At 64.1% G+C, this 43,241-nt stretch carries 47 protein-coding genes and 1 pseudogene (1 of these 48 only partly in view); 30 read left to right on the top strand and 18 right to left on the bottom strand.

The window, feature by feature from the left end; all coding sequences use genetic code 11:
• Positions 1-167 precede the first annotated feature (167 nt).
• The 10 genes and pseudogenes from F7D09_RS04380 (at position 168) to F7D09_RS04330 (ending at position 7,668) form a co-directional block, all read left to right on the top strand.
• Entirely contained in the window at positions 168-1,088 is a 921-nt protein-coding gene (locus F7D09_RS04380) for a phage portal protein (protein ID WP_193312324.1), read from the top strand.
• Positions 997-2,421: a VG15 protein gene (locus tag F7D09_RS04375; RefSeq protein WP_152234195.1), complete on the top strand. Its 1,425-nt coding sequence runs from the start codon at positions 997-999 to the stop codon at positions 2,419-2,421. Before F7D09_RS04380 ends, F7D09_RS04375 begins: the two co-directional genes overlap by 92 nt.
• Before the next feature lie 193 nt (positions 2,422-2,614).
• On the top strand, positions 2,615-2,854 hold the full coding sequence (locus F7D09_RS04370) for a hypothetical protein (RefSeq protein WP_152234194.1): 240 nt from the start codon (positions 2,615-2,617) through the stop codon (positions 2,852-2,854).
• A gap of 90 nt (positions 2,855-2,944) precedes the next feature.
• On the top strand, positions 2,945-3,433 hold the full coding sequence (locus tag F7D09_RS04365; protein ID WP_152234193.1) for a helicase: 489 nt from the start codon (positions 2,945-2,947) through the stop codon (positions 3,431-3,433).
• A pseudogene (locus F7D09_RS04360) lies at positions 3,352-4,425 on the top strand (phage major capsid protein); the annotation flags it as partial. The gene F7D09_RS04365 and the pseudogene F7D09_RS04360, both read left to right, overlap by 82 nt.
• Before the next feature lie 2 nt (positions 4,426-4,427).
• A complete protein-coding gene (locus F7D09_RS11795; RefSeq protein WP_452082088.1) occupies positions 4,428-5,108 on the top strand; it encodes a hypothetical protein in 681 nt (226 codons plus the stop codon).
• Between the two features lie 241 nt (positions 5,109-5,349).
• Complete coding sequence (locus F7D09_RS04345; protein WP_152234190.1) at positions 5,350-5,655, top strand: metallophosphoesterase family protein; 306 nt, start codon at positions 5,350-5,352, stop codon at positions 5,653-5,655.
• Between the two features lie 342 nt (positions 5,656-5,997).
• Entirely contained in the window at positions 5,998-6,612 is a 615-nt protein-coding gene (locus tag F7D09_RS04340; RefSeq protein WP_152234189.1) for a hypothetical protein, read from the top strand.
• A gap of 103 nt (positions 6,613-6,715) precedes the next feature.
• Entirely contained in the window at positions 6,716-6,880 is a 165-nt protein-coding gene (locus F7D09_RS04335) for an HNH endonuclease (RefSeq protein ID WP_152234188.1), read from the top strand.
• A gap of 527 nt (positions 6,881-7,407) precedes the next feature.
• Complete coding sequence (locus F7D09_RS04330) at positions 7,408-7,668, top strand: hypothetical protein (RefSeq protein ID WP_152234187.1); 261 nt, start codon at positions 7,408-7,410, stop codon at positions 7,666-7,668.
• On the opposite strand, the gene F7D09_RS04325 is transcribed toward F7D09_RS04330, so the two are convergent.
• Positions 7,640-8,737, bottom strand: coding sequence for an NADAR domain-containing protein (locus F7D09_RS04325; RefSeq protein ID WP_193312323.1), 1,098 nt, complete (start codon positions 8,735-8,737; stop codon positions 7,640-7,642). The genes F7D09_RS04330 and F7D09_RS04325 overlap by 29 nt on opposite strands.
• A gap of 187 nt (positions 8,738-8,924) precedes the next feature.
• On the opposite strand from F7D09_RS04325, the gene F7D09_RS04320 reads away from it, so the two are divergent.
• Positions 8,925-9,581 (top strand): hypothetical protein, encoded by a 657-nt coding sequence (locus F7D09_RS04320; protein ID WP_152234185.1) that lies wholly within the window; start codon positions 8,925-8,927, stop codon positions 9,579-9,581.
• A gap of 79 nt (positions 9,582-9,660) precedes the next feature.
• A complete protein-coding gene (locus tag F7D09_RS11725) occupies positions 9,661-10,065 on the top strand; it encodes an SDR family NAD(P)-dependent oxidoreductase (protein ID WP_193312322.1) in 405 nt (134 codons plus the stop codon).
• Here the strand turns inward: F7D09_RS11725 and F7D09_RS04310 are convergent.
• On the bottom strand, positions 10,019-10,426 hold the full coding sequence (locus F7D09_RS04310; protein ID WP_152234184.1) for a GNAT family N-acetyltransferase: 408 nt from the start codon (positions 10,424-10,426) through the stop codon (positions 10,019-10,021). The two genes, F7D09_RS11725 and F7D09_RS04310, sit on opposite strands and share 47 nt — an antisense overlap.
• Positions 10,427-10,618: 192 nt before the next feature.
• Here F7D09_RS04310 and F7D09_RS11100 point away from each other — a divergent pair, with 192 nt between their 5' ends.
• Positions 10,619-11,083: an aminoacyl-tRNA deacylase gene (locus tag F7D09_RS11100; RefSeq protein ID WP_193312321.1), complete on the top strand. Its 465-nt coding sequence runs from the start codon at positions 10,619-10,621 to the stop codon at positions 11,081-11,083.
• Between the two features lie 51 nt (positions 11,084-11,134).
• Here the strand turns inward: F7D09_RS11100 and F7D09_RS04300 are convergent, their stop codons facing one another.
• The 4 genes from F7D09_RS04300 to F7D09_RS04285 form a co-directional block, all read right to left on the bottom strand.
• Positions 11,135-12,061: a PDDEXK family nuclease gene (locus F7D09_RS04300; RefSeq protein WP_193312320.1), complete on the bottom strand. Its 927-nt coding sequence runs from the start codon at positions 12,059-12,061 to the stop codon at positions 11,135-11,137.
• 188 nt (positions 12,062-12,249) lie between these two features.
• Positions 12,250-12,639: a DUF1304 domain-containing protein gene (locus tag F7D09_RS04295; protein WP_152234181.1), complete on the bottom strand. Its 390-nt coding sequence runs from the start codon at positions 12,637-12,639 to the stop codon at positions 12,250-12,252.
• A gap of 39 nt (positions 12,640-12,678) precedes the next feature.
• The gene (locus F7D09_RS04290; protein ID WP_152234180.1) at positions 12,679-14,109 is read right to left on the bottom strand and encodes a HAMP domain-containing sensor histidine kinase; all 1,431 of its coding nucleotides are present in this window, start codon (positions 14,107-14,109) and stop codon (positions 12,679-12,681) included.
• Positions 14,106-14,768: a response regulator transcription factor gene (locus F7D09_RS04285; protein ID WP_152234179.1), complete on the bottom strand. Its 663-nt coding sequence runs from the start codon at positions 14,766-14,768 to the stop codon at positions 14,106-14,108. Before F7D09_RS04285 ends, F7D09_RS04290 begins: the two co-directional genes overlap by 4 nt.
• A 257-nt stretch (positions 14,769-15,025) precedes the next feature.
• Between F7D09_RS04285 and F7D09_RS04280 the strand changes: the two genes are divergently transcribed.
• The 5 genes from F7D09_RS04280 to F7D09_RS04260 are packed head-to-tail and all read left to right on the top strand — an operon-like array spanning position 15,026 to position 19,100.
• Complete coding sequence (locus F7D09_RS04280; protein ID WP_152234178.1) at positions 15,026-15,424, top strand: hypothetical protein; 399 nt, start codon at positions 15,026-15,028, stop codon at positions 15,422-15,424.
• A gap of 35 nt (positions 15,425-15,459) precedes the next feature.
• Positions 15,460-16,146, top strand: coding sequence for a hypothetical protein (locus F7D09_RS04275; protein ID WP_152234177.1), 687 nt, complete (start codon positions 15,460-15,462; stop codon positions 16,144-16,146).
• Between the two features lie 32 nt (positions 16,147-16,178).
• On the top strand, positions 16,179-17,246 hold the full coding sequence (locus F7D09_RS04270; RefSeq protein WP_152234176.1) for a peptidoglycan-binding domain-containing protein: 1,068 nt from the start codon (positions 16,179-16,181) through the stop codon (positions 17,244-17,246).
• A 16-nt stretch (positions 17,247-17,262) separates the two neighbouring features.
• A complete protein-coding gene (locus F7D09_RS04265; protein ID WP_152234175.1) occupies positions 17,263-17,991 on the top strand; it encodes an ATP-binding cassette domain-containing protein in 729 nt (242 codons plus the stop codon).
• On the top strand, positions 17,988-19,100 hold the full coding sequence (locus F7D09_RS04260) for a hypothetical protein (RefSeq protein ID WP_152234174.1): 1,113 nt from the start codon (positions 17,988-17,990) through the stop codon (positions 19,098-19,100). Before F7D09_RS04265 ends, F7D09_RS04260 begins: the two co-directional genes overlap by 4 nt.
• 216 nt (positions 19,101-19,316) lie before the next feature.
• Here F7D09_RS04260 and F7D09_RS04255 read toward each other — a convergent pair whose 3' ends face one another.
• Positions 19,317-20,081, bottom strand: a complete 765-nt coding sequence (locus F7D09_RS04255) for a carboxymuconolactone decarboxylase family protein (protein ID WP_152234205.1) — start codon at positions 20,079-20,081, stop codon at positions 19,317-19,319.
• Between the two features lie 199 nt (positions 20,082-20,280).
• Here F7D09_RS04255 and F7D09_RS04250 point away from each other — a divergent pair, with 199 nt between their 5' ends.
• The 4 genes from F7D09_RS04250 (at position 20,281) to F7D09_RS04235 (ending at position 25,439) form a co-directional block, all read left to right on the top strand.
• Positions 20,281-22,104: a bifunctional ADP-dependent NAD(P)H-hydrate dehydratase/NAD(P)H-hydrate epimerase gene (locus tag F7D09_RS04250; protein ID WP_152234173.1), complete on the top strand. Its 1,824-nt coding sequence runs from the start codon at positions 20,281-20,283 to the stop codon at positions 22,102-22,104.
• A 75-nt stretch (positions 22,105-22,179) separates the two neighbouring features.
• The gene (locus F7D09_RS04245) at positions 22,180-22,809 is read left to right on the top strand and encodes an HAD family hydrolase (RefSeq protein WP_152234172.1); all 630 of its coding nucleotides are present in this window, start codon (positions 22,180-22,182) and stop codon (positions 22,807-22,809) included.
• A 274-nt stretch (positions 22,810-23,083) separates the two neighbouring features.
• Positions 23,084-24,010, top strand: coding sequence for a LysR family transcriptional regulator (locus tag F7D09_RS04240; protein WP_152234171.1), 927 nt, complete (start codon positions 23,084-23,086; stop codon positions 24,008-24,010).
• Positions 24,011-24,017: 7 nt separating this feature from the next.
• Complete coding sequence (locus F7D09_RS04235) at positions 24,018-25,439, top strand: MDR family MFS transporter (RefSeq protein ID WP_152234170.1); 1,422 nt, start codon at positions 24,018-24,020, stop codon at positions 25,437-25,439.
• Between the two features lie 26 nt (positions 25,440-25,465).
• On the opposite strand, the gene F7D09_RS11360 is transcribed toward F7D09_RS04235, so the two are convergent.
• The gene (locus F7D09_RS11360; protein ID WP_226835942.1) at positions 25,466-26,608 is read right to left on the bottom strand and encodes a HAMP domain-containing sensor histidine kinase; all 1,143 of its coding nucleotides are present in this window, start codon (positions 26,606-26,608) and stop codon (positions 25,466-25,468) included.
• Positions 26,609-26,611: 3 nt separating this feature from the next.
• Positions 26,612-27,298 carry a response regulator transcription factor gene (locus tag F7D09_RS04225; protein ID WP_152234169.1) on the bottom strand — a complete coding sequence of 229 codons (687 nt, stop codon included), beginning with the start codon at positions 27,296-27,298 and terminating at the stop codon, positions 26,612-26,614.
• A 197-nt stretch (positions 27,299-27,495) separates the two neighbouring features.
• Between F7D09_RS04225 and F7D09_RS04220 the strand changes: the two genes are divergently transcribed.
• Positions 27,496-27,870: a hypothetical protein gene (locus F7D09_RS04220; protein ID WP_152234168.1), complete on the top strand. Its 375-nt coding sequence runs from the start codon at positions 27,496-27,498 to the stop codon at positions 27,868-27,870.
• A 40-nt stretch (positions 27,871-27,910) separates the two neighbouring features.
• On the opposite strand, the gene F7D09_RS04215 is transcribed toward F7D09_RS04220, so the two are convergent.
• Together F7D09_RS04215 and F7D09_RS04210 are read right to left on the bottom strand one after the other, a co-directional pair.
• Positions 27,911-30,604, bottom strand: coding sequence for an ABC transporter permease (locus F7D09_RS04215; protein WP_152234167.1), 2,694 nt, complete (start codon positions 30,602-30,604; stop codon positions 27,911-27,913).
• A gap of 13 nt (positions 30,605-30,617) precedes the next feature.
• A complete protein-coding gene (locus F7D09_RS04210) occupies positions 30,618-31,319 on the bottom strand; it encodes an ABC transporter ATP-binding protein (protein ID WP_152234166.1) in 702 nt (233 codons plus the stop codon).
• Between the two features lie 175 nt (positions 31,320-31,494).
• Between F7D09_RS04210 and F7D09_RS04205 the strand changes: the two genes are divergently transcribed.
• Entirely contained in the window at positions 31,495-32,121 is a 627-nt protein-coding gene (locus tag F7D09_RS04205; RefSeq protein WP_193312319.1) for a TetR/AcrR family transcriptional regulator, read from the top strand.
• A 148-nt stretch (positions 32,122-32,269) separates the two neighbouring features.
• Entirely contained in the window at positions 32,270-33,130 is an 861-nt protein-coding gene (locus tag F7D09_RS04200; RefSeq protein WP_152234164.1) for a LysR family transcriptional regulator, read from the top strand.
• A 54-nt stretch (positions 33,131-33,184) separates the two neighbouring features.
• Here F7D09_RS04200 and F7D09_RS04195 read toward each other — a convergent pair whose 3' ends face one another.
• Both F7D09_RS04195 and F7D09_RS04190 read right to left on the bottom strand, forming a co-directional pair.
• Complete coding sequence (locus F7D09_RS04195; protein ID WP_152234163.1) at positions 33,185-34,414, bottom strand: ATP-binding protein; 1,230 nt, start codon at positions 34,412-34,414, stop codon at positions 33,185-33,187.
• 213 nt (positions 34,415-34,627) lie between these two features.
• Positions 34,628-35,026: a cupin domain-containing protein gene (locus F7D09_RS04190; RefSeq protein WP_152234203.1), complete on the bottom strand. Its 399-nt coding sequence runs from the start codon at positions 35,024-35,026 to the stop codon at positions 34,628-34,630.
• Between the two features lie 232 nt (positions 35,027-35,258).
• On the opposite strand from F7D09_RS04190, the gene F7D09_RS04185 reads away from it, so the two are divergent.
• Positions 35,259-35,891, top strand: coding sequence for a sugar O-acetyltransferase (locus F7D09_RS04185; protein WP_152234162.1), 633 nt, complete (start codon positions 35,259-35,261; stop codon positions 35,889-35,891).
• Between the two features lie 193 nt (positions 35,892-36,084).
• Entirely contained in the window at positions 36,085-36,609 is a 525-nt protein-coding gene (locus F7D09_RS04180; RefSeq protein WP_152234161.1) for an NAD(P)H-dependent oxidoreductase, read from the top strand.
• A 73-nt stretch (positions 36,610-36,682) separates the two neighbouring features.
• Here the strand turns inward: F7D09_RS04180 and F7D09_RS04175 are convergent, their stop codons facing one another.
• From F7D09_RS04175 to F7D09_RS04165, 3 genes are all read right to left on the bottom strand, one after another.
• Entirely contained in the window at positions 36,683-37,339 is a 657-nt protein-coding gene (locus F7D09_RS04175; RefSeq protein ID WP_193312318.1) for a GNAT family N-acetyltransferase, read from the bottom strand.
• Positions 37,336-38,676, bottom strand: a complete 1,341-nt coding sequence (locus F7D09_RS04170) for an MFS transporter (protein ID WP_152234159.1) — start codon at positions 38,674-38,676, stop codon at positions 37,336-37,338. Before F7D09_RS04170 ends, F7D09_RS04175 begins: the two co-directional genes overlap by 4 nt.
• A gap of 283 nt (positions 38,677-38,959) precedes the next feature.
• Positions 38,960-40,303: an MFS transporter gene (locus F7D09_RS04165; RefSeq protein ID WP_152234158.1), complete on the bottom strand. Its 1,344-nt coding sequence runs from the start codon at positions 40,301-40,303 to the stop codon at positions 38,960-38,962.
• A gap of 160 nt (positions 40,304-40,463) precedes the next feature.
• Here F7D09_RS04165 and F7D09_RS11095 point away from each other — a divergent pair, with 160 nt between their 5' ends.
• The 3 genes from F7D09_RS11095 to F7D09_RS04150 all read left to right on the top strand — a co-directional run bounded on the left by F7D09_RS11095 (position 40,464) and on the right by F7D09_RS04150 (position 41,767).
• Positions 40,464-40,685, top strand: a complete 222-nt coding sequence (locus tag F7D09_RS11095) for a DUF3592 domain-containing protein (protein ID WP_193312317.1) — start codon at positions 40,464-40,466, stop codon at positions 40,683-40,685.
• A gap of 72 nt (positions 40,686-40,757) precedes the next feature.
• The gene (locus F7D09_RS04155) at positions 40,758-41,168 is read left to right on the top strand and encodes a type II toxin-antitoxin system RelB/DinJ family antitoxin (RefSeq protein WP_152234156.1); all 411 of its coding nucleotides are present in this window, start codon (positions 40,758-40,760) and stop codon (positions 41,166-41,168) included.
• On the top strand, positions 41,165-41,767 hold the full coding sequence (locus tag F7D09_RS04150) for a PIN domain-containing protein (protein WP_152234155.1): 603 nt from the start codon (positions 41,165-41,167) through the stop codon (positions 41,765-41,767). Before F7D09_RS04155 ends, F7D09_RS04150 begins: the two co-directional genes overlap by 4 nt.
• 12 nt (positions 41,768-41,779) lie before the next feature.
• Here F7D09_RS04150 and F7D09_RS04145 read toward each other — a convergent pair whose 3' ends face one another.
• Both F7D09_RS04145 and F7D09_RS04140 read right to left on the bottom strand, forming a co-directional pair.
• Positions 41,780-43,225: an MFS transporter gene (locus tag F7D09_RS04145; protein ID WP_152234154.1), complete on the bottom strand. Its 1,446-nt coding sequence runs from the start codon at positions 43,223-43,225 to the stop codon at positions 41,780-41,782.
• Positions 43,222-43,241: the 3' portion of a hypothetical protein gene (locus F7D09_RS04140; RefSeq protein ID WP_152234153.1), read on the bottom strand. It continues 334 nt past the right edge of the window; only the last 20 of its 354 coding nucleotides appear in the window; the start codon falls outside the window, past its right edge; its stop codon occupies positions 43,222-43,224. The genes F7D09_RS04145 and F7D09_RS04140 overlap by 4 nt, the downstream gene beginning before the upstream one ends.

The raw sequence follows: 43,241 nt of genomic DNA, 5'->3' as shown, positions 1-43,241 counted from the left end.
ACATGGCTTGTGTCCTCGCTTCCAATCGCGGTTTTCTATGTTTGGCGACTGAAAATCGTACACAGGACACGGGCCATGTTCTCAACCCAAGCCAGAACCAAAGTGCGCAAAACTTCGGGCGTTATCCGGGGCACTTCCACTTGTATTCTCTTTTTTTTCATCTTCCGTTGATTACGCATCTTTTACCCGAAACGAAACCGCATGGCTTCGGCCGTGGCTTCGACACCGTGGACATGGAGGTGTTCGGCTGGTCCCGCATCAACTGGGAGGTCATGAGCCTGACGGACACGGCCGTGCGCACGATGCTGCGCATGGAGGTCGGCGCGGAATTCTACTCATCGCCGCAGCGCTACCTTCTCGGCGCGGACCCGCCCGCCGGCGTGGACGGCAAGACCCTGACCGGCTGGCAGGCCGCATTGTCGAGGATGCTCGCCATCAGCCGCGACGAGGACGGCCAGCTGCCCACGGTCGGCCAGTTCGCGCAGATGACCATGCAGCCCCACTCCGACATGCTCAGGACCCTGGCCGGCAGGTTCTCCGGCGCGACGGGCGTGCCCATGGCCCAGTTGGGCGTGATGACCGACTTCGGCCCATCCAGCGCCGAGGCGATCGCCGCCTCCGAGACGGAACTGGTCATCGAGGCGCGCAACACGTGCGACGCGTTCGGCGTCCAGCTGTGCAACGCGGCCCGCGACATGGCCGTCCTGAACGGCGCGGATCCGGGCGACGAGGCGCTCGCGCATCTCAAGGTCAACTGGCGGGACCCGGAACGGCCCAGCCAGGCGGCGGTCGCCGACGCGGTGTTGAAGATGGTGCAGGCCATCCCATGGCTCGCGAACAGTCGGGTCATCCTCGAGAAGCTCCAGTTCCCCGACGCGGACATCACCCGACTGCTGTCGGACAAGAACCGGCAGAACGCGGCGGCCGTGCTCGACAGGCTCGTCAACATGAACGCGCAGCAGCAGCCCGCGAACCGGGCGGTGACAGGAGGCGGCGATGGCGGACAGCAACAGCCGGACTCCGGGCCGGCGGGACGTGGACAGGCTGGCCAAGGCGCAGCAGTCGGCGGTGACGCAGGCGCGGCGTGAGCTGCGCAAGGTGTTCGAGACCGTGTACAACATGTACGACGACCCCGCCGACATGCGTGACGCGCTGCTCGACCTCGTGCCCGCCATCGCCGCCAAGTACGGCGACGCCGGCTCGGTGGCCGCCGGCGAATGGTACGAGCAGATGCGCGCCAAATGGTTCAAGGACGCCATCGACATCGACACCACCTATCAGCCGGACGACAAGGCCATGCGGGAGACCATACGACGTCTCGCCGGCCACCTGTGGGACGGCAAGGACGGCAGCCCGGCCGACCCGGACGCCATGCTCAGGGGCCTGCTCGCGAACATGGACAAATGGGTCAAGGCCGGCGGTCGTGGCGTCATCGAGAAGGCCGCGCGCCGGGATCCGCGTAAGCCACGCTACGCGCGCGTGCCGCAGGGCGCGAAGACGTGCGCGTTCTGCGGCATGCTCGCCGGGCGAGGCTTCGTCTACTCGAGCGCCGAAGCCGCCGGCGCGATGAGCCAGTACCACAAGGACTGCGACTGCGAGGTCATCCCCAGCTGGGACAAGAAGAACCCCAAGGTGCAGGGGTACGACGACTCCCGTTTCGAGAAGCGGTACATGGAGGCGCGCCGCATGCTTGAAGACGGCACCGTACCCGAAGAGCTCCGTTACGGGCTGCTGAAGATCAAGCCCTATCTGGAGCCGAAGCACAGGAAGTCGTGGTACGGGCCCGCGGACCCCAACAACGTCAACTCCATCACCTACCTCATGCGACACCTGCACCCCGACGAATTCACGGACCTGATCCTCGAGACCCCCGACTTCCTCTTCAAAGACGGCAGAGCGAAGAAGGCGCTCGGTGACGATGCGGCAAAGTCCTTGGACGGCATCCTGAGGAACTCCGCACATCAGTCAACCGCGAAACTATGGGCTCAGTATTCAGATCGATACGTCATTAAAAGCTCGACACTGGGGAAAGGAGGACGTGCCCATTACAGCAAAACCGAAGGCGGAATCTTCGTTGACATCGATTCGGTCGGTAAACCTTCCAGAGGACATGGACCATATGGGGTGTTCATCCACGAAAGCGCGCACATGCTCGACGATCTCCTCGGCGACGGGTCCTCCGGCTATTGCGTGACATACAGAGGCGGCATCTTCCCCAAGACACTTGCCGACGAGGGGACTTCGCTCTTTTACCGTAGAGTGGAGATGGTCGAGGCGGACAGCTACCCGGAACGCTTCTCGAAAGCGATGGAATCCATTGCCGAGGAGTTCTGGGATATCGGAGGAGACGACAGCCTCAACCTCCATGACATGATGATCGCGTCGCTCCAATCCGTCAATACGTCCCTTGCCGAGACCTAATACAAAAACTACGGGAAAGCCGGTCACCCCGGCGGGTATTTCGCCCAGGCTCCCAAAGGAGTCCTGCAAGCCAGAGAAGCATTCGCCGAGATGCTCGAAACCCAGCTCACCAACCCGAGGGCTTGGGATCTGCTGCGGAGATATTTCCCAGAATCATCTGATATCTTCAATCGCATGATTAGGGAGGCACCCAATGGCAAATCTTGAATATGACCGGACATATCTCGAAACATGCAGCAATGACAAACTGTCAGAACTCTATATGAAGCGATTCGGAGAGTGGTACCCTTGCAACCCATACGGGCTTACAATCAAAATCTACGCAGGCTGTGAAGAAGACCCCGATTTCCGCCGAAAAGCGATCAACGCACTGCTATCCGGCGAAAGAGTTCAATCGCCTCCATATGATTTAAACCCCGACGACATCTATTAGCCATAACCATATTTTCCATTGATAACCACCCGCACGGGTGGTTTTTTCATGCCCGGAACGGGCCCCATCAGCAATCCATAGGAGGAACACATGGTCGAGGAAGCCAACAACAACGCTGACCAGCCGCAGGACGCGGGCGAGCCGCACGGCGAACCGCAGTCCACGGACTGGGAGGCGAAGTACCGGGAGACGGTCTCCCATTCGCGTGAGTGGGAGAAACGCGCGAAGGACAACAAGGCGGCCGCCGACGAGCTGCAACAGCTCAAGGAATCGCAGATGTCCGAAGCGCAGAAGGCCGAGGCCCGCACTGCCAGGCTCCAGAAGGAGCTTGACGCGCTGAAGGCCGAGAAGCAGACGGCCGAATGGCGTGCGCAGGTCGCCGAAGAATCCCAACTGCCCGCGTCGCTGATCGTGGGCGACAGCCTCGAGGCCATGCAGGCGCACGCGAAGGCCGTCAACGAGTACGTCGCGTCGAAGACGGGACGCCGACTGCCCGGCATGCCGAACGCCGCCAGCCAGCCGGCCGCCGCCGGTTCGTCCGGCGACTGGCTGCGCGACCAGTTCCTCCGCAACCACTGACAACACCACCACCATTACCGACCATATTGAAAGGAACCATGATGGCATCCAACGTGAACTCCATCATCACCACCGGCGACATGGGCGGCGGGCTCATCCCCGTCGAATACGCCGAGCAGATCATCCAGGACGCGCCCAAGGCGAGCGTGTCCCTCACGCGCATGCGTCAGATCCGCATGAGCACGCGCACCCGCACCCAGCCGGTCCTGGACTCCAAGCCGATTGCCTACTGGGTGGGCGGCGACACCGGCCTCAAGCAGACCACGAAGCAGGCGTGGGCGGGCCTGAGCATCACCGCGGAGGAGCTCGCCGCGATCGTGCCCATCCCCGAGGCCGTGATCGCCGACAGCGGCATCCCCATCTAGAGCGAGGTGCAGCCGCGCCTGGCCGCCGCATTGGGCTACAAGCTCGACCAGGCGACCCTGTTCGGCGTGGACAAGCCCGCCAGCTTCCCGGACGGCTTCATCCCGCAGGCCGTCGCCGCGGGCAACACGCTTGCCCAGGGCAAGGACCTCGCCAAGGACGTGGCCACCATGGGCCAGAAGCTCGCCGAACAGGGGTTCGCGATGAACGGCTTCGCCTCCCAGCTGGGCCTCAACTGGCAGCTGGTCGGATTGAGGAACGCGAACGGCAGCCCGATCTACGTGCCCTCGCTCGCCGCCGGCGCCCCCTCCACGCTCTACGGCTTCGGCCTCAACGAGGTCGACAACGGCGCATGGGACCCTGCCATGGCGGTGCTGCTCGGCGCCGACTGGAGCAACTTCGTGATCGGCATCCGCCAGGACATCACCTACAAGATGCTCGACCAGGCGCCCATCACCGACGACGACGGCAAGGTCGTCCTCAACCTCGCCCAGCAGGACTGCGTGGCCATGCGCGTCGTGTTCCGCGTCGGCTTCCAGATCGCCAACCCGATCAACGACGTGCAGCCCGACAAGACGAAGCGCTTCCCCGCCTACGTCATCACCCCGCAGACCACCACGGGGGCGTGACCATGGCGCTCGACAAGCAGATCCAGTTCGTCCACGCCGACCAGGCCGACCCCGGCCAGCTGATCGCCCGCGTCGCCGCGTTCGACATCGACGGCAACCCCGTCGACCCTGCCGCAGGCGCGTCCCCCGCCGACGGGTCCATCACGACCGCGATGCTCGCAGACGGCGCTGTCACCCACGAGAAGCTCGCCACTGCCGCGGTGCGCGGCCCGAACATCGGCCCCATGGAGGTGGCGCCGGCCCACCTGAAGGGCTACGACGCCGACGCGAGCGACGTCATCCGCCGACGCCTGCCCCGGCTGGCGGCAGGCGTCAGCGGACACGCTCAGACGCGTATGCTGCCAGATGGTGCGACGAGCCCTGCTCAACGAGGACATGCCCGGCGTCACCCAGTCGACGCAGACCGCCGGAGGGTTCACCGAATCGCTCTCCTACAGCAATCCGGCGGGCGACCTCATTGGGACAAGCAGATGCAGTGCGCATACTGGCATCGGCGGAGGCTGAACGTGATACCCGCGCTGCATTGGAACGCTCCGGGCAGCTGGGACTCGTTTCGACGGACTGCCGAAACGTTCACTCGTGGCAATCAGCACGCTTGGCGTCATGAAAGACCGCGAGGCCCGCCGCATGTGAAGTCTCGGCATGGTCGAGGCGCTCGTCAGGCTCGAACCGCGCACCCATGAAGACCCAGACCCGGGGGCAGGGTGTTGTACGTGACAGTCAGCGACATCGGCAAGCTCAGGAACATCAACAGCTTCGACAATGACGGCAGGCGCGTCAAGTAGATTAGCCTTGACTATATCCACGGCGAGAAGATGGCCCCCGTGCATGAAGGATACTTCCACAACGCGTATAATCCGAAAAACCAGCGTGCATAAACCTCACGCCCGAGGAGAAGCGCATGGTCGAAAGGGTCAGAGATCTATGGAGCCATCGCACACGGTAGACGAGATCGTGTATTTCCCCGAGCCCATGACATGGGACGAGTTCACCGAGGACATCCTCGAACGGTACGGGGACGAGTTCTTCGAGTACAACGGCCGCAAGCTGATGATCCAATACCTTCCGCCCTGGTCGATCGTCGACCCCACCGTGTTGGAGAAGGGAACCTATCCGGTGCTGTTCTCCGGCTCGGACTGGTTCCGCGAATTCCTGGAACAGCCGATGTCAGTGCTCGACGGGCTGTCCATTCACGAAGCATACGGGAGAATCCGCCCGTTCAGCAATTAGCCGAGGCTACACAATCCGGCTACGACAGGCAGCGCGGACGGGAGGTGACATCATGCCGAGCGGAGGAACCTGATCCCGCCTCAGAGGCGTTCCAGCAGCGCGTCGTCGGTTTGTTCGCCCTGTCCGAGGCCGGCCAGTCCCCAAGTTCCCGCCGCTCAAGTACAGGGTGTGGCTCTTCTTTCTAACGGGACAACGAAGACGTACACCGGGAGAAGGGCGAGACGGCCAGCGAGAGGAGACCAAGAAAGTAGCATCACCTCGGCAGACACCCTCAGCCATCCCGCCTTGTTAAGACGGGCTATCATGTATCCATAACAACTACTACGGCAGTAGGAGCCGGATATGGATATGCAGACGGTTACAGTCGGCGGTTTTGATGTCGCTATTCCGCAGGCGTTCAGCAGATTGAATCGCATGCCCGACGACCCGCCCGAGATGACGGCGTTCGCCACTCAAACGGAGCAATCAACATGCCTGATGTTCCTGCAGCCGATACCGGCCAATCAGGCCATGCCGTTTGGCGATGAACAGGGCGTGGAGGATGGAATCCATCAGTCGTTGGGCGACGACCAAGGACTGATCGAGGTAGTCAGCGGCACCACCGACGCCAAACGAGACGTTATCTGGAGCATCGTCAAGACGGTCGCGCACACCGAAGGAGTGCAATACGGTCTGACCCTGCACCTTAGATTGCCTGGTTTCGCATTGCAGGTTCAGGCATTCGCCGATGAAGCCGGCGTTACCGGAATACGCGAGGCACAGGTCTACGAGTTCGCGCGGCGGCATGGATGGATTGACGATGAGGGACGAGGGTGGTCTCGCGACCCCTATGCTGCTGATTACCGGCATGGCGTTCTGATGAATCTTTCCGAAGACAGCCGGTTCGATGATTCCTTCCCGGATCATCCGTTGTCGGTCATCAGGAACTTCGTATCAATGCTCATTGCGTATAACTGATGCTGCATGAGCCGTCTCCGAGCACAGTCGCGGAGTCCGACCTTCAGCCAGAACCCTACTTGCACTCGATCCGTGGAGCGTTGAAGCAGACGAATGACTGCCGGTGTCGAAGGGCGGAAGCCCGTACGAGTTCCGCAACTGCAAGCTGGCGCATCGAGCGTGCAACGAGCTGAGAGGCAACAAGAGCATCGAACGGGCAAGACAAGTCGTAAGAGGAGACGCCGGCGTCAAGGCGATCTCGGTGCCGTTCCGCACCTCGGCGTGGTGAACAGCATCGCTCTGCACCGTGGGGTAGGTACCCTGCCGGCCGGCTCCGGGCGCACCCCAGTGTCATAGCGCCGCGCTTTCCCCGAATTATTATCCAAACAGAGTTACTGAACTTCTGGATCGTGGGTATCGGGTGCGTTGCCGATAATCGTGCGTAGATCCACTCTGTTGGATTGGCATATGTTTTCCAGTTCAAGAAGCTGTTGCGGTGGAAGTTGGTGCACTTCTATTTAGAACTCAGGGAACCTAGGGACGTTGCAGGAAATGATAGAGTCTCAATAAAGGATCGGCGCCTTCCACCCGTAAAACCGTTTGCTCGGACATGGTGGAGGGTGTCGGTCCTTCCTTTTACGTCACTACGATTTGAAGACTCTGCGAAATGCCTGCCATGCTTGATGTGATGGTCCACGGTCGCGCTTTCCCATCATGCGCTTTGTGCAGAAAATGATCCGCGCGTTGACCAGAATGGGACATGATGGCGCGACATGCCGTGGCACGTGTCCGCATCCGCCGGTGAAAGGAGCATCCATGAGTGTCGCCAAAAGAATGTTCGACGCGGGAGTCGACCCCGATGTGATTCGCGGATATGCCGCAATCGGCATCGACCTCGATCAGGCCATGACGTTCACTGAACTCGCGGAGGTGATTGGCGTCGCCATTCAGGAGGAGCTTGAACGATACGATGACGGCTCCGACGATGACGCTTACGTGCTGCGCGGAGCCCATGTCGGGCATTTCAAGGACGCAGTGAAGAACAACGTCATGCATCGTGTGCTGGAACGATGGTAGGGCTGTTCTCGGCTGGTTGTCGCGCGGACGCAACATATTGATGCGCGTGTTCCATATTCCGACCGATGTCGCGGAGCCGTTTCAGCAGGTTGAGGAGCCAGCCCTTGTCCAACGATTCGCTTACCGTGCCTGCGCCAAAACGTTCGGCGCGGGTCAGCCATGTCATCAGAGCTTGTACCTGTTCGGCGTTGAGCTTGGAGTAGTCGTTCGATTGCAGCGTCTTCCACGGATCGATGCCGGACTTCTCCAACACGGGGTAGCAATCCGTACACCCGGAGGTCGCGTAGATGAGGTGCCACCACTGGTCCACCGGGGTGGAAAAAGCGCACCAACCTACTCGAATCGGGCCATCGCCACTCGCTTCGGGGTACACCCACTTGTACAGTTCGTCCGCCGGCCTGTCCAGTTGCGGAATCAGGTCGATGAAGGGACCGTATTTGAACTCAAATGGCGTCTTATCGGATCGAAGTACATCACGCACGTCCATGAGCAGGAAGCCGAGCCGGTTCTTTCCGCGCCAGTTGCCGGAGTCCTTCCATCGGTCGTCGGTCCGACCGTCTTTCGTCTGCTTGCCGAGGCCTACACCCCAGATGGTATCGAACGGGGAGCACTCGACCAGCACCCGCTCCCCTGTCTCCAACAGTTGTTTTGCAAGGTCGGGGTTCTGAGAGAACTTGAACATCAACGCCTCAAACATGTAGACGCGAGATTCCTCGTCCCACACGGTCTCGTCAAAACCCTGCACGTTGCGGCCAATCGCCTTGTACTGGTACGGATCCAACCCAGGCTGGAGCACGGCATCCATCGCTGAATGGTCGCGAAAGCGCCATGCCTTGCGGAACATGAACCACTGCTCGCTGCACTCGAACCGCAGCTCCTTCACGGATCCGTCAGTCTCCTTCCAATCGACGATGAACGGCGCCGGATGGAAGTTGGAGGCCCAGTCCTCACCATTCCAAAAACCGAAATACGGTTGCTTCTCGCTGTCGAGACGGTCGGAATCGTTCCGGCCCATCGCCGCATCGCGCCAAGCATCAGCATCATCCACAGTCCAAATCGGTTTCATCATTGACCGCCAATTCTTTGAATGCCAATATTCCATCTCAAGTGTAGGCCACCGATTGTAGTAGCTTTGGTTTGACTGCATGTCCCCGAAAAGGGAGCGGAACGGCAATCGGCCGTCGACGTTCATTGACGGTTGCCAGGTCAGCGCAAGCGCTCCCTGCGGATTGCCGTACGGGATACAGGAGGAGATCATGAACAGCTCTGACAGAGCGCAATGGCGAGTGATTATCGGTGCTGATGCGTCCGGCCGTCAGGGCGGGAAGGCAGATGGGGCCGACACTGTCGGCGGAAACGCCCGCGTCGTCACGTTCACCGCACGGCAGATCGACCGGACGATGCTCACCCTTCATGACATCGCCAAGACGTCTGGTCCGCCGTGGATGTCATATGAGGAGACGGGTGCGTTCGATGATCCGGCTGCCGCGCTGTCGCTGGTCCGGCCGCGAATCGGCAAGGCGGTAGATTCGGATGAACACGACGGTCTGGTTCTGCTGGCCGACGCATTGGACGAAGCCGTCCGCCGACATGCCTCCCTCCGGTTCGATTTCGGTGCCGATCCCCTCGTCGTATATCCGCTTCCGATTCATCCGACCGGAGACCGGAACGTGCTGGTTATCAGCACGGATGACGTGGACGTCATCCTCGATACTCCGGGAGCTCTCTGGAATCTCACGCACACACTGATTCGCCGCTATGATATGGCGGTGATTCGAGACCGTATGGATGCCGGATTCCGTTCCACCGTAAGCGGTGAGATGCTTCGCGCACGTATGGAACTGCTCGCTGCAACGATCATGAACTATGGGCTCTGGTGCGTGGTGAACGGCGGAACTCCTTTGACGGCCTGACCGTGGCGCAACCGACTACAATGACAACGCAAAGCGTTGCAACAGCCGCAACCGAAACCGGCATCGAGGAGAGCAGGACGTGGCATCGCTCAAAGGCAACCGCGTACTCATCATCGGAGGCACATCGGGCTTCGGACTCGAGATCGCAAGGCAGACGCAGGCCGAAGACGCGCGGGTCATGCTGGTCGGCCGGTCCCCCGAACATGCGGCGGCCGCAGAGGCGACACTCGGCCAGCTGGGAACGCCGGCCGACCGGCTGCAGGCGCAGGCCGAACAGATGGCGGCGGCCAACCCTCTCAAACGTCGGCACGGTCGGCGAAGTCGCGGACGCCTATATGTTCCTGATGCGCAACGGTTTCATGAACGGCGAAACCATCCACGTCGGCGGCGGCGTCAGCGCCCTGTAGCGCGGGCTCCGCATCCCGGCCGCACCACGCTCACCAGTCCGGGTTCACGATCTGCATGGCGACGCCGTCGGCCATGACATGGAAGCCGTGCTTCTCGTAGAATGACGCGTTCCTGCTCTCCTCGGGCATGACCTCGATATAGAAGTAGTCCCGGTACTGCGCCTTGAGCATCTCGATCATGTGCCCGGCGATGCCATGCCCCTGATACTCCGGGTCGACCAGCACATAATGCACATAGGCGAGCATCGCGCCATCGTCCAGCGCGCGCACGAGACCGACCAACCGGTCGCCGTCCCACGCGCTGATGACCGTGGACGACCCCATCAACGCCTTATGCAGCTGCTCCGGGTATTCGCCGGACACCCATCCGACCGAGCGGAACAACCGTTGCGTCTGCTCTTTGGTGAACGACTTCTCCCGGGTGTACGTGACAGGCATGTCTGCTCCTTGCTGCTATCCGACGGATCACGTGTCGGCGCTCGCCGGCTCGTGCATGGCCCTTGCGGACGCCATCGTATCGCGGCACCGCGTCCCGCGGCGCTCCGCATCCCATATGCCGCGATATCATGTACCGAGTACCGCGGCACAGCAGCTGCAGAACGCCGTTCTGCATGTCGAAAGGAGCAACGCATGGCCACCTTCGAACAGATCAGCCGGTTCGCTGGCGAACATCCGCGGCAGGCGAGAATCATCGAGCACGAGACCGCGATCGTCGACCTGGAATCCGGTGCCCGGGTGTTCGACATCACCAAGGCGGCGGCCACCTACATCGTCGAAGCCAAGGAAGGCGTGTTCGCGGTCGTCGCATCCGCCACCGGGCGCCTGCAATGGCGTCGGCTCGGCCGCGCCCTGGGACTTCGCCAGATACATCTGGCCGCACCCGAACTGGTCAAGGAGCGCACCGGCTACGATGTCGGCACGGTCGGTCCACTGTTCCTCGGCGTGCGCATGTTCTTCGACAGGCGGCTGCTGGAGCATGACGTGGTGTACTGCGGCACCGAGGACGCGCATCACACGCTGGCCATCGCGCCCGGACTTATCGTCGACAGCAACGATGTCGCCGGCTACTTCGACAGCGCCGAATACCTGAAGTAGCCTGCGCCTGCCGCGGCAGGCAGCCGCTCCGGCAGCCGTCGACGAAGCATGTCATCCAGTCGAACCAAGCGCGGCAGATCGCCGGACGTCCGCGAGGAACGCGCCCAGCCGTTTCTCACGTTTTCGGTTGTCGCAGAACCAGCACTCCCAGTAGGTGAGGATGATCCATCCTTCGGCGGCGAGCCGTTGCCGGCACTCCAACGCTTCGCCGCGCGACTCGGCGTGCGCATCATGCCAGATGCGCAACGTTTCAGGAGGCAGCGAGCGTCGCCGGCATTCTGCACGGTCATGCCATAGACAGGCGTCCACGAACACCATGATGCGGTACTTCGGCAGTACGATGTCCGGCGTTCCTTCGTATCGGCTGTCGTATTTGCGGAAACGGAACCCGTTCCGGAACAGCCGCGATCGCAGTTGCGCGAGCAACGGCTCCATGTATGAGTCCTTGTCCGTCGTGACTTCGGCCTGCGATCCGGCGACCTGCTTCGCATAGAACAGTTCGATGTCCTGATCGTCCGAATAGTAGCGGAACGATGTCTTGGCGCCGGGGGCGACGATTTTCATCATGGCCCGTACCGTCGTCTTCGCTTCCTGCTGCGAAGCGGACGCGCCCCGGATGGCGAACTCGGGGATGGTGTAGATCCAGCTGCCGTCAATGCATTCGACGAACGCGGCCACGCCTTTGATGGTTGCGGAAGGCGGCACTGTTGCTGGCGTCTGTCGGACGTGCTTCTTTGCCGTGGCTGTGCGATTCCAGTACGGTTTTGAGGTCAGATGGTAGCCGTAGCAGTCCGGGCAGAAGTAGTATCGGCGTTCGTCTTTCGGACGCGCGGGGCCGCGCTTGAGTTTGCGTGCGCTGGCCAGGGCGATTTTCGCGTCCAGCTTGGTTCTGTATCGTCGCTTTCCGCTGGAACAGCCTGCTGTTGGGGACGCCTGCGCCTGCGCGTTGCGTTTCTTCCGTTTCGTCGTGATACTCATGACACCTCCCTCGGCCGTCAGGTATCGGTATCTCGATTGTCTCACCATCGGGGGCGTCCGCACCGGCATACGTGTGAAGGTATGGCCAATCTCTGTCCGCGACCCCTGTGCAGCTTGCGATGCCGCGGCGTGGGCAGGATATGTGTGTGTAGTGCTGTTCGGGGGTGTTCTCCCCTGCCGTGCGCTGTCTACAGAATGGCCCAGCCGAGCAGGCAGAGCAGCGAGAGTGCGGGCGTCGCGAACTGTTTGACGGCGGCGGTGCGCTTGTCGGGGCTGCCGACGAACAGCACCAGCGCGGCGAGCGTCATGGACGCGGCGCCGGCGATGATGAGCGTCACGCCGATGGCCTGGCGGCCGGCGAGCGCGAGGCCTGCGCCCGCGATGGCCATGATGCCGAGGAACAGGTTGTAGAACCCTTGGTTGAAGGCCATCTCCTTGGTTGCGGCGGCCTCCTCCGGCGAGGTGATGGAGAACGTCTTCATCGTGTTCGGATGCGTCCACCGGAACGATTCCAGTACGAAGATCAGCGCGTGGAGCAGACCGGCGAGCATGGCGAACACACACGATGCGATGAGCATGGTTGGCTTCCTTTCCTTGAATGACCGCTTCAGGATATATCAGGGCCGGAGCGGCTTGCCGCGACACGCCGAAAGACGTTGCACAGTCGAACGATACCCTTGCAACACTCCCGGGGTATCTTTCGACCGTGCAACGGACGCCGGCGTGTCGCTGTCCGGGGAGCCTCCTGTGATGTGTTCGTTGTCGGCTTGCCGTTGCATCAGCGAGATTCGGGCGCGAAAGGTCGTGGGTGTGGGGCGGCTGACGTCGAGCGTCGCGCCGATGGCGTCGGTGCAGGCTTTGGCGATGGACAAGCCGAGTCCATGCCCCGGCTGGTTGGCCATGCGTGTGGCGTCGCCACGGTGGAACGGTTGCATGAGATCGGCCGTGTCCGTTGGGTCGATCGGTTGTTTCGTGGTGTTGATGATGTCGATGATGACGCGTCGTCCGTCGCTGTGGACGGTGCAGGCTATGGCGCCGTGGTCGATGTTGTGGATGATGGCGTTGCGCACGAGGTTGTCGACGGTGAGCGAGAGGTACCGTGGATTCGTCTCGACGGTCGCGCCACGGTATGCGTCGAGTCCGTCGACGTTGATGTTCAGATGACGCGACTGCGCCTGCTCGCGGTGGGTTTCAAGCGCATCGCGTACGATACGGGCGGGCTCCGTGGCCTCTCTGCCGGTGTCGGGCGCGGTCTGGATGCGGGAGAGTTCGAGCAGACTGTTGATGAGTTCGCCGCTTTTGCGGTTCGCTTCGATGGCGTGGCGGATGGCTGGTTTGACGTCCTCGGGGAACCGATTTTGGGCCATGAGCGCTTCGAGGCTGGTGCCGATGGTCGTGACTGGCGTTTTCAGCTCGTGGCTGGCGTTGCGGATGAATGAGCGTTGCAACTGGTTGGACTGTTCGATGCGGTCGAGCATCGCGTTGAGCGCGTTGGCGAGACTGGCGGTCTCGGCATCAGGATGGTCGAGCGTGATGCGTCCGGAGGGGTGGTCGGGGTCGAGTTGCGCGGCCTGGCGGCTGATCGAGTCAAGTCGTGACGTAAGCCGGCCTGACATTCGCCACACGAGCATAACGGCAAGCAGTGCTGCAATGGCGAACACGGCGAGCGACCCGTAGCGCATCCATTGCACGACGCCGTCACGGACGGTGAGCACCACGCCTTCCGTGCCGGATTGTACGCCGGCTTGCCCGGAAACGCTGCCGGCAGCGTCACAGGAATCCGCGTCACACGAGTCCGCAGTGCCGGATACGGCATCCGATGCCACGGACGAGCCGTTGCCCACAGTCCGGCCATTGCCGGCGGAGATGGTGTCGACCTGATGCTGGAACGCCCAGTCGAGCGAGATGTTCTGCACGAGGATCACGGCGAGGAGCATGCCGAGCAGGAGCAGTCCGACGGTGACGGCGAGACGGGTGCGGAAGCTGGCGGGTTTGCGCTGGTGCGCGGCGTGCCCGGCCGGTCGGTTTGTCGTGTCGGTGTCGGTCATGGTATGCGGTACCCCTCTCCGCGCGACGAGGCGATGAGTGCGGGGTCGGGCAGCCTGCGCCGTAGCGAGTAGACGGCGGTCTTGACGAGGTCGGGCTGGTCGTGCGCCTCGGACGGCCACAAGGATTCGAGAAGGGCGCGGGTGCTGGACCACCCGCCGTCGGCGCGCAGCAGTTCCTCCAGGAGCGAGTATTCGCGGGGTGCGAGGTCGAGGGGCCGGCCGTCCGCGTAGGCGAGCCGCCTGACCGTATCCACCGACAGACGCCCTCGTGAGATCACGGTGGGCGCGTCGTCGGTGTCGTCTCGGCGCAGGAGCGCGCGGATGCGGGCGAGGAGCTCGGGGTAGGCGAACGGTTTGGGCAGGTAGTCGTCGGCCCCGAGGTCGAGGCCGTGCACGCGGTCCTCGATGCTGCCGGCCGCGGTGAGCATGAGCGTGCGCACGGGGATGCGCAGCCTGTCCACGGTGCGCATGACCTCGTCTCCGGAGAGCACGGGCAGGTCGCGGTCGAGGAGCATCACATCGTATTCTCCCTGCGAGAGTCGGTCCAGTGCCTCGACGCCAGTGCCGGCCAGGCCGGTCGCGTACCCCTCGTGCCTGAGACAGTCGTCCAGCACCGCCGACAGGTCGGCGTCGTCCTCGACGACCAGGATCCTCGCCATATTCCATCGCCTCCGATTCCTTGCATGGCCTCCATGCGATTGCCTTCGTGCTCTCCATTGTGCCCGGTGTGGGTGTGCGTTAGGTGAGCGCGACACGCACCCTCATCACCCACGTGGAGGTCGAGCCGCGGTGTGGGTGTGCGTTAGGTGAGCGCGACACGCACCCATCGCACACGGAGAGCCGGCTGTAATGGGCATCGTCCGGTAATCGCCGAACCTATTTCGCCGCAACGGCGAACCCCGCAAAGGAGGAATACATGCGAAACACAATCGTTCTCAGACTGGCGGCGGCTGTAGCGCTGGCCGCTGCGATGGCCGCGCCATTGTCGGCATGCGGCCAATCGCAGTCATCGCAGTCAGCAGCCAAACCGACGGTGTCGCAGGACGCGGCGCCGAAGACCGACAGTCAGGGCGGCGACGCGCCGCAGGGCTCGAACCCGGCCTCGAAACAAGCCGCCGAACGATACCGCGACTGTCTCACAGCGGCGGGAGTGCCCGCACAGATCATGGACGGCAACTGGGTCGTGCTCCAATGGACCGGCGACGACTCCGGCTCGGTGTCCTCGGGGTCCACGGACGGTGACCGGGACAAGGCTATCAAGGAATGCCAGGCCAAGGTGCCCGACTACCACGATCCCGACTTCAACACAAAGTAAACAGACCGGCACCAGCCGATGGAAGGGAAACCACCATGACCACCAGCACATTATCCATCCTCCGCCGAGAAACGCTGCGCAGGGCCGCCGCGCTGCTGTCCTGCATGGGACTGCTCGTCTCGCTGACGGCATGCTCAACGCCCTGGAACCAGAACACGGCCGACGACGCGCAGACATCCGGCACCAGGATCGCGCCGAGCATGAGCGCCCTGTTCGACCAGTACCTCGCCAAGGACACGATCAGCCAGTTCGAGCGCGACGTGCTCCAACGGGCCAAGAAAACCGGCAAGATCAGCGCCGAGGACTACGAGACCGCGCACGACAAGCAGGCCGCGTGCATGGCCGAGAACGGGTGGCAGGAACAGACCCGCAAACTGTCCAACGGACTCTACCAGACCACCGGCGTGACGCCGGTGCCATCGACCGACGCCGAAGTGAACAAGTACATGGAGGCATCCAACACCTGCTCCGAGGGCACCAGCAAGATCATCGAATCCCTCTACCAGCTCCAGCAGGGCAACCCGGGACTCCTGGCCGACCCGTACGAGACCGCTGTGGAATGCCTGAAGAAAAGCAGCCTCGTCGATGACGCCTACACCGGACGCAAACTCGAAAACGCGTTGAACGGTGACGGCGCGTCCAAAGGACTGCCGTTCGACGCCTCGTCGGACGCCGCCCAGTCATGCTTCACCGGAGCCGGCCTCGCCGTCAACATCGGCTGACGAACAAGCATTCGACGAAAGGAAACGACCACATGAAAACACGAATCCTGACCCCGCTGATCCTGACCGGCCTGGGTATGCTGTCCGCGGGCGTGCTCGTCACCGCGCTCGTCATCCCCACGCCCACACCCGACGGACTGTCCGCGGCCACGAGCCCCGACACCGTCACGGCCAGCCGCCAGCAGTTCGACGACGAACGGACCGTCGAGGCCTCGTTCGAGACCAGCGCGGAACAATCGATCACCTCGCGCACCGCCGGCACCGTCAGCGAAACCCTGTGCACGCCCGGCCAGACAATCCAGTCAGGGCGTCGACTGCTGTCCGTGGACGGCAAACCCGTCATCGCCCTGCACACCGACACGCCCCTCTACCGCGAGATCGGCACCGGCGACACCGGGCCCGACGTGCTCGCCCTGCAACAGGAACTCGCCCGCCTCGGCTACAACGCCGAAGGCAACGGCACCTACGGGTGGCGCACCAAGGACGGCGTCAACAAGCTGCTCTCGCAGGCCGGCGACCGCAACCCCGACGGCAAGATCGGACCGGCCGACGTGGCATGGCTGCCCCAGACCACCGCCACGCCAACCCAATGCACGGCCGGACTGAACACCAGCCTGACGGACGGTGCCGAAATCATAAAGACCGGCGGCCAACTGACGGCCATCACCTTCCCCACGCCAGCGAACCTGAGAGAAGGCAAACGCACGTTCACGCTCTTCGGCGTCAAGACCAGCCTTGATGTGGAGACGACAGCCAAGACCGACGGCAGGATCAGCGACCAGAAATTCCTCGACCAGGTACAGGCCAGCGACGGCTACAAAACCACCCTCGCCGACCAAGGCGGCAAGAAACCCACCGCCACCCTCGCACTCGAACAACCCATCGACGCGATCAAGGTCCCGCCCTCCGCCATCACCGGCCAGAACGGCACCCGCGCCTGCATCTCGCCCGACGGCAAACAAGCCATCCCCGTCACCGTCATCGGCTCCGCCCTCGGCGCCACGCTCATCCAACCCGAACAATCCGACGCGACAATCGGCAAAGTCGCCCTCGGCCACAAACTCGACGACATCCAATGCCCCGCCGCAACGCAGCACTGACACAAGGAGGACGCGCATGAGCACCAGCATCCTGCCCCTCGAAACGGTCGCGGACCCCGTGCCGGCACGGCCAATCGACGCCGCGCGGCCCGCGGCCGGCGGAATACCGTCGGTCACGGGAGAACACGTGGGCCACCGGTTCGCGGACGGCCCCTGGCTGTTCCGCGACCTTGACTTCACCCTCACGACCGGCGAAGCCGTCGGCCTGTGCGGGCCGTCCGGCTCCGGCAAATCCACCCTCCTGTCCATCATCGCCGGCTTCGAGCCGCCCGCCGAAGGAACCATCCGACGCAGCCGGGTCAACCGCGTGCGCTGGGTGTTCCAGAACCCCCACGGCATGCCGCGGCGCACCGCCATCGACCACGTCGTCCAACCGCTCCTCGGCCAAGGCATCGACCGCACGCAAGCCGAAGACGAGGCCATCGCCATCATGAGCACGTTCCACCTGACCAAAGTCGCCGCACGCGAGTTCCGTGAACTATCCGGAGGCGAAGCCCAACGCCTCATGCTCGCCCGTGCCATCGCCAGCAAACCCGACCTCCTCCTCGTGGACGAACCCACCGCCCAACTCGACCAGCGCACCGCCAACGACATCGACTCCACCCTCACCGGACTCGCGCAAGGCGACGCGATCGTCGTCATCGCCACCCACGACCCCAACACCCGGGCCGCGTGCACCCGCGTCATCGACCTCGCGTGGCACAACCCGAACCCCAACATCGACACCAAGGACGACACACGATGAAACCAACCGCCATCCTGTCCGAAGCATGGCGCAACATCGCCACCGGCACCACACGCGCCCTCGCCTGCGCGAGCATCCTCACCCTCATCGCAGCAGGAACCGCCATATTCGACCTGACCGCCATCACCTCCCTCCAACACGAATCCCGACAATGGGCCACCAGCGCCGCCGCCATCCACATCATCTCCGGCAGCAAACAGATCGACCCCACCACATGCGCAAACCTCACCCAAATCACCGGCACCACAGGCGACACCACCACGAACCCCATCCAAGCGGCCGGCGCGATTAAAAGCAACGGGGAAATCACCCTGACCGCCATGCCCGCGGCCCCACTGGACGCATGGCAGGCCACACCGGGACTCGCTAACGTGCTCGGCATCGGCACGAGAGAGCAAACCCAACCCGGCGTATGGATCTCCAGCCAACTCGCCGCCACCCTCCACGCGCGCGAAGGAGACGACCTGCCCACGACCCAAGGCGTCATGCACATCAGCGCGGTCTTCCCCTGGGCCGACGACAGCCGCGACCAACGACTCGCCTACGCGATCATCACCCCCACACCCATCAACGCCGGCCAGCAATGGGACGAATGCTGGGCCACCATCAACCCCGCCAACCCTAACGCCGAAGACCTGCTCAACACCACCGCGACCGCCATACCCGGAGCCGCGCCCGCCACCCAGACCAAACAAGCCAACACCATGCTCGGCACCAACCCCGACCTCGACACCCGCTACCGGCAAAGGACCACCCGCCTCATGCTCGCCATCACACCCATCGCCGCGTTCGCCATCGCCATCATGGCCACACGCGCACGACGCATCGAAATAGCAGACGACCTGCACATGGGAATACCCCGCCAAGGCATCCTCGCCACCACCGCAATCGAAACCCTCGCATGGACGCTACCGGCAATCCTCGCCGCCACCGCCATCACCTACACCACGGCCCGCTGGACCGGCGGCCACGCCAACGCGATCACCCTGACAGCCATCCAACTCCCCACACTCACCACAGCCCTCATTACCGCGCAAGCCGGAGCCGCTATCGCCATCACCGCCATACACGACAACCAGCTCTTCGCCTTCTTCAAAAACAGGCAGTGAGCCCAAACGCTGCAGCAACGTCGCGACACGCCGACGTCCGTTGCATGACCGAACGATACCCTCACGACACTCCCGGGGTATCTTTCGACCGTGCAACGGACGCCGGCGTGTCGCGGGCGGCTGCGGAACCGAGCTGCGCGTCGCGGCAGTACGGTGCCGCTGTGCGCCGCGGCGAGCGTCGCGGTTGCGAGGCGCACGCCACGGTTGCGCCGGACGTCACTGTTGCGTGGCGCTCGCCGCCGCATCGTTGATGCAACGCAGTGCGTTGAGCGTGCGCGGATAGCCGATGTATGGCATGCACTGGGAGACCACGGCGATAAGGAACGCCTTGCCGTTGCCGATGCGCATGTTCGCCGCCGCATGCGCGGTCAGCTGCGGCTCGCAGCCGCCCTGCGCGGCCAGATAGCACAGCGTGACCATCTCGCGCTGACGCAAGTCCAGACCGCCGCGCGTGTAGTAGTCGCCGAAACAGTTGCCGGCAAGCCACTTGTTGATGTGCCGGGTCTCCTGCGGTCCGGACGAGGCGAAACCGCGCATGCGCTCGCCGAAGATATCGACCTGCGCCTGCTCGCCGGCCTGCGCGCGCGTTTCGGGCGTGGTGGTCGACTGTGGCGGCAACGGCAGGGCGACGCCACGGGAGGCGAGCACCCGGTTGGTGATGCCGAAGAACGGTAGCGTGCGGCCGAACCCCAGATAAGCGGTCGCCTGATAGACGATCTCCTTGACCTGCACCGGACTCACGCCGCAGTCGAGCGCCACCGGCAGCATGGCCTCGTATTCGTCGGCGCCTTGACAGCCGATCAGCGTGGCGAGTATCGCCATCGAACGTGTGGCGTTGTCAAGGTCGGGGTGGTTCGCGCCCGGCTCATCGACCACCTCGCCGTACGCGAACCGCGAGAACAACTCCACGAACTCGGGATCCGTTTCGGACAGCGGCCTGGCATCGTGCTTGCCGTCATGATTGCGCAGTGCATCGAACATCGTCATATCCTCCTGTTCCTTCGTCCCCGGCTGCTGCCGGCTCGACACAGCACCATACGCGGCTCGAGCACTCGAAGTACACCGGCGACACGCTGAACTCCGTCCGTCACGCGGGCGGCGTAACGCATGACAATCGAGTAGAGTGAGAGGGACTGGTTTTCTCACTGGGATTTTCTCACCGAGACAAGGGAGGATGGTCATGGCCGATCAGACGGTTGAACAGAAGGACGAGAACAGGCTTCACATCCTTCGCCACGCCGCGTTCACCGCGGCGGACGTGCGGGCGATGGAACGGCCGCTGCTGGAAACCGGAGTCCCGCTGATGCGCATGGCCGCCACCGCGACCGCGCACGTGACGGCAGACCTGCTCGACGAGGAGGGCATGGCACTCGAGGACGCGAACATCGCCCTGCTCGCCGGCTCCGGCGACAACGGCGGCGACGGACTGTTCGCAGCCGCGATCCTCGCGCAGAACGGCGCATCGGTGACCGCCATCGCGGTCGGGCGCTCGCTGCACGGCGACGCGTTCGACGCGTTCATCCGGGCGGGCGGCAAAGTGCTCGTGCTCGACCCCGCTTCGGAAGTGCCCGGCTGCGCCGCGGGATTCAGCGCCGGCGAGGCCGGCGAACGACTGCGCGCCGCGATCGAGCTCGCGCGCCACTCCCATGTGATCATCGACGCGATGACCGGCATCGGCCTGGACGGCGCGTTGCGCGGCATCGCCGGCACCATGGCCGCATCGCTCGGCGTGGACGGCACCGTGCCCGACCGCACGGCGTTGCCCGACGGCGACACGGCCGGCGAGTTCCCGCTCGTCGTCGCCGTTGACGCGCCCTCCGGCATCGGCATCGACGACGGGGCCATCACCGGACCGTACATTCCCGCCGACGTGACCGTCACGTTCGGCGCGCTCAAGCCTGCGGCCATGCTCCCGCCGGCATCCTACGCGTGTGGCCGCGTCACGCTCGTCGACTTCGGTTTCGACATCGACGGCCATACGCCGTTCGTCGAGGCGGTGTCCGGTGACAACGCGTCCGAAACCATCCGTCTCCCCCACCTCGCCGACACGAAGTACGCGCGCGGCGTGACCGGACTGATCACCGGTTCGGACCGGTATCCGGGTGCCGCCGTGCTGTCCGCCAAGGCTGCGGCCGTATCCAACGTCGGCATGATCCGGTACATGGGACCGCAGCGCGCGCGGGACATGGTGTTGGACGCCGTTCCCGAGGCGGTGATGGGCAAAGGCCGCGTGCAGGCGTGGGTCGTCGGCTCCGGTGTTCCCGCGGACGATCCGGACTCCGACGAGGAGCAGGCCGATCCGCAGCGTCAGATCATCGCCAAGCTGCTCTCCCACTATGCGCTCGACGACGAGCACGACCCTGACATCGCCTACGAGATGCCGCCCATCGTCGTGGACGCGGGAGCTCTGGACCTGCTGCCCGACGAAGTGCCCTCCCAGGTGGTGATCACGCCGCATGCCGGCGAGCTCGCCTCGCTGCTCGTCGGCCGCGGCCTCGACGTGGACTCGCGCGACGTGCAGCTCGAACCCCTGCACTGGGCGATCCGCGCGCATGAGCTCACCGGCGCCACCGTGCTGCTCAAGGGCGCGATCACCGTCATCGTCGGCGAACGTGCGGAAGATGATGTGGACGACGTGGACTCCGGCGCGACCGTCCACGGTGACGACGATGCGGCGACGTCGGACGTGCGCGTACTCGTCGCCGGGCGTGCGCCGGCATGGCTCGGCACCGCAGGCGCAGGCGACGTGCTCGCCGGCATGGTCGGCTCGCTGCTCGCCCAGCAGGACGACGAGGACATCTCCTACGCGGACGTCGCCGCCGTCGGCGCCTACCTGCATGGGTACGCGGCGGCCATCGCCTCCGAATCCGACCAGCGCGGCTTCAACCCGCCGACCATCTACGGGACCACGACGGCCGCGCCGCTCGGCAAGCTCGGCCATCCGATCCTCGCCTCCGCGGTCGCCGACGCCATCCCCGAGGCGTTCCGCCGCCTGCTGTCCTGACAATGCCGGCCGGCCGGAACCGCAACAGGGCCGGCCGGTTTTGCCGACCACCATCAAGACCCACGAAAGGAACCCATGACCGCCTCCCCCATCACCGACGTCATCTTCGACTTCTGCGGCGTGCTGCTTGACTGGCAGACGCGGGCGTGCCTCAACGGACACTTCCCGCAGGAGACCGTCAACGCCATCTGCGCCCCCGACGACCCGCACGGCTTCTTCCGCTACGAGGACCGGATGGACGCCGGCGAGGACTTCGCCGACATCTACCCGGACGTGGTGCGCGAACAAGGCGAGGACATCGCCGCGATCTTCCGCTACTACGTCGAGCACTACGGAGACGCGCTGCCGCGGATGCTGCCCGGCATGGAGGAGCTGCTGCGCGACCTCAAACGGCACGGATACGGCGTATGGGGTCTGACCAACTGGTCCCATGAAACCATTCACATCGCCTTCGACAAGTACCCGCAGCTCAACGACCTGCTCGACGGTACGGTCGTCTCCGGCGTCGAGAAGATGCACAAGCCGAACGCCGACATCTACGAGCTGGCGCTCAGCCGGTTCGGGCTTGAAGCCGGGCGCTGCGTGTTCTTCGACGACACGGCGAAGAACGTGGTCGGCGCCGACGAGGTGGGCATCCACGGCGTGCTGTTCGGCAACGCCATGCAGGCGCGTGACTCTCTCGCCCAGCTCGGCGTGCGGTTGTAGACGGACATCGGTGCGCAGGGCGCCGATCCGTCACACGGTATCCCCCTGACCCCATCGGTCAGGGGGATACCGTGTTTCAGGGCCCTGTTTTCCAATGGCCACGGCGTTTACAGCATCTTCGACATCAACATCGACTTCCTGCGGGCCGTGATCGGCCGCGGCGACTGGTCCCGAAGCGCACCTGCCCCACCCATCTCACTGCGCGGGCCGTTCCGTGGAACCACGTGGTTATAACTCGGTTTCCCGACCAGTCCCGCTGGTATAACCGTTGCTTATGACATTGCTGCAGCTGAAATACATCGTCAAGATCGTCGAATGCGGATCCATGAACGAGGCCTCGCACGAACTCTACGTGTCGCAGCCCGCCCTGAGCTCCTCCGTCAAGGAACTGGAGAACGAGCTCGGCATCGAGATCTTCACCCGCTCCTCGCAGGGCATCGCACTGACCGTCGACGGCGCGGAGTTCCTCACGTACGCCCGTCAGGTGCTCGACCAGGCCGACCTGCTCGAGGAACGCTACAAGAACGCGAAGCCGCGCAAGCAGCTGTGCTCCGTGTCCACGCAGCACTACATGTTCGCGGTCGAGGCGTTCGTCGAGATGATCAATTCGATCAAGTCCGACGAATACGAGTTCACCATCCGTGAGACGCGCACCAAGGACATCATCGAATCGGTGGCGAACATGCGCTCCGACGTCGGCATCATCTACCTGTCCGACTTCAACAAGGACGTGATCGGCAAGCTGCTGCGCGGCAAACACCTCGAGTTCCACCCGCTGTTCCGCGCCCCGCTGCACGTGTTCATCTCGCGCAACAATCCGCTCGCCGGCAAGAAGGTCGTCACCATGGAGGACCTCAAGCCATACCCGTTCATCCAGTACGAGCAGGGCGAGGACGGCAGCTTCTACTTCGCCGAGGAGGCCGTCTGGCCGGAGTACTCCCCCAAGCAGATCAACGTGACCGACCGCGCGACGATCCTCAACTTCATCGTCGGCCTCAACGGGTACACGGTGTGCACCGGCATCGACAACGGCGATCTGAACAACGAGAAGATCGTCACCGTACCGCTCGACACCGACGAGACCATGCTTGTCGGCTGGATCACCAACGAACGCGCGAAACTCTCCAAGGCGGCCGAGGACTATCTGACCAAGCTCAAGTCCGTCGTCGCCTCGCACGGCTACAAGCTCATCGACAGGTGAGCCTGCGGTGTCACACCAGAACTCGCCGCAGCAGCGCACAGTTTCACGCCGCACGCTGGTCCCCATCATCGTGATGATGGTCGGCAGCTTCACCGCCATCCTCAACCAGACGTTGATGACGTCCGCGCTGCCGCATCTGATGCGCGAGTTCGGCGTGACCAGCAACACGGCCCAATGGCTGAGCACCGGATTCATGCTCACCAACGGCATCATGATCCCGGTCACCGCGTTCCTCATCCAGAAGTTCACCACACGTCAACTGTTCTTCTACGCGATCGGCATGTTCCTGTTCGGCACGCTCGTCTGCACGTTCGCGCCCGGCTTCTGGGTGCTGCTCGCCGGACGTGTGCTGCAGGCCACCGGAGCGGGCATCCTCATGCCGCTGCTGCAGACCGTGCTGTTCATCACGTTCCCGCCCGAACGACGCGGCGCGGCCATGGGATGGTTCGGACTCGTCATCGCGTTCGCGCCGGCGCTTGGGCCCACGCTCTCCGGCCTGATCATCGACTTCCTGCCGTGGCGGTTCCTGTTCGTGCCGCTCATCGTCATAGCCGTCGCCGTTCTTGCTGCCGCGGTGCCGACCGTGCCGAACGTCACCAAGCCGACCGACCCGCGCATCGACGTCGCGTCGGTCGCACTGTCCACGCTCGGCTTCGGCGGCCTGCTGCTCGGTTTCAGCCTCGCCGGCCAATCCGGCTGGACGTCGCGTGACACGCTCGCCGCACTGGCCGTCGGAGCCGTCTCGCTCGTCGTGTTCATCGGCCGTCAGCTGCGCCTGTCCCAGCCGATGCTCGACTTCCGCGTGTTCGCCAAGCCGATGTTCACGCTGCCGATGATCGTGATCGTGCTCGTGTTCGTCACGTTCATTTCGACGATGAACATTCTGCCCATGTTCATTCAGAACTCGCTCGGCATGAGCGCACTGCAATCCGGATTGCTGCTCATGGGCGGCGGCATAGCGGAAGGCGTGTTCAACCCGGTCGCGGGCCGCCTGTTCGACCACGTCGGCATCAGACGGCTCGCCCCGCCCGCAATCGCCGTCGTCGCCGTCGCGGCGTTCGCCATGTCCCGTATGGACGCCGCTACGCCGGCATGGTATCCGGCCGTGTTCTTCACGATCATGATGGCCGGCGTCGCGTTCTGCCTTATGCCGTTGACCACCACCGCGCTCAACCAGCTGACCGGGCCTCTGCTGCCGCACGGCACGGCGATGAACAACACGCTGCGCCAGACGTGCGCGGCCATCGGCATCGCCATCTGCTTCACCATCATGACGACGAACACGCAGCCGGCATCCGTGGCCGGCTCGGCCGCCGCCGGACTCGCGCACGGCGTGGACGCGGTGTTCCTCACGGCGGCAGTGGTCGCGGCCGTGGCGTTCGCTCTGTCGCTGTTCGTACGCGACGGCCGCGAGACCGCCGGCCGGTGATTCACGGCAACGGTGACGGCGGAACGTCAGCCGACGTGCGCCGCCGCCATGGGCAGACGCACGGTGACGACGGCGCCTTCGCCCTTGACGCTTGAAACCGCGACCGAGCCGCGGCTCAGCTCCACCGCGCGCTTGACCATCGCCATGCCGAGCCCGTTGCCCTGCGCGGCATGCGCAGTGTCGCCCTGATAGAACTTGTCGAACACGTGACGGCGGTCGTCCTCGCCCATGCCGCAGCCGTCGTCGGCGATTTCGACGACGATCATGCCGGCGTCCGTGTCGCTGCGTTCGGTCAGCCGCACATGGCCGCCGGTCTCGGTGTATTTGAGCGCGTTGCCGAGCACATTGCTCCAGATCAGCGCGGTGATGCCCGGGTCGCCGTGCACCGGCGCCCGATCCTCCATGTCGATGGCGAGATCGATGTCCCGCTCGGTGAACAGGTCGTCCAAGGCGATCACCTCGTCCGCAAGCTGCCGACACAGGTCGAAGTCGCTTGCCTGAGTGACGATCGTCTGGCTTTCGAGCTTGTTGAGCTTGAGGATGGCGGTCACCAGATCGTTGAGCCGTGCCGCGGCGTCGGCAATGGTCCGTGCGCATTCACGGCACCGGTCCGCCGGCATGTCGGGCGACCGTTCCATCAGCGTCGCATAGTTGCGGATCACGGCCAGCGGATTGCGGATCTCATGGCTTACGTTCGAGATGAAATCGTTCTTCATCGTTTCGATGCCGGACAGCTCCTCCGTCATGGTGTTGAAGTCGGCGAACATCTGATCGGTGGAATCCCAGTTCGCGTCGCCCGCCGTGTGACGAGGAGGGATGCGCGTGGAAAAATCCCCCTTCGCCACACGCCTCGCCGCATGGCCTAGCAGTCGCATGGGCCGTTCCAGCCGGTCGTCGATCTGGCGGTGCACCACCCAGGCGAACACGACGGCCAGTAGCAGCCAGTACGCCAGCACGATGACCGTGAGCAGCATCTTCATCGCGTTCGTCGGGGCGAGGCGCGGCAGCCACACCAACAGGCTTGTCTGCCCGGCTGCCGCCAGAATCAGCACCACGAACGACCACAGCGTGATCCAGCCGAACATCACGGCCGACGTTCCGTCCTGCACCGGCTCCTGGCTCTCCTGATGCTCCCGGCCGCTTCCGCTTGTCCTGTCCTGCCGTGCCATCCGCTATCCTTTCTGCGCGCCAGTCGGCACCGCCTTGTAGCCGAGCCCGCGCACGGTGACGATGCTGAAGTACGGGCAGTCGGCGAACTTGCCGCGCAGCCGCGTGATGTACACGTCGGTGACGCGCAGGTTGTTGTCGGCATCCTGCCCCCAGAACTCGTCCATGAGCTGCCCGCGCGAGAACACCTGACGCGGATAGCTCAGCATCTTGTACAGGATGTTGAACTCGCGCACGGTCAGCTCGACCGGACGCCCGTCGACCGTGACCGACATCTCGCGCGCGTTCATTACGAGGCCGCCGACCGTGAGCGTGTGGCTCTCCGCGATGCCAGCGCGACGCAACAGCGCCTCGATGCGCAGCAACAGCTCATCAAGGTCGATCGGCTTGACCATGTAATCGTCCACGCCGGTGCGGAAGCCGTGCCGCTTCGACGCCATGTCGTCACGGGCGGTCACGAAGATGATAGGCAGGTGGGCGTCCAGTTCGCGCAGCCGTGCGGCGAACGCGAATCCGTCCGTGCCCGGCATCATGATGTCCGAGACCACCAGGTCGATCAGACGTCCCTGCATGGCCGCATACGCCTCGTTCGCGCCCAGGCAGCCGAACACCGTGTAGCCGGCGTCACGCAGATACAGGCACATGATGTCGTTGAGCTCCTGCTCGTCCTCCACGACCACGATGTTCGTCATGACGCCTCCCTTTCCTGGTGTCTCTGTCGTCTGTTTTCAGCGTACCCGGTCGCGCCGCCGCCCCGGGCGCGGCGACACGACGTTTAATGATTCGTCAACAATCGGTTAGCAATAGCCTGCAGAACGACCCGTATCGTGTGCGGTGCAACGACAAACACCATACCTTCTGCGTACGTTTCGTGAAAGGGTCCAACATCATGACCAGGAAGAACTTCGTATCCATGATCCTCGGCGCCATCGGCGGCGTGCTGTTCGCGCTCGGCATGTGCATGGGGCTGCTGCCGCAATGGCATGCGTTCGGCTGGGGCGTCACGACCGGCGTCATAGGTCTGATGATGCTGATCGCCATACCGTTCGTACGCCGGGCCATGAGCGGTCGGCCGGTGTTCACGCCGCTGCGCGGCAGGACGGTAGCCGTCACGGCGCTCGCGGTGGCAGGCGCGCTTGTGCTCGGTGTGGGCATGTGCATGACGATGATCTGGGACATGCTTGTGCCGGGCGTCGTGGTGGGGCTGGCGGGCATCGTCATGCTGCTCGCGCTCATCCCGCTGTGTAAGGGCCTGAAGGACTGAAAGGTCGATTACGCGGCCTCTTGACGCGAGCGCCGGACGCTCACTCCGGACTCTTGAGCGCGCCGACCATGTCGATGCGGTCGAGGGCCCGGTTGGTGGCGAGACTCACCAGCAGCGTGAACAGGAACGCGAGCAGCGCGGCGGCCGCGTAGCAGAACCAGGCCACGTTCGGCACGATGGTCATGCCCGGCAGGTCGAGCCTGCTCACCAGGAATCCGAGCAGCGCACGCCCGCACGGCAGGCCGAGCGCGATGCCGAAGCAGGCGAGCAGCAGCATCTCCTTGTTGACGTAGCCGTGCACCTCGCGGCGGCGGAAGCCCAGCACCTTGATGGTGGCGAGCTCCCGCTGGCGTTCCGAGATGTTCGTCGAGGCGAGCGTGTAGAGCACCACCACGGCAAGCACAGCGGCCATGACCACGATGAAGCCGATCATCACGAAGAAGATGAGGAAGCTCTTGGAGAAGTCGCGCTCCTGCTTGGCGCTGCTCGTGACCGACAGGTACTCGTCCTGTTCGGCCAGCCGGTCGGCGAACGCGATCTGCGCGGCGTCGTCCCCCCGCACGTCGATCAGGTCGGCGTTGGCGGCATAGTCGGTGTCGAAGGCCTTTTCGTAGGCGCGTTGCGTCATGAACACGACGTTGCCCGTGTAGTACTGCGTGACGGCGTGGACGTCAAGCTCGGCGGAGTCCGCCATGCGGTCGGTCACGACAAGCCGGCTCCCCTGCGTAAGAGACAATGTGCCTGCAGCGTTCGTCGTCACGACGATGCCGTTCTTCCCCGCGTCCCCGAGCCTGATGGGCGCGCCGTCCTTCGTGTGCAGGTCGATGTACCCGTCGAGCGAACTGCCGTCGGGGACGACCATGAGTTGCGCGGTGATCTTCTCGCCGCCGGTTGAGCTGTCGCCGGCTGAGTCGCCGCCGCCCGGCGAGGTCAGCGTGACCGAACCCAGCTGCACCGGCAGCGTGGAGGCCACGGCCTTGTCCCGGTCGAGTCCCTTCTGCGCGGTGTCGTGGTCGGCTGCGGACGTCACGGCAAGCACGTCGTAGACGGAGATTTCGTCATGCTGGCGGGGCATCAGGGTGAGCGCCGACGAGCCCATTCCGAAGCCCGCGGTCATGAGCGCGGTGCAGCCGAGCACGCCGATGATGACCATGAGCGCACGCGACTTGTACCGCAGCAGATTGCGCGCGGTCACCTTACCGAGGAACGACAGGCGGTTCCAGATGAATCCGACATGTTGCAGAGCGATGGTCCTGCCGGCCTTCGGCGCCTTGGGACGCATGAGCTCCGCCGGATTCAGCCGCAGCGATCCCATGCAGGCGACCATCGCAGTGCCCGTGATGGCCACGACGAACAGCAGGACTCCCCCGACGGCGAGCCGCCAGTCGAACAGCAGCGGATAGTCCGGCAGCACATAGATGCGGCTGATCAGCCGTCGCGTGAACACGAACGGCAGCGCGACAAGACCCAACGCATCGCCGATGAGCCCACCCAGCAGACAGGCGGCACACGAGTAGATGACGTACTTGAGCATCGTCTCCCGGCGAGTGTACCCCAATGCCTTGTATGTGCCGATGAGTCCGCGGTCCTCCTCCACCATGCGGGTGACGGCCGTCAGGCTCACCAGCAGCGCGATGACCAGGAACAGCGCGGGGAACAGCGTGCCGAGACGCGAGACCATCTCGCTTTGCGTTTTGACGTCCTCATAGCTGGTCACCGCGCTGCGGTCGCTGACGATCCACGTGACGTCCGGTATGGCAGCGCGCACCTGTTCTTGTACCTGCCGTTCGGCGGCGGAACGGTTCGCCTGCGCGGCGGCCTTCGCCGGTGAGCCGTCCGGCAGCGCGTCAATCGTCGCGTTCTGCTCGGCGAGTTTCGCCAAGGCATTGTCGACGGCCGCATCGCGTACGGTCTCGGTGCGGATCCGTTCGCGCTTCGACTGAATCGCCGCGATGGCATCCTTCGCCGCGGTGACCGTGCCGAGATAGTCCTCGTCGTACGTGTTCATCGCCTTCGCGCCGGCGACGGTGATGACGGCGGACGTGTATGCCGCGGCATCGTCCGAGACGGCGTCGGCGTCCACGAACATCGGGTACACGGTTTTCGTGCCGGAGACGAGCGCGAGCGGCCCGGTCGGGTTCACGATGTCGTTCGGGTCGATGACCGTGCCGACGATCGTGTACCGGCCTTCGGCGAACATGCCGGTCGCCGTGTCGGACGAGGCGGTGTTCGTCGCCGCCGTCGTGGTCGAATCGTCGGGCTCGAACTCGAGCGTGTCGCCGACCGACTTGCCGGCGTCGTCCAGATACTGCTGCGTCACGGCGATCTCGTGGCCGGACTTCGGCAGCCTTCCGGCGATCACGTACGGCCTGTCGATGCCGCGGTCGGTGACGGTCGTGACGGTGGCCGATGCGCGACGGCCGGCGATCTTCGTGGTGACAGCTGCCGAGCGTTCGCCGGCGGCGTCCGCCACGCCGTCGACGCCGCGCAGTGCAGCGATATCGTCGTCGTCGAGACCGAGCGTGGAGACGATGGCGACGTCATGCATGTCCGTCTCGTCGAAGAATTCGTCAAGTCCTGCGCGGATGTCCTTGCCGACCGTGTTGAGGCCGCACATCATCATCACGCCGACGGCGCAGATGACCACGATGGCGGCGAATCGCTTCCCGTTGCCGGACACGGCGCGCAAGGCGTCCTTCCACAGGGCGTCCTTCCACATGGCGGTTCTCTTCATAGTGGCGCGCCTCCTACCATTCGATGTCCGCGATGGGCGTCGGGCGCGCGTTCCGCGAGATTTCGGTCACCTTGCCGGAGCGGAATCGGATCAGCCGGTCGCCCATCGGCGCGAGCGCGGAGTTGTGCGTGACGAGCGCCACGGTGATGCCGCGTTGACGGCACGAGTCCTGCAACAGCTGCAGCACCTCCTTGCCGGTGCGGTAGTCCAGCGCGCCGGTCGGCTCGTCGCATAGCAGCAGCTTCGGGTTCTTCGCCAGCGCCCGCGCGATGGACACGCGTTGCTGCTCGCCGCCGGACAGCTGCGCGGGGAAGTTGCCCAACCGGTCGCCCAGTCCGACCTTGCGGAGCGTTTCGCGTGCGTCGAGGGCGTTCGGGCAGATCTGGCTGGCGAGCTCCACGTTCTCGAGCGCCGTCAGATTGGGCACGAGATTGTAGAACTGGAACACGAAGCCGACGTCGAAGCGCCGGTAGTCGGTCAGCTGCGCCTCGCTCGCGCCGGTGACGTCGCGGCCGTCCAGCCGCACGTTGCCGGACGTCGCGCGGTCCATGCCGCCCAGGATGTTCAGCGCGGTGGACTTGCCGGCGCCGGACGCGCCGAGGATGACGGCGAGCTCGCCCTGCTCGATGTCGAAGGTCGCGTGGTTCAGGGCGAGTACGGCTGATTCCCCTGTGCCGTACCGGCGGACCACGTCATGGAATTCAAGAAATGGCATAGTGCTCCTCCTCCTGTGTGGTTATGTCTTCGCGAAACAAGGAATACATCACCGTGTCGGGTAAATAAATCCACGCAATCCGACAATGTGTGGGGTTGGTGGTGGTTGCAGGGCTTCGCCAGGCGGCGAACACGATAGGATGTTGGATTATCCGACGATGCAGGGAGGGACAGTCATGGGGCGACCGAAAGCCGACGAGAAATCGGCGCCGCTGAAGATGCAGGAGGCGTTCTGGACGCTGCTCGAGCGCAAGCCGTACGCGCAGATCACCATCAGCGACATCACCCGTGAGAGCGGACTCAACCGCAGCGCGTTCTACTACCATTACGGCAACATCCCCGAACTCGCGGACGACGCGATCGCCGCGATATACAAGGAGCCTGGTGTGACCGCGTTCATCGCTCGCGTCATCCGGCAGGACAACGTCGATTCGCTGCGCGACAATGCGCTCTTGTTCATCGGGAAACCCGAGCATGCGGCCAGCATCCGTCGGCTGTCGCTGATCATCGGGTCGCACGGGTCGACCGGGCTGACCGAGCAACTGAAAAGCTATGTCACCGGCATCTGGCTGACGATACTCGGCCTTGATCCGGACGGTCTCAATCCCGGGCAGCGTCTCGTACTGGAATATGCGGCGGGCGGCATGATCGGCGTACTCGGCAAGGCGCGGACGCTGCTCACAGCCGAGGCGGTCGAATGGCTGGCGCACTCCGGTCTGCCGGGCATCATCGCCCAGCTCATCAATTCATTGAAGGAGGACGGTGGGCCGACACGAAACGGCACTGAAGCGAAACGGCACTGAAGTGAAACGGCGCTGTCGAATCCTTCGCCATCCATTGACAGACGGACGCAGGTGAAGAAGGCCTCGGCGCCGCCGCGCCGCCGCAGGCGCTTACGCGCCATCGCCTACAATGGTGCCAATCACGTCCAGCCGAACGAAGGGGCGGATCATGGAACTTCGCGTGCTCAGGTATTTCCTCGCGGTGGCCGAGGAGGGCAACATCACGTGGGCGGCGCAGCTGCTGCGCATCTCCCAGCCGACGCTGTCCCGTCAGCTCAAACAGCTGGAGGAGGAGCTCGGCGTCACACTGTTCGAACGCGGCGCGCATGCGATCGCGCTCACCGAAGAGGGCCGTCTGCTGCGCGACCGTGCGCAGATCATCGTCTCGCTCGCCGACAAGACCCAGGACGATCTGAAACGTTCGTCCGGCGAACTGTCGGGCGACATCACCGCGGGATGCGGCGAGGTGGGTGGAATGACGTTCCTGGCCGGACGCATGGCAGCATTCCGCGGCAGGCATCCTGCGGTGCGGTTCCATGTGGTCAGCGCCACGGCCGACGTGATCCAGGAGCGCATGGAACAGGGCATCATGGATTTCGGACTGCTCGCCGAGCCGGTGGACACCGACCGGTACGAAACCTTGCGCACCGGGGTCGTCGACCATTGGGCGGCGATGGTACCGGATGGGCATCCCCTGCACGACCGCGAATCGCTCACCCCGGCAGACCTCGCAGACGAGCCGCTGCTGCTGCCGTCACGCGAACCGGTGCGCAGGGTGGTGGCGAACTGGTTCGGCCCGCTGGCCGACCGGCTCACCATCGCAGGTACGTGCACCCTGCCGGCGAACGGGGCGACGATGGCGGCAGGAGGGCTGGGCCTGTATCTGTGCCTCGACCGCGGCGCCGGTTACCCGGGCGTGCGTGCGGTGCCGTTTTCTCCGGCTCTGGAAAGCAGCTCGGTGATCGTATGGAAAAGGCAGGGCGCTGTCTCCCCCGCCGCTGCCGCCTTCGCCCGGTTCCTGCGGTCGTAGCCGGTTCGGCCGGGCTGCAGGAACCGGGCGAAGATGGCGGCATGGAATCATGCACTAGACGATCTGTCGCTGGGCGCGCCCGTCATAGGATTGGTTTTCGGTCGGAATGTCCCGGCGGATGAATTCGTCCATACCGGGTACGGTGAACGCGATTCGTCCGCGTTCCGGCGAATAGATCAACCCAAGTTCAATCAGCGACAGGCGGATCGAGGACAGGTCGGAGGCGTTGCGGTGCATATGCTCCGCAACCTGCGCCGACGTGCAGGTCTCACCCAGCGACGCCATCGCGGCAAGATACTCACGGCCCAGTGGAGTGGCCCGCTGCCATCGGGACACGTACAGACCCTGATCGAGTTCCGCGCGTGCGACGGGCTCGCCCTGCTCCACCGCGTTCACTGTGATCGGATTGGAATCGGAGGCGTCCCAAGCTGCCTTGCCGTATGCCTGGATGAAGTACGGATATCCTTTCGACAGATCGACCAGCCGCGTCAACGCCTTATCATCGAACGAGTAGCCGAGATCTCGCGCCGGCTTCTGGAATCCGTCGGCGGCGGCGGTGTCATCCAGACGTCCGATCTGACGGTACTCGAAGAGCCGTTCGGCATAGGAGCGGGCTTTGGTCAGGACGCCCGGCAGGTTCGGCAAGCCGGCCCCGATGATGTAGAACGGCAGGTTGCGCTGTCCCAGCTTATGCTGCACCGTAATTAGCGTCATCATCACTTCGGCTGACATATCCTGGAATTCGTCCACGAACAGAAACAAGCCCGAACCGTCCTTCTTGAGCTCCTCGGACAGTCCCTCGACCAGCAATTCCAATTTGTATGAGGACGTCCGAACGGCCTGTTTTCCCGCATCGGCACCTCTCAGATCGACTGTCGCCGAGCCGAGCATGAAATCCAACGAAACCGACTCGACTCGCGAAAACACCTCCGAGAGCCTTTGCCGTATATCGGGCTTTCTGATACGCATGACGGCCAACGACAGCTCATGCATCAATTCGTCATATTCGGATGAGGCGTCGCCGTCCGCCTCGATCTGCACCGTCGCCATGCCTTGGCGGGATGCCATATCGTTGAGCTTGAGCAACAGCACCGTCTTGCCCATGCCGCGTAATCCGCTGTAGATGATTCCGCGGTCCAACAGGCCAAGCTTGGTCCGGTCGATCATGCGGTCCATCAACTCGAGGTCATGGGAGCGGCCCACCAGTTCGGGAGGCTGTTTGCCGGCTCCCGGCATGAACGGGTTCAATGAGTGCAACGGCAGTTTGGCGATGTCGGTGTCCATGCTTTGCCTTTCTCGAAGCGGGCGAACATACGACAGCCATTATATCGGTTTTTATCTCATATTATCCATCAAATAGACCTGTTTTCTGTTATATCGACATGTATCCGTTCGTATGATCGCGAACTATTGCGCTTCACTTGCAAGGTGTCAGCTTCGGCGTTGGTGACGCCGAAGCTGACGAATGCGGCGTCACAGGAGGAATTGCGGCGGGGTCTACGCGAGCTTGCGGTACTCGCCGTCGTCCACGGGTTCGAGCCATTCGTTGCTCGCGTCGTCCTTCTTGGGCATGACGGCGATGTGCGCGAACGCCTCGGTGGGCGCGGCGCCATGCCAGTGTTTGGTCTCCGGCGGAATGTAGGCCACGTCGCCGGGCTTGAGCTCGACCGGCTCCTGGCCTGCGATCTGATAGTAGCCGCGTCCGCCCACGGCGATCAGGATCTGGCACACGCCGTGATGGATGTGCCAGTGGTTCGTGCAGCCCGGCTCGAACGTCACGTTCGCGACGCTGACCTGATCGTCGCCGGCGAGCGGCGCGAGATAGCTCTGACCCTCGAAGTACTGCGCGTACGCGTCGTTCGGCTGCCCAAGAGGGAATGCGCTCGGATTATCCATGATGATGCGTCCTTTCGTCGTGCGCGTCGTGCGCTGCATGTCGCATCCCATTACACGGCTATCGCCGCGGAACCGCCAATAGTGTCGGCGCATACGGCTCCATGCTTCACGTGCATGAGCGTTCCGGCCTTCCCATAGCCGGAGGGCATGGCGGAGCATCGAACGACACTATTAGCATGGCGCTCGGCGATTGCGGTTCAATAAAGCCGACTCTGGAAAGGACCGTGACCTTATGACCGATACCGTGACCGCGCCTGTTGTGGCGAACGCGCCGGCGACAGCAGGCGTTTCCGCCGCGCCTGGCTCCGCTGCCGACATCCTTGCCCGTGACCGCGGCGGCATCCCCGTCTCCCCCGCCGAGCCGGGTTATTCCGACATCGGCGACATCATCCGGGAGACGAAACGCCTGTGCGCCGAGCTGAACACAGGATATCGCGAACCCGGGGACGTCCACGCGCTGTTCGAGCGCATCGTCGGGCACAATGTTGACCCGTCGTTCCGTTTGAACCCGCCGTTCTACACGGATTTCGGCCGCAACATCACGGTCGGCCGCGACGTGTTCATCAACTGGGGGTGCACGCTCATGGACCGTGGCGGCATCACGATCGGCGATGGCTCGTTCCTCGGACCGAACGTGCAACTCATCACCATCAACCACTTAAAGGATCCGTCACGTCGAGCGATCACCGTCAGCAGGCCGATCAGCATCGGCCGACGGGTGTGGATCGGCGCGGGTGCGATCGTATTGCAGAACGTGACGGTCGGCGACGGCGCAATCATCGGCGCGGGAGCGGTCGTCACGCACGACGTGCCCGCGGGCGCCATCGTTGCCGGCAGTCCCGCGCGCGTCATCGGACATGTGTGAAGCCGTCGGATGCGACGTCCGACGAATCCGCCCTCGCCTGCCTGTTCGTCCATAGCGAAGCGGACACCGCCCCGGGCGCCTGTCACGTATGCTGAATTCGTATACATCGTTTCGAGGTATACGCGCGGTGGCGGCAGCTGTCAGAGGCTACGCGCCCGCGCGCATATCCTTCAGATTGCAGAGGAGACCACCCATGAAGAAGACCCTGGTGCTCGTGTTTCACCCGTCCCTGAACGGCCAGTCTCGCGTCAACGCCACGCTGGCCAAGGCCGCCGGCGAGCTCGACGACGTGACCGTGCGCGACGAGTACGCGCTCTACCCGGACGGCAAGATCGACGTCAAGGCCGAGCAGGCCGCCATCGAGGCCGCCGACCGCATCGTGTTCCAGTTCCCGCTGTGGTGGTTCTCCTCCCCCGCGCTGCTCAAGACGTGGGAGGACGAGGTGCTCGAGCACGGCTGGGCGTACGGTTCCGAAGGCCATGCGTTCGAGGGCAAGGAGTTCGCCGTCGCCGTCTCCACCGGCTCGCCGGAAGCCAACTACCAGCCCGAGGGTGCGAACAAGTTCACGATCGAGCAGGTGCTCGTCCCGTTCCAGGGCACGGCCAACTACATCAGCGCCACGTGGGTCAAGCCGTTCGTCACGTTCGGCGCCTTCGGCATCACCGACGAGGCGCTCGCCAAGGCGGCGGCGGACTACCAGCAGTTCCTGGCCAAGTAACAGGCGGTCATCATCAACCGAACAGGGCGGCTTCCCTTTCGCAGGGGAAGCCGCCCTGTTTTATCGTCTGTTGCTATGGCATCCTCGTCGCCGAAGCAACACAGGTGCCCTCGTACAGATAGTACGTATCCTCGCTGCCGTCGCGGTGGATCCCGCGCTCCTCACGGCGTCTGAACAGACCACGATGGTCGTAGAAACCGACGTTGCAGGTGGTGTCGGTGAACAGGAAGTAGTGGCGTGCACCTGCGGCATGGAACCGGGCCAGCACATGGTCGAACAGTGTGCCGCCGACCCCTTGGCCCCGCATCCGCTCGTCGACCAGGAACAGCACGATTTCGGCGTCGTAGCGCGGTGTGAGCCCGCGCATGAGACGCCTGTCGACGGCGACCAGGTCGAATGCGTCGCGGATGCCTCGGCGTCCTTCGGCCGAGAACGGCAACGCCAGCGACTCCCCTATCATGCGGCGGACGTGCCGGTTGAGCGGCGACTGACGCCAGCGTGGCATCGCGGCGTCGACGCGGGCGAGTATCACGCCCACGACCCTGCCGTCCCGCTCCGCCACGGTCGCAATGGTCGAGCGGGACAGGCAGTGATGCAGGTCGATGGTCGCCAAGCGTCGGGCGGTCGTCTCGCTCATCGACGGGTCGGCATACCACATGCGCCGCAGCATCTCCACCAGCGTCGGATAGTCGCCGCGGCGCAACGGTCGCAGGATCACGGCATCGCTCATCGCGTCTGCACCTCCCGTTTTGACAGCGCGAACACATACCAGGCGACCGGCAGGGCGAGCAGACCGCCGATGACGAGCACCCATGTCACCGGCATCACGTCGGCGAGCGGCGCGAACACGAGCATGCCCAACGGCATGCCGAGCGTCGCGAACGTCGTGTCGAGGCCGAACACGCGCCCCACCATCGACGGGTCGGCCTCCGTCTGGATCACGGTGCGCAACGGCCCCGCGCACACGCCCCAGGACATGCCGCACAGCAGGTTGACGATCAGATAGCCCAGCAGGTCGGGGACCACGCCGAGCCCGACGATGGTAAGGCCGCACACGCCGAAACCGAACGCCACCGTACGCATGTTGTCATGTACGCGACGCACGCCGATTGTCGACATGACGAGGCCGCCCAACAGCATGCCGGCGCTCCAGCTCAGCTCGTTGGCGGCGAGCTTGTCGGACGCGGTGGTGAGGTTCACGAAGCCGAGGTTGAGGTCGATGCCCGCATATTCGCGGGTCATGAGCAGCAGCGTGAGGTTCATCGGCGCTCCGGCCACGAAGCTCGCCAGCGCGTCGCCGACCACCACGCCTTTGAGCCGCGGAATGCGCATCGTATAGGCGAGTCCGGTCTTCAGGTCGGCGAACGCGCGGCGGAACACTGACGCAAGGCCGGTGGCGGTCCGTGGAGCCGTGGAGCCGTCCGCGGCTACGTTCCGTTTCCCGCCCGACGGCACCCGGATCAGTGCGACGAAGCCGACGCCGATCACTGCGGTCGTCACATCGATGAGCAGGATTGACCACAATGGCATCACGTTGATGAGCACGGCGGCGACGGCGGGGGCGACGAGCATGTTCGCCGAGTTGATCATGCCGTATATCGAATTGACGCGCAGCAGCCGGCTGGTGGGCGTGATGTCGGGGATGAAGGATTGGATGGCGGGCGTCTGGATGCCGCCGCCGGCGGACCTGATGAACAGGACGACGAACAGCATCGTCAGGCTCGCCCAGCCGTTGGCGAAGGCGAACGAGAGGATAACGGTCACGCCGGCGATGATCAGGTCGGGCAGCATGATGAGCGGCTTGCGGCTGTGACGGTCGGCCAGCGAGCCGCCGAAGATGGAGACGACGGATTGCGGCAGGACTCCGAAGAGGGTGGCGAGCAGCATGGACCAGCCGCTTTTGGCTTGGAGCACGATCCACCACCACAGCGCGTACTGGACGATGTTGGAGCCGAGCAGGGAGAACGCCTGCCCGGCGAGCAGGAGCGTGACGTGACGTTTCCAGCCGCGTTCGCGCGGGTCGGGTTCGGGGATGAAGGATGATATGGATGGTTTGGTCTGGGACATGTACGGTGTTCTTGCTTTCTGCTGTCCGTATGGATGGCTGGGCAGGCTTATGCCGGGCCCTTCGCGGGTGCGGGGCATACGGAAGTGGCATGATGGTCGCGAAGACGGCGGCGCCTTGCCTTTCGGAGTACGGCGCCGCCTAACGCCGGCCGGGCAGCCCGCCGGTCTGCGGGCATTGGCCCGGCATCATGCAGGATGAACACATGGCATGAAGCGTATCACAGCGGCGGTGCATAGGTGCCGCCATCGTCCGCTGTCTGTACCGGGAAACCGGCGCCTTCCATCAACGACGGCTTCGCGACAGCGCAAACACATACCAGGCGACGGGAAGCGTCAGCAGGCCGCCGGCGACGAACACCCACATGATCGGGATCATATCGGCGAGCGGCGCGAAGATCAGCATGCCCAATGGCATGCCGAACGTGGACAGCGTGGTGTCGAGTCCGAACACACGGCCGGTCATCGACTCGTCGGATTCGGACTGCATGATCGTGCGCATCGGACCGACGCAGGCCGCCGACGCCATACCGTTGAGCACGTCGATGATGAGATACGCGAGCAGATTGGGCGCGAGACCCATGCCGACGACGGTGACGCCCACCATCGCGATGCCGAACGCGATCATGCGCATCTGCGCGAGGCGGCCGCGCAGGGCTTTCGCGCCGATCGTGGTCATGAGCGCGCCGCCGAGCAGCATGCCGACGCTCAGGCCCAGCTCGTTGGCGGCGAGCTTGTCGGACGCGGTGGTGAGGTTCACGAAGCCGAGGTTCAGGTCGATGCCCTCGTATTCGCGGGTCATGAGCAACAGCGTGAGGTTCATCGGCGCCACGGCCACGAAGCATGTCAGGCCGTCGCCCAGAATCGCGCCCTTGAGGTACGGGCTTCCCATCGCATAGGCGAATCCGGCCTTGAGGTCGACGAAGGTGCGGCGCAGAATCGCGATCGGACCGGCTCCCCCACGCGTTTCCGTGCCTGCTTTCGGTTGAACCGAGCCGCTCGCCGTCGTTTTCGGCACGCGGATCGGCATGACGAAGCCGACGCCGATCACCGCGGTCATCACGTCGATGAGCAGGATCGACCACAACGGCATCACGTTGACGAGCACGGCGGCGATGGCGGGCGCGGCGATGCGGTTGGCCGAGTCGATGACGCCGTAGATCGAGTTGACCCGCAGAAGCCCCTTCTCCGGTGCGATGTCTGGGATGAACGACTGTACGGCGGGCACTTGCACGCCGGCTCCGGCCGAGCGAATGAGCAGTGCCACGAAAATCAGCGACAGGCTCGCCCAGCCGGTCGCGAAGGCGACGGACAGCAGCACGGTGGCCACTGCGATGATGAGATCCGGCAGTATGATCAGGGCCTTGCGATTGTACCGGTCGGCCATGGGGCCGCCGAAGATCGACATGACGGCCTGCGGAACCACGCCGAACAGGGTGGCGAGCAGCATGGACCATCCGCTTTTCTCCTGCATGACAATCCACCACCAGATCGCGTATTGGACGACGGTCGATCCGAGCAGGGAGAACGCCTGGCCGACAAGCAGCAGTGCGATGCGGCCTTTCCAGCCGCGTCCTCGCGGTTCTTTGTCCTGAACTGATGATGGTGCGGATGGATGGGTTTGTGGCATAGGCGATCCTTTGTTGTCTGTTCTGGTTCCTTGGCCCGGTGTCGTCCTGACGGCGCTGCTCGACGCCATGCGTTGCATCGGCAGATATCCTGCGCGCTTCGGCGCCATGCGGAAGCGTACCATAGAAACGTCATGGACATGGCCGTCGGTCCGGCTCCGCATGAAAGGCAAGGGGCGCATCATCCACTATCGTGCCGGCGCTGGCCGTTTATGGCCGCTCAGCAGTCCCATGACCGTGTTCTACGACCCTGCCAACCCCCGGCGGGCGTTCGCTCAGGTCAAACGGTCCGGCGCGGGCGTCGGCGGCTGGCTGCTGACCGTGTTCGGCGCCGTATCGCTGTTCGTCCTCGCCCCTATCCTGCTCGTGTTTGTCATGATGTGAGCGTCACGCCCTACGACGATACGGTCTGCTATACTGTATAGCAGACCGTATCGTCACTGAGACAAAGGGGGGATGATGACGAGCGTGGTGCACAAGGCGTCGCATGCATCGGCGGCGATGACGCAGCTGAACGTGCGCATTGACGCCAAGTTGAAGACCGACGTCGACGACATACTGAGCCGCAATGGAGTGTCGGCAAGCGACATGATCCGGTCGGTCTGGACGTATATCGCTGACCGCCGGGAGATCCCGAGGCTGGAGACCGGCATCGAGGAGCGCGAGCGGGAAGATCGGCAACGGCGCAACATGGCGGTCATTGAGGATTCTGCAGGCTACGTGTGGCGCGAGCTCGCCGCATCGGGTCTGGTGCAACATCCTGATGACGCATGGACGTCGGTGGAGGATGCGGAGCCGAAGCGGCGGCGAGAACTCATGTATGACCAGTTGCTCGACGAATATCTCACCATGGAGCGGAGCGAATGATGCAGTCCATTCCCCCGGCGCAACGCTTATCCCGGCCGCTCGCGCATCATCCGTTGCGGAACCTGCCAACCAGCGTCTTTCTTGACACCAACGTGCTGTTGGACCATCTCATGCAGCGTGATGGCGAATCCGGAGCGGCGACGGCGCTGTTGAAAACCTGCGTCCGTCACGACATCCCATTGCGATGCGCCGCCACGACGCTCAAGGACATCGCATACGTCGCCGAGGCGACCCTGCGCCGTGAGCTTGCGGCCAAGGGCCGTGCGGAACAGGCGGATGCGTCGTCCCGAGACGGTGCGGAGCGTTCGCCGCTCGAACGCGAGACCATACGATGCCTCATCCGACGGATGCCTTGGCATTGCGTCGAACAGACGCGCGCACTGTGCGACATCGTCGCCATCGACCAGGAGACCTGTGATCAGGCTTTTTCGCTGCGCAACCGGCATGATGACTTCGAGGACGACCTTATCGTCGCGGCCGCACTGCGGTCGGGCAGCGACTATCTGGCGACGTCCGACAAGCGGCTCATCGACCATTTCCCCGAACTGTGCGCCACGCCACGCCGGCTGGTGGAGATGGTCGACGGCAAGGGCGCCTAGCCGTCGCTGCCGTCAGCGCCCGCGCCAGCGTAGCAGTTCGAACGCCAGCACGTAGACGAGCAGCAGCGCCGATGCGGCGAACACGACCCGCAACGTCACGTCGAGCGACGGCAGGAACGTGGCGACGACGCCGAACGCGGCCACGCCGATCGCCCCGCCGACCTGCCGGAACGTATTGAACATGGCGGACGCGATGCCCGTCTGCGACGGGTCCACGCTGGCGAGCACCACTCCGGCTGCTGCAGGCGTGGTGACCGCCGCGCCGAAGCCGACGACGCTCAATCCGGTGGCAATCACCCATACGGGGATCGGCTGCGGCGCAAGGAACTCGATCATGAACCCGACGATCATGATCGACAGTCCAAGCGTGATGGAGAACTTCGAGCCGTGAGCGGTGATGATCCGGCCGCCCAGCAGATTGCCGACGATGGTGACGAACGCGGACTGCACGAACACGAGCCCGGCGGCGAAGGGCGCCATGCCCAGCTCGTTCTGCAGGAACATCGTGCAGATGAACACCATGCCATACCAGTTGAAAATCATGATGAACCCGATCTGCAACGCCACCTGCATGCCGCGAACCCGGAACAGGCCCAGCGGCATCATCGGGGCGGCGACGCGCGTCTGCGAATACGCGAACGCGGCGATCGCCACCAGTCCGACGCCTATCAGCGTGATGGTGGCGGGATGCGACGGGCCGAGCGACCCCACCTCGATGATGCCGGCGACCAATGCCGTCAGTCCGGCCAGCGCCAGCGTCTGCCCCAGCCAGTCGAAACGGACCGGGCGTGACGGCGAGGCGGCGATCTTCGGCGCCGTCACCAGGATCAGCAGACAGAACGGCACGTTGATCGCGAACACGAGACTCCAATGGATCGGCGTCAGCAGGCCGCCGAGCAACGGCCCCACGGCCGACGCGGAAGCGCCGCCCGCACCCCACAGCGCGAGCGCCCATGCGCGTCGGCGTGGGTCGGGGTTCGCCTCGTTGATCAGCGACATCGATGCGGGCAGGATGAGCGCGGATGCGACGCCGAGCAGGCAGCGTCCGGCGACGAGCGCGGTCATCGACCATGCGAGCGAGCAGAACAGGGAGGCCGCGCCGAACAACGCCGCTCCGGCGAGGAACATGCGTTTGGCGCCGAACCGGTCGGCGAGGCTGCCGGCGAGCAGCAGCAGTGCGGCGAACAGCAGTGTGTAGCCGTCGACCACCCATTGCTGGACCGCCATGTCTCCCCCGAGTTCGTCGGCGATGGTGGGCAGTGCCACGTTGACGATGAGCACGTCCATACCGGCGAGAAACGAGGCGACCGCCGCCGCGATGGTGGCGGGGAGGGCGGACGGGCGGCCGGCGTGGGGGCCATGCGTGGGGTCTGGCGTGGCCGTGTTGGGTGACGTTGTTTTGGATGACGTTGTTTTGGATGACGTCGTGTTGGGTGTCTTGCGTGTGGATTCGGTCATATTGCTCCAGTGAACA

This window comes from Bifidobacterium leontopitheci (assembly GCF_009193355.1).
Classification (GTDB): domain Bacteria; phylum Actinomycetota; class Actinomycetes; order Actinomycetales; family Bifidobacteriaceae; genus Bifidobacterium; species Bifidobacterium leontopitheci.
Note: the sequence above shows the minus strand (reverse complement) of the source record. Positions and strands in the feature narration are given on the sequence as shown.

Excerpts from the sequence above, each read along its gene's own strand:
- F7D09_RS04375 (WP_152234195.1), top strand. The coding sequence starts at position 997 with ATGGCGGACAGCAACAGCCGGACTCCGGGCCGGCGGGACGTGGACAGG.
- F7D09_RS04370 (WP_152234194.1), top strand. The coding sequence starts at position 2,615 with ATGGCAAATCTTGAATATGACCGGACATATCTCGAAACATGCAGCAAT.
- F7D09_RS04365 (WP_152234193.1), top strand. The coding sequence starts at position 2,945 with ATGGTCGAGGAAGCCAACAACAACGCTGACCAGCCGCAGGACGCGGGC.
- F7D09_RS11795 (WP_452082088.1), top strand. The coding sequence starts at position 4,428 with ATGGCGCTCGACAAGCAGATCCAGTTCGTCCACGCCGACCAGGCCGAC.
- F7D09_RS04345 (WP_152234190.1), top strand. The coding sequence starts at position 5,350 with ATGGAGCCATCGCACACGGTAGACGAGATCGTGTATTTCCCCGAGCCC.
- F7D09_RS04340 (WP_152234189.1), top strand. The coding sequence starts at position 5,998 with ATGGATATGCAGACGGTTACAGTCGGCGGTTTTGATGTCGCTATTCCG.
- F7D09_RS04330 (WP_152234187.1), top strand. The coding sequence starts at position 7,408 with ATGAGTGTCGCCAAAAGAATGTTCGACGCGGGAGTCGACCCCGATGTG.
- F7D09_RS04325 (WP_193312323.1), bottom strand. The coding sequence starts at position 8,737 with ATGATGAAACCGATTTGGACTGTGGATGATGCTGATGCTTGGCGCGAT.
- F7D09_RS04320 (WP_152234185.1), top strand. The coding sequence starts at position 8,925 with ATGAACAGCTCTGACAGAGCGCAATGGCGAGTGATTATCGGTGCTGAT.
- F7D09_RS04310 (WP_152234184.1), bottom strand. The coding sequence starts at position 10,426 with ATGCCTGTCACGTACACCCGGGAGAAGTCGTTCACCAAAGAGCAGACG.
- F7D09_RS11100 (WP_193312321.1), top strand. The coding sequence starts at position 10,619 with ATGGCCACCTTCGAACAGATCAGCCGGTTCGCTGGCGAACATCCGCGG.
- F7D09_RS04300 (WP_193312320.1), bottom strand. The coding sequence starts at position 12,061 with ATGAGTATCACGACGAAACGGAAGAAACGCAACGCGCAGGCGCAGGCG.
- F7D09_RS04295 (WP_152234181.1), bottom strand. The coding sequence starts at position 12,639 with ATGCTCATCGCATCGTGTGTGTTCGCCATGCTCGCCGGTCTGCTCCAC.
- F7D09_RS04290 (WP_152234180.1), bottom strand. The coding sequence starts at position 14,109 with ATGACCGACACCGACACGACAAACCGACCGGCCGGGCACGCCGCGCAC.
- F7D09_RS04285 (WP_152234179.1), bottom strand. The coding sequence starts at position 14,768 with ATGGCGAGGATCCTGGTCGTCGAGGACGACGCCGACCTGTCGGCGGTG.
- F7D09_RS04280 (WP_152234178.1), top strand. The coding sequence starts at position 15,026 with ATGCGAAACACAATCGTTCTCAGACTGGCGGCGGCTGTAGCGCTGGCC.
- F7D09_RS04275 (WP_152234177.1), top strand. The coding sequence starts at position 15,460 with ATGACCACCAGCACATTATCCATCCTCCGCCGAGAAACGCTGCGCAGG.
- F7D09_RS04270 (WP_152234176.1), top strand. The coding sequence starts at position 16,179 with ATGAAAACACGAATCCTGACCCCGCTGATCCTGACCGGCCTGGGTATG.
- F7D09_RS04265 (WP_152234175.1), top strand. The coding sequence starts at position 17,263 with ATGAGCACCAGCATCCTGCCCCTCGAAACGGTCGCGGACCCCGTGCCG.
- F7D09_RS04260 (WP_152234174.1), top strand. The coding sequence starts at position 17,988 with ATGAAACCAACCGCCATCCTGTCCGAAGCATGGCGCAACATCGCCACC.
- F7D09_RS04255 (WP_152234205.1), bottom strand. The coding sequence starts at position 20,081 with ATGTTCGATGCACTGCGCAATCATGACGGCAAGCACGATGCCAGGCCG.
- F7D09_RS04250 (WP_152234173.1), top strand. The coding sequence starts at position 20,281 with ATGGCCGATCAGACGGTTGAACAGAAGGACGAGAACAGGCTTCACATC.
- F7D09_RS04245 (WP_152234172.1), top strand. The coding sequence starts at position 22,180 with ATGACCGCCTCCCCCATCACCGACGTCATCTTCGACTTCTGCGGCGTG.
- F7D09_RS04240 (WP_152234171.1), top strand. The coding sequence starts at position 23,084 with ATGACATTGCTGCAGCTGAAATACATCGTCAAGATCGTCGAATGCGGA.
- F7D09_RS11360 (WP_226835942.1), bottom strand. The coding sequence starts at position 26,608 with ATGGCACGGCAGGACAGGACAAGCGGAAGCGGCCGGGAGCATCAGGAG.
- F7D09_RS04225 (WP_152234169.1), bottom strand. The coding sequence starts at position 27,298 with ATGACGAACATCGTGGTCGTGGAGGACGAGCAGGAGCTCAACGACATC.
- F7D09_RS04220 (WP_152234168.1), top strand. The coding sequence starts at position 27,496 with ATGACCAGGAAGAACTTCGTATCCATGATCCTCGGCGCCATCGGCGGC.
- F7D09_RS04215 (WP_152234167.1), bottom strand. The coding sequence starts at position 30,604 with ATGAAGAGAACCGCCATGTGGAAGGACGCCCTGTGGAAGGACGCCTTG.
- F7D09_RS04210 (WP_152234166.1), bottom strand. The coding sequence starts at position 31,319 with ATGCCATTTCTTGAATTCCATGACGTGGTCCGCCGGTACGGCACAGGG.
- F7D09_RS04205 (WP_193312319.1), top strand. The coding sequence starts at position 31,495 with ATGGGGCGACCGAAAGCCGACGAGAAATCGGCGCCGCTGAAGATGCAG.
- F7D09_RS04200 (WP_152234164.1), top strand. The coding sequence starts at position 32,270 with ATGGAACTTCGCGTGCTCAGGTATTTCCTCGCGGTGGCCGAGGAGGGC.
- F7D09_RS04195 (WP_152234163.1), bottom strand. The coding sequence starts at position 34,414 with ATGGACACCGACATCGCCAAACTGCCGTTGCACTCATTGAACCCGTTC.
- F7D09_RS04190 (WP_152234203.1), bottom strand. The coding sequence starts at position 35,026 with ATGGATAATCCGAGCGCATTCCCTCTTGGGCAGCCGAACGACGCGTAC.
- F7D09_RS04185 (WP_152234162.1), top strand. The coding sequence starts at position 35,259 with ATGACCGATACCGTGACCGCGCCTGTTGTGGCGAACGCGCCGGCGACA.
- F7D09_RS04180 (WP_152234161.1), top strand. The coding sequence starts at position 36,085 with ATGAAGAAGACCCTGGTGCTCGTGTTTCACCCGTCCCTGAACGGCCAG.
- F7D09_RS04175 (WP_193312318.1), bottom strand. The coding sequence starts at position 37,339 with ATGAGCGATGCCGTGATCCTGCGACCGTTGCGCCGCGGCGACTATCCG.
- F7D09_RS04170 (WP_152234159.1), bottom strand. The coding sequence starts at position 38,676 with ATGTCCCAGACCAAACCATCCATATCATCCTTCATCCCCGAACCCGAC.
- F7D09_RS04165 (WP_152234158.1), bottom strand. The coding sequence starts at position 40,303 with ATGCCACAAACCCATCCATCCGCACCATCATCAGTTCAGGACAAAGAA.
- F7D09_RS11095 (WP_193312317.1), top strand. The coding sequence starts at position 40,464 with ATGAAAGGCAAGGGGCGCATCATCCACTATCGTGCCGGCGCTGGCCGT.
- F7D09_RS04155 (WP_152234156.1), top strand. The coding sequence starts at position 40,758 with ATGATGACGAGCGTGGTGCACAAGGCGTCGCATGCATCGGCGGCGATG.
- F7D09_RS04150 (WP_152234155.1), top strand. The coding sequence starts at position 41,165 with ATGATGCAGTCCATTCCCCCGGCGCAACGCTTATCCCGGCCGCTCGCG.
- F7D09_RS04145 (WP_152234154.1), bottom strand. The coding sequence starts at position 43,225 with ATGACCGAATCCACACGCAAGACACCCAACACGACGTCATCCAAAACA.